Raw genomic sequence first — 52,030 nt, forward strand, 5'->3', positions numbered from 1 at the left:
TTGCCTCAACAACAAAAAAGAGATTAAACAATCTAAGGTTGCTTAATCTCAATATTAGGACTCATCAGTCCGATTTGACGAAGAGCCGTTTTAAATTATTAATCATATAAAAAAGGGTGAGGCAGTGGATTCAAAATGAATGCTGTCTCACCCTTATATTAATTGTATTGTGACAAATTGATAGTGTCACAACTGTTCGCTTTATTTGAAAGATTTATAAGTTAAATAATCGTGCAAAGAAACCTTTCTTATCATCGTTAGGTCTACCAAGAGGAGATGACTGAGATTGTGTCGTAATATCCTCTTTTAATGTATCGATAGATTGTTGATTTTTATCATTAATTTCTTTAACTAAATCATTTTTAGTGTATTCAGATTGCTCTTTTTGAGCTGTTTGAATGGCTTCTTGAGCATTTTGAATAGCTAATAATGATTGATTATTAACATCTAATTTTTCAGTGATTTGATTTTGAAGTTCTTTTAATTCTGTTTGTTGTTGATGAACTTGACTGATCATTTGACCAAGCATTTGACGTTCTTCGCGCATTTTTTGAATTTCTGTACGTAATTCTTCTACTAATTGCGTAGCGCCTTGATCCGCAGGTAATTGTTCATTGTCTTCTTTAACAATGACTTGTAAAAAGTCTTTTTCCTTTTCAAGCTCTTCAAAAGCTAAATCATAACTATTTGTTTGTTTTACTTTTTCAGCGATATCTTGGAAAAGTTCAATATCTTCTTCTTTAAAATCAGTAGCTTCACGGCCACGGTATTCAGTCTTACTAAGTTGATAGCCACGTTCTTCTAAATGTTGGACTATTTTACGGACTTGTTTTTCACTTAGTTCGACACGCTGAGCGAATTCTTTGGTTAACATAGCTGAAAGTCCTTTCGTTCATTGATTTATGTACACTGACGTTTGTCTTCTGTCAGTGAAACGTCAGTCTAACCTCGACTATTAGTTTAACCCTTTATATCGCTCATTTCAAGTGTTCCTAGTGTGGTAGGCGTAAATTCATTTTTACTAATAAAGGATAGATAATATCGCGTGAAATACCATTAGCAAATACATATTTTAAAATATAATTTGATTTCACACTTGCTGGGTATATATCTTTAGTTAATTCAATGTTTGATTTAATGAATAAATCTACTTTAAAAGGCGATTCAATTTTAGAATAATTTGGATGTATATAATCAATTTCACTTTGTCTTTCAAAGCCATTAGATAGCAATAATTGTTGGCGTTGAGTGACTGCTTGTTGATTAATGTCTTTTAATGAGTGGTCTGTTTTAGGCACTTCAACCATTACAAAATTAATATCACGAGCATGCACCTTATTAGAAAGTAGGTTTAATTGATGCTCAATTTCTTGTAGTGTGCTAACGAGGACATCTTCATAATCTGAAGTGTTATTCGCAATTAAGTGTATTAAAAAGGCTGAATTTGTTGTTGCTTCATAATGTGCCGTCGCTAAACTAATGATTTCATCATCTCGTATGCCCACGAGAAAAGTATAATCATTTTCTGTTTTATTATTTTTTAAGGATCGCTCAATAATATAGCTATCTTCATAAAAATTTACATCTAGTTGTTGATTATAAAAAGTGATTGCTTTGTCATAATACGCATCTTTAATTGATTGAATCACGTGAAATTTCATAATATCACCCCCACGAATATTTGTTTAAGTATAGCATATTTAGATAATAAGACGTCATTAATAAAACGTTATGAGACGAAAAAAGGCCGTAAGATAAACGCACTACTATAGCGCATCTTACGGCTTCAAAGTTTAAATTCAATCGTGATTATGATTTTGGACCTTTAGATTCATTCGCATAATGTGTGATATCAATTTCTTCGTAAGCTGAGTTATTTTGCTCAACTTCGTCATGTGAAGATTTATCTTTGTTAGCAACTACTAAAAATTTGCCGTCTAAGATTTCTTTTTTGTATTTTTCTTTTTGGTCCTCAGATAAATCATAACGAGCTAAAACAGCTTCTTCACCGTCTTCGCCAGTTAATAATTTAGACATGCGATCACTAAATGAGCCACTTGTGGCAATTAAAGTCACTTGAGAATCATGTAAATCATCTAAGTGTAATTTACTTTTACTTACAACGACTAATTCATTTTCTGAATATCCTTCAGCTTTTTTCTTTTGTACAACGTTATAAATCTCATCTTGTTTATCTAATACGGTAAAATCTGCCATATTAATCGCCCTCCATCTTTTCGTCCTACTTTTAATAAAAATATACCCTTAAGAATATTTATAAAACGCAACTATAGTTATTATATAATTAATTAAGAAGTGTTTACAAATAGTGTTGAGCAATATTTAGTTAAACGCTTACACGACAAAATATTATTGTGAAAGGGCTTATAACCATTTCTATGATATTGAAAATCAAGCAAAAGTTTGCTATTATCGTAAAATAATTTATATCACTCATATAATCTAAAGAATATGGCTTTAGAAGTTTCTACCATGTTGCCACAAACGACATGACTATGGGTTCAGAATCAATACATAAAATGGACGATGTTAATTTAAATGACTATCTAGAAATACTGTATAAGGTTGTTTCACTTTGGAGGTTGTATATTCATTCACTTCATCCTATGAGATAAAACAAATTTAAAATTATAAAGTGTTTAAAGAAGAATACATTTAAATTTACGACTTCTTGAAATCTTAAAATGATATGTATTGCCTGTTCGCTCATGGATCCTGAAACTTTCTCGTAAAGTTTGAGGCTTTTTTTGTATACAAATTTAGGAGGTTTTGACGTGGAATCGCTTAGACAGAAAGTCAAAGAAGATGGCGTAGTAATTGATGAAAAAATATTAAAAGTTGATGGTTTTTTAAATCATCAAATCGATGCAAAACTAATGCATGAAGTAGGCAAAACATTTTATGAGCAATTTAAAGATAAAGGTGTCACTAAGATTTTAACAATTGAGGCATCAGGCATTGCTCCAGCTATTATGGCGGCATTACATTTTGATGTCCCATGCTTATTCGCTAAAAAAGCGAAACCAAGTACGTTGAAAGATGGTTTTTATAGTACGGATATCCATTCATTTACAAAAAACAAAACAAGTACAGTGATTGTCTCAGAAGAATTTCTAGATGAGAATGATACAGTTTTAATCATTGATGATTTCTTAGCAAATGGCGATGCATCACTAGGATTATATGATATTGCACAACAAGCTAAAGCTAAAACAGTTGGTATTGGCATTGTTGTTGAGAAAAGTTTCCAAGATGGCAGACAAAGATTAGAAGAGGCAGGTTTAAATGTGTCTTCATTATGTAAAGTAGCCTCATTACAAGGCAACCAAGTGACTTTACTAGGTGAAAATGAATGAAGACGTTCATTTTAAGTTTACAACACTTATTAGCAATGTACGCCGGTGCAATCTTAGTACCAATCATCGTTGGTACGAGTTTAAAGTTTACACCGGAACAAATTGCGTATTTAGTCACAGTGGATGTTTTTATGTGTGGTGTAGCAACATTTTTACAAGCTAACAAAGTAACAGGTACAGGCTTACCCATTGTACTAGGGTGTACATTTACTGCAGTAGCACCTATGATTTTAATCGGTCAAACGAAGGGTCTGGATGTGCTATATGGTTCATTATTTATATCAGGTATTTTAGTTGTCATTATTGCACCATTCTTCTCTTACTTAGTTAAGTTCTTTCCACCTGTTGTAACAGGAAGCGTGGTTACAATTATTGGTATCAATTTAATGCCAGTTGCAATGAACTATTTAGCTGGTGGAGAAGGCGCTAAAGACTATGGAAATCCTAAAAATTTAATTTTAGGTGGCGTTACACTTATCATTATTCTTATCTTGCAAAGATTTACAAAAGGGTTCTTAAAATCCATTGCGATTTTAATCGGACTGGTTGCAGGAACAATATTGGCAAATCTGCTTGGTTTAGTAGATATTAAGCAAGTGGGAGAAGCCCATTGGTTAGGCATTCCTCAACCATTTCGTTTTTCTGGTTTCGGTTTTGATTTAGGTGCAATACTGGTATTTACGATTGTAGCAATCGTAAGTTTAATAGAATCGACTGGTGTATATCATGCGCTAAGTGAAATTACTGGCAAAAAATTAGAAAGAAAAGATTTTCGTAAGGGTTACACTGCGGAAGGTCTTGCTATTGTATTAGGATCAATCTTTAATTCATTTCCTTACACGGCATATTCACAAAATGTTGGGTTAGTATCTTTATCAGGTGCGAAGAAGAATAAAGTGATTTACGGTATGGTAGTTTTACTACTCATTTGTGGTTGTATTCCCAAATTAGGTGCTTTAGCTAATATCATTCCATTACCTGTATTAGGCGGTGCAATGATTGCGATGTTTGGTATGGTGATGGCTTACGGTGTTAGTATTTTAGGTCATATTGATTTTAAGAATCAAAATAATTTATTAATCATTGCTGTATCTGTAGGATTGGGTACAGGTATTAGTGCAGTACCACAAGCGTTTAAAGCTTTAGGTGAGCAATTTGCATGGCTAACTCAAAATGGTATTGTATTAGGCGCGATTTCCGCAATTATTCTTAATTTCTTTTTTAATGGTATAAAGTATAAACAAAGCGAAGAAAATGTGAAATAATAGAAGTAACTATATATAAAAATGGAGGCTGTATTATCAATGTGGGAAAATAAGTTTGCTAAAGAATCTTTGACGTTTGACGATGTTTTATTAATTCCAGCAGCATCAGATGTGTTACCTAGTGATGCGGATCTTAGTGTTGAATTATCAGAACGAATTAAATTAAATATTCCAGTTATATCAGCTGGTATGGATACAGTAACCGAGTCTAAAATGGCAATTGCAATGGCACGTCAAGGTGGTCTAGGTGTCATTCATAAAAATATGGGCATCGAAGAACAAGCTGAAGAAGTTCAAAAAGTTAAACGTTCAGAAAACGGTGTTATCACCAATCCATTCTATCTAACACCTGATGAAAGTGTATATGAAGCAGAGGCGTTGATGGGTAAATACCGTATTTCAGGTGTACCAATTGTGAGTGATAAAGAATCAAGAGCATTAGTAGGTATTTTAACGAATCGTGATTTACGTTTTATAGAAGATTTTTCAATCAAGATTTCTGATGTGATGACTAAAGAAAACTTAATTACAGCTCCTGTAGGCACAACATTGGATGAAGCCCAAACAATTCTACAAGAACATAAAATTGAAAAATTACCTTTAGTGGAAAATGGCCGTTTAGAAGGTTTAATTACAATTAAAGATATTGAAAAAGTCCTTGAATTCCCTCATGCAGCTAAAGATGCGCATGGTCGTTTGCTCGCTGCAGCAGCTATCGGGACATCTAAAGATACAGAAATTCGCGCTCAAAAATTAGTCGAAGCTGGTGTAGATGCATTAATTATCGATACAGCACACGGTCATTCTAGTGGCGTGATTCAAGAAGTTAAGAAAATGAAAGAAACATATCCTGAAGTTACTATCATCGCTGGTAATGTAGCGACTGCTGAAGCAACACGTGCATTATTCGAAGCTGGTGCTGACGTAGTTAAAGTTGGTATTGGACCAGGATCAATTTGTACAACACGTGTCGTAGCAGGTGTAGGTGTACCTCAAATTACAGCGATTTATGATTGTGCAACGGAAGCACGTAAATTTGGAAAAGCAATCATAGCAGATGGCGGTATTAAATTCTCTGGTGATATTATTAAAGCGTTAGCAGCTGGTGGACATGCAGTAATGCTAGGAAGTTTATTAGCTGGTACTGAAGAAAGCCCAGGTGCCACTGAAGTATTCCAAGGTAGACAGTATAAAGTGTACCGAGGCATGGGTTCTTTAGGCGCAATGGAAAAAGGATCAAATGACCGTTACTTCCAAGAAGACAAATCTCCTAGAAAATTTGTCCCTGAAGGTATTGAAGGTCGTACAGCTTACAAAGGTCCATTACAAGATACAATTTACCAACTTATGGGTGGCGTAAGAGCTGGTATGGGTTATACAGGTTCACCTGACTTGAAAACATTACGTGACGAAGCACAATTCACACGTATGGGTCCTGCTGGTTTAGCAGAAAGTCATCCACATAATGTACAAATTACTAAAGAATCACCTAACTACTCATTTTAAAATGAACGTAGTGTGATGATGGCAGTTTGTTAGAAAGAATGGGGAGCACTTTTCAATTCAAATATGTTTGTCTCAGAGTTTGTTCACTTTAAAACATAATCTTGGAGCAACACATTTGGAAAGTGTCTCTCTATTCTTTACATAAAATTCAATTTAAAGGAGATCCACAATTATGGAAATGGCTCAAGAGCAAGAGTTGATTCTTGTCTTAGACTTTGGTAGTCAATATAACCAATTGATTACACGTCGTATTCGTGAAATGGGCGTATACAGTGAATTACACGATCATGAAATTTCAATTGAAGAAATCAAACGTATGAATCCGAAAGGTATCATCCTTTCAGGTGGTCCAAACTCAGTTTATGAAGAAGGTTCATTTACGATTGACCCTGACATTTATAATTTAGGTATTCCTGTACTCGGTATTTGTTATGGTATGCAGTTGACGACGAAACTTTTAGGCGGAAAAGTTGAACGCGCTAACGAACGTGAGTATGGAAAAGCAATAATTAATGCGAAATCAGATGATTTATTCTTCGGTTTACCATCTGAACAAACAGTATGGATGAGTCATTCTGATAAAGTAATTGAAATTCCAGAAGGATTTGAAGTTATCGCGGATAGTCCAAGTACAAGTTATGCAGCAATTGAAGACAAAGAACGCCGGATTTATGGTGTTCAATTCCACCCTGAAGTACGTCATACAGAATACGGTAATGATTTATTAAGAAACTTTGTGCGTCGTGTATGTGAATGTACGGGCGAATGGACGATGGAAAACTTTATTGAAATTGAAATTGAAAAAATTCGTAACCGTGTTGGCAATCGTAAAGTCTTATGTGCGATGAGTGGTGGTGTAGATTCATCAGTTGTAGCAGTCTTATTACATAAAGCGATTGGCGATCAATTAACATGTATCTTTGTTGACCATGGATTACTTCGTAAAGGCGAAGGTGACATGGTTATGGAACAATTTGGTGAAGGTTTCGACATGAATATTATTCGTGTGAATGCACAAGAGCGTTTCATGGATAAATTAAAAGGTGTATCTGATCCAGAACAAAAACGTAAGATTATTGGTAATGAATTTGTATACGTGTTTGATGATGAAGCGGCTAAATTAACAGATGTTGATTTCTTAGCACAAGGTACACTTTATACTGATGTCATTGAATCAGGCACTAAAACAGCACAAACAATTAAATCTCACCATAACGTAGGTGGATTACCAGAAGATATGGAATTTGAACTTATTGAGCCTATCAATACATTATTCAAAGACGAAGTACGCGCTCTAGGTATTGAATTAGGTATTCCTGAACATTTAGTTTGGAGACAGCCATTCCCAGGTCCAGGTTTAGGTATCCGTGTGTTAGGTGAAATTACAGAAGATAAATTAGAAATTGTGCGTGAATCAGATGCGATTTTACGTGAGGTTGTGCGTGAAGAAGGTCTTGAAAGAGACATTTGGCAATACTTCACAGTTCTTCCTGGCATTCAATCTGTAGGTGTAATGGGAGATTATCGTACGTATGATCATACTGTAGGTATCCGTGCAGTAACATCTATCGACGGTATGACAAGTGACTTCGCCCGCATTGATTGGGAAGTTTTACAAAAAATCTCAAGCCGTATTGTAAATGAAGTAGATCACGTTAACCGCGTAGTCTATGACATTACGTCTAAGCCGCCAAGCACTATTGAATGGGAATAGAATATATGAATGATAAAACCCTTTAACCACAATGGTTAGAGGGTTGTTTTTGTAATTTGAAAATTGAAAAAAGAGCAGAAAAAGGGCAAAGTGTGAGGAAAAGCCGTTATTATGTATCTTTTTTTGATTGTCTATTTCTATTTATGTATTTTTCGTCACATGTCCTACGCCCATCAATATGTAACGAAAGACTATCTCTTATGTCTGCACCTAGCGAATCTAGTACGAAGTCGATTCCTTCGGTTCTCGCTAACTTTGCAGCAGGTACAAAGTCACTATCTCCTGCGATTAAAACGATTTTATCTACTAGCTTTTTATAAGATAAGGTGGCAATATCTAACCCGATTTTCATGTCTACACCTTTTTGAACTAATGATAATGCAAAGTCCTTCTCGTCTAATTCATTTATTTCTTTACTGCCTTTCATTAATTTTTTAGTGCTAGTGTGTTTGAGATTATAATGCACAGTAGCCTCGTTTAACTCTCCTAATCTCAATGCTACTTTACGTTTTTTTGATATCTCTTTAAAAAAATCTTCGGTCCATTGCTTTGTTTCGCTTTTAGTAAAGTCGATATTCGTTTGTGTTAATGGGTGGAACACTTGTTTATCAATAGGCGGACAATCATAATAAAAAATTCTATATAAGTCTGCATATTTTTCTGTTCCAAAATGTGTTTCTTTTAAATGTCGATTACAGTATTTATATAACTCATTTGCTCTTTCTTTTGCTGTAACTTTTCCAAATACATTTTGACTTCTTTTTCGATAGTATCCTCCATCGACTAGTACGGCTATTTTCATCAATAATTTCCCCTTACAATAAAAATTCATACAAAAAACCCATGATTTCGCTCATCCCCTTATGGTGGGGTGTCTACTCTCATGGGTTGAGTTAACTTATTTATAGACAAATATTAGCACCTTTAATGATAAGAGTCAACAATTTATCTCCCAACCATTTCTAATTTATTCATCATATCTTTATCCATCTGCTCAGTAACATGGCTGTATATCTGTAATGTAGTTTTATGGTCTGTATGCCCTACGTGATCCATTATTGCACGTAGTGACACACCTAATTGAGATAGTAATGATATAATATGGCTATGACGCATGGTGTGGCTTGTCACGTGCTTTTCTATCCCTATATTTTGTGTAGCTGTTTGTATGTTGCTATTAATTGATGTAAGAGATAGAGGGTTGACTTATGACTTGTGAAAATAAAGCCCCTATCCACATACATGTTTTCCCATTGAAGTGCTTTCTTGTTCTCTAACATAACCTTACGTAAAATATCACAACTTTTAGTAGTTAAAGATATAGTACGATAAGATGACGCAGTTTTTGTGGTGTCTTTGAAACCCATTTTGTTACCATCTTTGCGCCAGTGTATAGTGCCATCAATGGCAAGCTTCTTATTTTTAAATTCAATATTATCGGGTTGAATTGCTAAGAGTTCGCTAATACGCATGCCATTTAATGCTTGAAATCCAACTATGTAAGCAGTAAATAAGTATGATCTTTTCATATAACTAGCACGCTTTTTATTTGCTATATGCTTTAATTCTTCAACAATAGTTAGAACTTCAGCCATTTCTAAATAATTCTCACGTTTACCTTTAACTTCTTTTCTTGTAGGCGCTTTTTTAGGCATTACAACATCATCTATGTATGATATATCAGTGATGTTATATTTCTTTTAATGTGAGCCACTTTATAAATTTTAGTAGTAATAGTTGACTGTTTAGATCCAGATATTAACTTAACCACTCATCACATGCAGCATGAAAAGTTAACGTTTTAAGGTTAGTAGATGTCTTGTCATTTAACTTTGCCATTATACGCTCATTTAAGCGTTTTTGAGCCTCTTTTTGTGACTGTTTACCATCTTCTTATTAAGCACTACGCTAGTACGTCATCATTTGTTTTTGAGTGGGTCTTTATACTTTTCATAATAGCGATATTGTACTTCATCATGCTTATTAGTAAATTTTTCATGTCACATGTGAGTAATACCTCCTATAATAGAAAGGGTAGATGGCTACCCAATAAATTATTGTTGTAGCACTTCTGAATTTTCCTGAACTTCTTGTTGACGTTTTGCCCAACTATCATAACCTTCGTTTTTACCTACCCAACTAGGTCCGCCGACGTGAGCGTTAGGGTTATCCCAAACTTTAGAACTTGCCTCTCTCGCAGCCTCGTAATCGCCACGACCATATCCCATTTGGCTTTCATCGTGAGTTGTTGGTTTAGTTTTATTCCATTCGTCTATATCTGCTTGTGTTATACCGTTATTTTGTTGTGTGGTATTCTGTTGATTAGATGTAGCTTGTTGCGTTGAATTTACATTACTAGTTTGATTAGTTGATTGATTGTTACTAGTTTTTGAATTGCCAGTATTACTGTTTGATGTTTTATTATCGTTATCAGAATTATTACCATTTGTATGGTTGTTACTTTCAGATTGTTTACCGTCACTGCTATTACTTTGTTCGCTTGAGCTATTACCTGATGATTTACTATCGTTATCAGATTTGTTTTTCTTGCTTAACTTACTATCTTTAATCTTATCTTTAGCACTATTCACTTTATCAGACTTCTTGTGCTCGCTAGTACTAGATTTTGTATCTTTACCATTATGAGTGCTGCATGCTCCTAAAATTAATGTGCTTGTTAGTAATACGCCGAATAGTTTTTTCATATGTATAACTCCTTTTCTATTTATAAAATATTTAATTATTCTTGTTTTTTGCATCAATAACTTGACTTAAAATATCTAAGTCATCTATTAAACCATTCTCAATATACTTTTTTAAATTAGAATTTTCTAAAACAGTGTTCTTTTACATGTTACTTTCCTTATTGACATGTAGGCATGTCATCAAAAAATTAATTATATTTATTTCTATAGTTTTATCTATCTCATCATTTTTATTCAATTTTGATAATTGTATACCGTATTTGATTAGATCATTTATTACATCTGCAATAAAATAATTCTTAGATTGGTATCTATATAATTTGTTTTGTAAATCTATATAGTTAGTTGATAAAAAATTGTTAAGTTTATCAACAGAAGTTATTTTCTCGTTATACGCATATTTTTTGTAGATTAAATTTGTGTCACTCACTTTTTTAATATCTTCTTTATTAAATTCATCAAAATGAGAGATTGTGAGGTTCATTAATTCAATCATGTTGTTCATGACTGAATCGACATTTTTATTAGAAAAGTGTAGTAAATCATTATAATCATTAATTTGACTCTATTTAATCTTTTTTATTAGGCAGTTGTTTCCCATTTTCCCAATTAGAAACTACAACAGACTTTACAGGGTTTTCATTATCTATTTTTTCTTCAAAAAAACTCCATAGTTAAACCTAAACTATTACGTATATTTTTAATTCTATTGCTAATTTCGATTTTATCCAATGTATCACCTCAATTTTAATTATATAACAAATTGTTATGTTTTAAATTGGCTAAATAGAAATACTACGTTTTACGATGTTTATCGGAGGTAATGAAGATGAATAAAATAGTTGGTTATCGAAATATGTTAGGTATGACGCAAGAAAAAATGGCAAAACAATTTGATATTTCAGTTCAAGCGTAACAAATGAAAGAGAAACAAAAATAAATATTAATAAAGAAGAGATGATTGTCTTTAGAAATTTATTAAGAAAAGATTTGATTCCTAATATAACTATTGATGAAATATTTTTAAATGTTTACGATGTTTCGCTATGAATAAGGAAGAAGGGATACAAAATGTCACACACTAAATTATAGGATCTACCAAAAATGAAGATGTTGAAAGTATGAATATTGTAGATGTAGGACAGCAGGCGTTTTTTAATGAGTTAAATCAATATATACGCCACATGCACCAGTAGGGAACATCTGTTATTTATTATGTTATGTGAAAGACAATCACTAAAACGAATAGCAGATATATTAATGATTACGAAAAGCAGAGTGTATCAAATATACTCAGATTTATTAGACAAATTAGAAAATAAGGAGGGATAACATGAGTGAATTAAGCGCTAGACAAGAAAAGTTTGGTAAAGACATTAAACGTCACTCAAAGCGCAATAAAGGCTGGATATAGCCCACATATAGCGCATGTACAGGGTAGTAGATTGCTAAGAAATGAGAAAGTCGCTAGATTTATCAATGAACAACGTAAAAAATGGTAGATGAGAGCGTACTAACCGCTAATGAATTACTTCATATACTTACTAATGTAGCAATCGGTGATGAAACTGAAATACGTGAGGCCGTTGTGAAACGTGGTGAGTTTCAACGCAACCCCGATACTGACAGAATCAATTTAGTTTATGATTAAGAGGTTATATAAATGAAATTAAATAAAATGAAGCTTCAAGAAGAAAATTATTCTAAGGCATTAGCCATTTGGGAGCGTTCAGTTGTCGCGACACACCACTTTTTAAAAGAGAAGGATAGAATACAACTTAAAAAGGAAGTACCAACCTATTTTCCATATGTTGAAGCATATTTATGGTTCGACGGGAACGACATCATTGGCTTTTCCGGGACTCATGATTCAAATTTAGAAATGTTATTTTTAGATCCTAAGTATTTTAAACAAGGATATGGCACGGCAATACTTCAAAGTTTAATTCGAGACCATAATGTTAGGTATGTGGATGTAAACAAAGATAACCCCGGTGCCTTGGCATTTTATCGTAAGAATGGATTCATAAAATATGATGAATCTGCAAAGGATGGACAAGGTAGGGATTATCCAATCGTGCATCTTAAATTGTAAATGGTTTTACTTCTTCCATGCCATTAATAATTCAGTATGGTTTGTTTTATCAATATTGGCGTCGATTTTTATGAAACCTAAATCCGTATAAAAATGAACGGCGCGAGGGTTTTCTTTAAATACTTTTAAAGATAAATAATCATATTCAGATTGTAAATGCTTAATGAGTGCATGCCCAATCCCTTGGTCTCGAAATTCTTCTTTTACAAACAAGCCGGCTATGTAAGTGTCATTAAGCCCGCAAAATGCGACAATGTCCTTACCATTTTTATAAACGTAAACCTCAGCATCCTTAAGAGCGTCAAGTACAGTAGTATAGTTGTCTATCCAATAAAAACTATCAATAAAGGTATGTGTATCTAAATTTGCATTAAGCCAAATATTGCCTAATACTTTTATTGTTTTGCGATTTTTCTTTTTTAAATGTTCAATCATAGTAGACACCAACTTTAAATGTTTAATAGGTTATATCAAAGTGATAAAGGTATTAATGCAAGCCTTGGAAAGGCACTTGTCTAAAGATACGAATTCGATTCGTTCGTCACCATAAGCGGTGATTGCGATAGTCAATGAAGATAATCCGATTAGGTATTAATCACAAAATATCTGATGATGTACATCTCTAGTATTTGATTCACTATTACCCTAAATTTACGTGTATTGTTCTGAAATGAACATATTCATAAGAAAAATTCACTAAATATTAATTAAATCGATAATTATAAGAGGGTTTTTTAAATATTTTTAAGCGGTTTCACAAAATTGTTACATGCATGACCGTTAAAATATGTTACTTTATACTTAAACAAAATAAATTCATTTTATCCACTGACGTTCAATCTTTATCCTTATAGAGATTGAGCGTTTTGTTTATTAACGCAAAAAAAGAGTGAAATCTAATGATTTCACTCTTTTTATGGAATGTTTATGTGCGTTATGCGAAACTTATTTTTTAGTTAAGTCGATGATGAATTTAACAAGTTCAATAATACCAGAAATGATTCCCATTTTGAGTACCTCCTTATTAAATGTTAAATAAAGTATAACGTGACTTTGAATATCTGTGGGCGATAGTTCCTAACTCAATGAAAGCATTTCGTATTCGTTAGATTTCAGACAATTAGTAACGATAAATCATGCCTATCTGAATGATTAAAGGTCGATATTAATATTGGATAAATAAAATACCCTTCGAATACGTTAATAGATTGACTTTTTAGCAATAATTTTTTATATTGTATGTATTGTGCTGAATTTTTACATAGGTCTTTATCAAGCAGTTGTGCAAGGGTACGTAGTACTCATTGTTCAATTGAAGGATGAGACATATGGTTGATGATACATATAAGGTAGCTTGAAAGAGCATTTATACATATTAAGTAAATGAGTTCTCATAGAAACCTACAATAGTTAGTAAATATCTGATATCTAAGGATAAAACTAGACTATTGTAGGTTTTTTCTTATATTGTTAATAGTATAAGGGAACTTTTTAATGAAATAGATTGAAGACATGGAGGAGCGGCAATGTTAAGTTCAGGTTTTTTACTAACATTATTTTTCGTAACGCTTGTCATTGCAGTGTTAAGTGGCTTGATTTTTTTAGTGCCATCGGTTCCTGTAAAATACATACGTTTACATTTAACTTTACTTCTATTACCTGTCATTGTAGGAGTAATTGGCTTAATCACTATTAATGGCAGAGATATCGTAGGCATCTTTGCTCTAGACAAATTAGCTTGGTTAGTAGGTGCCTTTGTACTCGCTTTAGGGTTTATAATTCAAAAATTCTCTACACGTTACTTATTAGGTGATCGTAATTATCGTAAATACTTCCCGTTATACACATTTACAACGGTATTTGCGTCTGTAGGTTGGCTAAGTAATGATTTACGTTTAATGGTTATTTGTTGGGGATTGACATTATTTTGTTTAACGCAACTGATTCGACTCAATCGTTCATGGAAAGTACCAGCTGAAGCAGCAAAGGTTTCTGCACGATCATTTATCATTGGCTGGATAGCATTACTTTTAGCTGTCGTTGTATTTTATATTGGTACAGGCGATTGGGTTATCGATCCATCACAAGATTATGATGTTGCAATGAGTTATGGACTGAAATTAATTGTAGATTTATTACTCGTTATTGCAGTTATTATTCCAGCAGCACAGTATCCATTCCAAAGCTGGTTAATTGAATCTGTTGTAGCACCCACACCTGTTTCTGCAATTATGCATGCTGGTATTGTAAATGCAGGTGGCATCATTTTAACGCGTTTTTCACCTGTGTTTGATAATAGTATTGCCTTAACGTTATTACTTGTTATTTCAAGTATTTCTGTACTTATCGGTTCAGGAATTAGCTTGGTGCATGTTGATTATAAAAGACAGCTTGTAGGTTCAACAATGAGCCAAATGGGCTTTATGCTTGTACAATGTGCGTTAGGTGTTTATTCTGCTGCGATTATTCACTTGATTTTACATGGTGTCTTCAAAGCAACGCTATTCTTACAATCAGGATCAATTGTTAAACGTTTTAATATTCCAACACCACCTAATGTTAAACGTTCTTATGCTTGGACAGTGTTAGGGAGAACATTAGCAATTGTTATTGCAGTTATTTTCTTTTTAACAAGTTCGCATACACCTTATACATTAATTAGTGCATTTATTTTAGCATGGTCGTTATCTGTATCGTGGAATCAAATGGTTGCGCTAAATAGAGGAATGATGGGTAGGATGATTGGCATCGCAATGCTCATCATTGTAGCGCTTGTTTATGTTGTGACGCATGACGTATTTGTCAATATTTTAAGTAATGTATATATGGTTGCGCCACACCCACCATTCATTAGCGTGATCATTTGTATTGCCATTCTAGTATTAGGTAGTATCTTTAGCATTTGGGTAGCACGTCGTCGTTCGTCAACAGCTTTTGCTAAAGTATATTTATGGCTTGTGAAAATTGGGGAAGCAAAATTTAAATCGGTTGAAAGTCATCCGAACTATTTAAAAAAATATTTATAAGAGGTGGAATCAAACATGACTATAACTAAATTTAACATAGAGGACACAGTCAAAGCGGCACGTCGTGTGATTACACCACTATCTCCGATCTCTATCTTTGCTGCACGTAATCCATGGGAGGAAATGGAACATGAAACGTTTGATCAAGTTGCTCAATGGTTTAAACATGTTCGCGATATAGATTTGTACCCAAGTCATGCATCGGTGATGACTGCTTTGGAAAATGGCGAGATAGATCAAACACTCGTAGAAGCAGACGTTCAACAAGCTATTAAAGCTTACGATACATCAGTGCCAAAATCACATATTGATACTTATTGTAAGAACGCAATGCGCATTAAGGATGTGCCTACAAACCTAATTACTAAAGAAGCCTACTTAAAGATTGAAGTATCTAAGCTTAAACGTGTATTTGAAGATGAACCTTTTAAATACGCACGTTCAAAAAGTGCGAATGCGTTTAATGCTAAAGGTGAATCTTTAATGGATGAACTGAATACACATATTATTAAGTGGTCTAAATTATATTTGGATAACTTCCAATCAAGTTGGACAATGCCGAAAAGAGAAGAAGGATTTTATATCTCTTGGTTGCATCTCGCACAGCATGATCCCATGTTGAGTAAGACGCAACGTAAAATGGTTAAAACATTACCTCAAGATTATAGAGAAGCTTTAATTATGGCATTGAACCACTTAGATATAGCGGAAGATGAACGAGAGTCTTATTTAACAGGACATTTCTTATCGTTACCAGGTTGGGCTGGAATGATGTATTATCGTGCCGAACAACATGAGCATGAAGCGGACTTATTAACACAGTATCTTGCTATACGATTAACGATGGAATGTATTTTATTAGATACTGAAAAAATGAGTCGCCCGGCAGTCTTAAATGTGGAAAGACGAATTAAAGAATTGGTAAGTAAGTGGTTATATTATGGAGAAATGTCTATTGATGATTGGGCATCGATGTCCATTGAAGATCAGTTAGAACATTTAAGATTCGCACATGATTTTAACCCGCTTTATTTCAAAAAATTATGGCTTGAAGCATGGGAAGAAACACATGAACGTGAGTTAGTGGAAGCGATATATGATAAATCTGTTAAACCAGTTAAACAAGAAACACAAGTTCAATTAGCCTTTTGTATTGATGTGCGTTCTGAACCATTCCGTCGTCATTTAGAAAGTGAAGGACCATTTGAAACAATCGGCATTGCAGGTTTCTTTGGACTTCCAATTAGAAAAGAAGTGCTAGATGAACAATTTACACATAATTCATTGCCTGTTATGGTACCGCCGGCTTATGCCATTAAAGAGTACGCGGATCGTCATGCTCTAAATACGTATAATCAACAGCAACATTCGGTTACATCTATGTTCTATACATTTAAATTGATGAAACATAATGTTTTACCAAGTTTACTATTACCAGAGTTAAGTGGACCATTTTTAAGTTTGAATACGATTGCGAGTACATTGATGCCGAAAAAGACAGGGCATTTTGTTCGTAATTTTACCAAGAATTGGTTGAAAAAACCTGAAGCTAAACTAACAATAGATCGTGAACATGAAGTTTATAGTGATTTACCAATCGGTTTCACAGAAGAAGAACAAGTTGCCTTTACAAGACAAGCATTACAATTGATGGATTTAACGACGAACTTTGCCCCTTTAATTGTATTAGGGGGTCATGGAAGTGTGTCTAATAATAATCCGTACCATGCCTCGCTAGAATGTGGTGCTTGTGGCGGTGCATCAAGTGGCTTTAATGCTAAATTATTAGCAATGATGTGTAACTTGCCTCACGTACGTAAAGCTTTAAAAAGTGAAGGTATAGTGATTCCAGATTCAACGGTCTTTGTGGCTGCAGAGCACAAGACGTCTATCGATGACTTAGAATATATTTATATGCCTGAATTAACGAAAGAAGCACAACATGCATTGGATATGTTAAATGAAGCTATGCCGCGTGTAAGTTATAAGGCAAATTCTGAACGTCTAGCTAATCTTCCTGGCTTAGATCAAGAACATTTGAAAGACCCAGTGGCAGAAGCACATCGCTTTGCGAATGACTGGAGTGAGATTCGTCCAGAATGGGGCTTAGCACGTAATGCGGAATTTATTATTGGCCAACGTAGTATTACTGCTGGTGCTGATTTAGAAGGGCGTGCTTTCTTACATAATTATGATTGGAAGAAAGATGCTGATGGACAATTATTAAACACAATTATTTCAGGACCAGCGCTAGTAGCCCAATGGATTAATTTACAATATTACGCATCGACGGTTGCGCCGCATTTTTACGGAAGCGGAAATAAAACGACGCAATCAGTTACGTCTGGTGTCGGTGTCATGCAAGGGAATTCAAGTGATTTACTTGCCGGGTTGCCTTGGCAATCAGTTATGGCAGCGGATAACAAGATTTATCATTCTCCAATTCGATTATTGGTCGTTATTCAAGCGCCAGATCAATATATCAAAGACTTACTTGAGAATAATGTTAAGTTCAAACAGAAAGTGGATAATCACTGGGTACGTTTGGCTAGTATTGATGAGAACGATAGCTGGAAAGACTGGTAGGGAGTTCGGTTTTTCCGAAAAAAATGATAAAATAAGGTTAATCAATCAATAGGAGATAAAAGATTAATCATGGCTAAATCTAAAGGTGCTTATGAGGCAGAAATTAGTAAAGCAATTACTCAATGGGAAAAGGACTTTCTCGGACGTGGCTCACTCTCAGTAAAAACGGATATATTACGCGATATGATTATCGTCAATTTGCAAGGCGTATTAACACCAGCCGAGTATAGAGTATGTAAAACGCAAGAAGGTTTACTTAACATTAAACGTACGCGTTCAGAACTTGTGGAATCCGGTCAAGACGATTTAATGCAATTAATCTTAGATATTACTGGGGTTAGTGTAAGTAGTTTCCATAGTGATTTAAGTACGATTACAGGTGAACGTGTGATTGTATTTAAACTAGATACTAATTTGGAAAAGCAACTTTAATATTCAACAACAAGCATTGTAATATAAATTTAGAAAAGTACCCTATCTAGTCAGCAATAGAAACTGACCTTCAGGGTACTTTTCATTTATATGAAGGTTAATGGATGCATGATTCATTTATATTTTATAATTTCTAATTAAGAGATTATTTTAGTGGTTTAGTGTACAATTTACACAAAGGTAATCTAGGAGTTGAAAGTGATGCGCGTAAATGAATTTAAACAACCAATCGGAGAAGCATTAGATGGTTTTATGACGCCGCCTTTTCCTAATAAGCAATTATTAGAAGGGCATTATGGTAGCTTAGCAAAGTTAAATAGTCATCACACAGATGATTTGTATGACGTGCTATGTGATGTTGAATCAAGACACATTTGGACGTACCTTTATGAAGGCCCTTTTGATTCTAAGTCGGAATTTGAACAATACATTAACCAACTGATTGATAGTGAAGATAAATATTTCTTTACGATTATAGATAAGGTGCAGTACAAACCTCTAGGCATTGTGGCATTGATGCGCATAAATCCAGAACAAGGATCGATAGAAGTGGGCAATATCATTTATTCTAATCAATTACAGCAAACACGTGTAGCTACAGAAGTTCAATATTTGTTAGCAAAATATGTATTTGAACAATTAGGTTACAGACGATATGAATGGAAATGTGATAATTTAAATGCGCCTTCTAAGCATGCTGCACAACGATTTGGCTTTACATACGAGGGATTATTTAGACATTCTAATATTTGTAAAGGTCGTAATCGTGATACGGCTTGGTTCTCAATGTTAGATAGCGAGTGGCCAGATGTGAAATTAAGATTCGAACATTGGCTTGCACCGTCTAATTTCAATAAGGATGGACAACAAATTAAACATTTAAATGACTTTTAATGAAGTGAATTAAATGACTGCGAATTACAGAAAACAATGAAATTAGGGACTGATGAACGTATGATGAAACAAAAAAGAGAAATATCACCTATGACGACGGTACCTATGTTCATGATTGGGTTAATTATTTTTATTATTGTAGCAATAAATGTCAGTCGTGATACATTAATGGTTCAATATATCGATAAAGGATCATTACATTGGCTAACCGATTATTTTGGTGAACCAGAACGCAGGTTTGGTGACGGCCTTTGGCATAATTTTATGACGTTTTGTGCTGAAATAGGAGAAGTAAAATCTGTTATCTATATCACGTTATTTTTAGCTATCATTTTATTATTTAAACATTTTAAACTAGCTATTTGGATGCTTTTAACGGTATCAAGTGGTACGTTATTAAATTATTTGATTAAACAGCTAATTGAAAGACCACGTCCATATAATCATTTGATGCGAGATCATGGTTATTCATTTCCAAGTGGCCATTCTAATGCGAGTACGCTACTTGCGTTAATGTTACTCATTATCTTAATTCCACTAATCAAGTTTAAAGCTATCAAGATCATAATCAGTATTATAACCATTATCGTATGGATAGGTGTATTGTGTTGCCGACTATATTTTCATGCGCATTATATAACGGATGTAGTTGGAGGTGTGACATTAGCTGTGGTGTGGATAGCATTGTTTTTAATGATATTACCACTGTTTAACCTTAATCTTCGTCATAAATCTAATAATAATGAATAGGACAACATCTTTTTAACAAAGGGGAGATGGCAATGCCAAAAGATAAAGCATGTACTTTAGTTCTTGGTGGAGGCGGTATTACAGGGATTGCATGGGAATCAGGCGTCTTAGCTGGAATGATTGAAAGTGGTGTGAGTTTAGATTTAGCAGATAGAATCATTGGCACATCAGCAGGATCATTTGTGGGTGCAGTACTGGCGAATGGTGATGATATGCGCACATATTACTATGAATTAAATGAGCGCAGAGATGATAGTGATCGGGCGACGGTTTCTTCAGATATTTATCGTTTATGGCAGAATGCCTTTATTGTAGGTCGTGATGATGCTGCAAAAGTAGGGCAAATGATGGGAGACATTATATATACGAGACCCTCTCGTGTTGATTTATCTAAACGTAAGCAAGCCATACGACAGCGTTTAGGAGATGTAGGGTGGCACGATAATTTAGAGATTACCGCTATGAATGCTAAAACAGGTGAAGTTACTACATTTCATTCACATAGCGATGTGACACTTGAAGAAGCTGTGACAGCAAGTGGCGCAGTACCAGGTATTTGGCCGCATATACGTTTGAATCATCGTGACTGGATTGATGGGGGCATGGTTTCTCCTACTAACGCAATGTTAGCAGAAGGTGCTGATAGCATCATTATATTGGCACCATTAGCGGATGGCTTAGGTATGATACCGGGGGCATTTGATGATGCTAAACGATTGCGTGAACATAGCCATGTTCTAGTGATAAGTCCAGATAGTAAGAGTAGAGCAGAAATTGGAGATAACATTTATAATCCTAATAACATCTTAAAAATAGGAAATGCGGGTTATGAGCAAGGCAAATCCCTCGCACAACGCGTTCATATGGAATTTAGCGAGTGGGTTGAATGATTTTTCACATTTAAGACTACGCGCAATGTCATTATGTGTTTATTTTTAAAATAAGGAGAGATTAAGAATGAAAGTAAAATCACCACGTCCTATTCATTTGCAAGGGACACGCGAAGAAGCAGTATTATTGCTGCATTCATTTACTGGTACAATTCGTGATATTAAGCCATTAGCACAAACACTTAATAATGAAGGGTACACATGTTACGCACCTAATTACAAAGGACATGGGTTACCACTCGACCAGTTTACACAATATACTGTTCATGATTGGTGGAATGATGTTCTTGATGGTTATCAATTCCTAAGAGATGCAGGATATGACACAATTTATGCAACTGGCGTATCTTTAGGCGGTCTATTCACTTTAAAATTAGCTGAAACGGTAGATGTTGCCAAAATTGCAGTTATGTCCGCACCAAGTGAAAAGGAAGAAGCGGGTATTGTATGGCGTATGGAACGTTACGGACAACGTATGAATGAGTTGATGAATGTAGATGGTGATGCTGCACAGGCACAGCTAAATTATATAGAAGACTATCGCCCTAGCGTTCGTGTATTTAAAGATTTTATTTCAAATATTACTGCTCATTTAGGCGATATTACAACACCGGCAAGCATTCTTTATGGAGAAAAGGATGAACAATCTTATCAAGATAGCGCACATTATATTTATGAACATATTAATAGTGCAGATAAAGATTTAACACCTCACCCTTTATGTAAACATCTTATGACACATGGTGAGGGTAGTGATAAAGTAGAATCACAAATTGCAGAATTTTTTATGACTAACTAAATGGAGTGTAAAGAATGAAACGTACATTTTTATTAACATACATAACGACGTCTGGTAAAAATTATACTGAATTTAAAACATTTCAAAATGGCCCTGATCATGATACATGCGTACAACGTCTTATTGATGAATTTGATGAACTGGCTTATTTATTTTTAAAAACGGGCCAACAATCGCATTATATTAACATTGATCATATTGAAAGTTTAAGCATTCAAGAAGTCATGGACGGACAAGAAGTGATGTACGATTTTGAAGATTAATCTATTCATTAACCGCATAATATAAGTAGTATATATTTTGAAATACTGGATAATCATTGTCTGGATACAAACTATTTTATTAATGAAGAAAATTAGAAATACATTGCCCATCCCCAGCTTGCTTAGCTTGTAAAATCACTTTCATGATTTTTTGTGTTGAGGCCCGCCCGCAAGGGTGACTAGAACTGAGAAAAGCTTGATTTAAGCGCCTTCTCAGTTCAGTCAGCTACTGCGAATTTGCTAAATAGCATTATTATATTATTTATATCCCAGACTGTTTTTTCTTTCATGAACAAACTCATTGATGTATATTGTGATTTTTATCAATTATTTTGATACTATTAGGGACGATGAATAACATAACGTCCTGAATATGTTGATAAAGTACAAACAATGATCCGCCTTGAATGTTAAATGGGGGGCGTAAACCTGAATCCCTCATCCTCAAATACAATATAACCACCTATAACTTCTATACCTTTCCAATAATTAGCGCTAATTTTTTTACGAAGCAATGTCGTTATACTCCTTCGTTCATCATTAGGATTAGTTAAATTTTACTATAAATTTAAAAAAATAAAAAAACTATGTATATTGCACTTATAAGCAAGACATGTTACAGTATTACTTAAGTGCATAAACGCTTTAACGCGCTAAAGGGAGTGAAACGATTGAGCAAAGAATCACAATGGAAGACATCAACTGGATTTATTTTAGCGAGTGCGGGATCGGCGATTGGCTTGGGCGCAATGTGGAAATTTCCGTACATGGCAGGCATCTATGGTGGTGGTGCTTTTCTACTGCTATTCTTAATATTTACTATATTTGTAGGATTACCACTATTAATTATGGAATTTACAGTAGGTAAGATGGGGAGAACTTACACTACTCAAATATATAGCAAGTTAACTGGTAAGAAATGGCTAAATATTATTGGGTGGAATGGTAATTTAGCAGTATTCATATTATTTGGTTTTTACAGTGTTATAGGTGGATGGATCATTATTTATATCGGTAACGTGATATTACAAATGTTATCTATCGAGAAGACATCTTTAACCAGCATTAATTTTGAAGCAATTATTAGTAATCCATGGTTAACCGTTTTGGGCCAAGGGATTTTTATCTTTTTAACGATGATTATCGTAATGTTAGGCGTTGAAAAAGGATTAGAAAAAGCATCAAAAGTGATGATGCCGTTGTTATTTATTTTTCTAATTATAGTTGTGGTGAAATCCTTAACTTTAGACGGTGCGGTAGACGGTGTTCGCTATATTTTACAACCACGTTTAGAAGATATTTCTATGGAAGGTATATTATTTGCGTTAGGGCAATCATTCTTTACATTATCGTTGGGAACAACGGGAATGATCACTTACGCTAGTTACGCGCCTAAAGAAATGACTATTAAGTCATCAGCAATTTCAATTGTGATTATGAATATTTTAGTATCCGTACTAGCTGGCTTAGCTATATTCCCAGCTTTGAAGACATTTGGCTACGAACCTCAAGAAGGTCCAGGCTTATTATTTAAAGTATTACCTTTAGTGTTTAATCAAATGGGTTTTGGTGTTACGTTTTACTTCTTATTCTTAATCTTATTTTTATTTGCAGCATTAACATCATCTATTTCATTATTAGAATTAAACGTATCAAACTTTACTAAAAATGATAATTCTAAACGTAAATCTGTAGCGTTTATCGCAAGTATACTGATATTAATGATTAGTATTCCAGCGACTTTATCGTTTAGTAGTTTAAGCGATATTAAGTTTGGTGCAGGAACAATTTTTGATAATATGGATTTTGTCGTATCAAATATTTTAATGCCTTTAGGTGCGCTTGGAACAACGCTAGTAGTGGGTCAATTGTTGGATAAAGATGCCTTAAAAGAAAGTTTCGGACGCGACAAGTTCAAATTCTTTGCACCCTGGTATTTTTTAATTAAATTTGTCATGCCAGTCGTTATCATACTTGTGTTTATCGTTCAGTTATTCTAAGAAATATATTGAAAACAGGGGTCTGGGACATAAATAATATAATGAAGCTATTTTGCAAATTCGCAGTAGCTGACTGAACTGAGAAGGCGCTTAATTCAAGCTTTTCTCAGTTCTAGTCATCCTTGCGGGCGGGGCTCCAACAAAGAGAATTTCACTAAGAAATTCTACAAGCAAAGCAAGTTGGGAGTCGGGGCCCCAACACAAAAAATCACGAAAGTGATTTTACAAGCTAAGCAAGTTGGGGTCGGGGCCCCAGCAAAGAGAATTTCATCAAGAAATTCTACAAACAAAGCAAGCTGGGAGTGGACGACGAATTTAAAAGAATTCTGTCCCACTTCCTGTTTTTTTACTTGAAACGAGCATTGATAAAGTCGCGCTCAATTTCTAATAACGTTATATAATCGTTAGACATTATTTCTTTACCAATCTCAATATTTTTAGAAATAATAAAGTCGGCAAGTTCACGATTATCTTCCTCAGAATCAAAGAATGTGAGTGCCCGTTTTATTGTATCCTTTTCGGAAAAGAGGATTAACGTCCGTCCGTAGGTTAAGTCCTCTTTACTTCTTTGATACGAAGCTTCTAAAAACGCAAATATTTTTGCGCCATCATTGTATTCAAAGGCTGTATTGATATCACTTTGAACTTTATCAGCAATATTTGACAATCGTGATTGTTCTGCTGGTGCTTCAGGCCTATAGTAATCTCTTACATATTCTTTCCATTTCGTTAATTCAGTATCAATATGTTGTTTTAATTCTGAGTTATTATTTTTTGTATTGAATGTATCAACGCGTTGTTGTAAGTCGCTTAAATCTATTAAATCGTCACGATGAAGTTGACTCTGTTCAAATGCTTTATAGTGATCATTTTCATGAGTAGCCATGAATCATTCCCTCCCTTTGAAATACTTAAATGATTATTCCTTTAACAGTTCTATTTGAAACATATGTTTTAGAACATTAAAGAGATTATTGATAAGTTAGGAAGTGTATAGGTGTAACTACTCAAGGTTACATATTTTCAAAATGAACGTCTTGTTTACGTAATTCTTTCATGACTTTCTCAGAAATTGCAGAATTATTAATTGAAACATTTTTAAAAATGCAATCTTTAATTTTTACGCTATCTAGTTGGCATAAATCTAATGCTACATTTTCAAAGACTGCTTTCTTTAAAACAACATCCTTGAAAGTAACGTTACGTAGGCTACAGTCTTTAAAGGTCGTATGTTCTATCGTTAATGCGTTGAATTCACTATTATCGAAAGTAGTTACACTGTAATTCACTTTACGCATTAGTGTCTTAAAGAAATTAATATTCACAAAAATACTACTGCTAAAATCACAATTAATTAACTTAGTATTAACTACGGAATGAACATTTTTAAATATACCTTCTGAGAAGTCGCAATTTTTAAAATAACTTTTATTGACTTCTAAATCGTCATACATCGCGTTTCTGAAGGTACTATGAGTATATTTTTTACTTTTAAACTGTTCATTAGTGAACACAGATAAAGATAAATCGGCTTTTGATGTCATTATGATTCTCCTTTAAGTATGATTCATATAAATCATCAGTTATTGCTTTTGCATCGTTATTATCGTAACACGAGTATTAAGTTGAACGATAGTTATTGAGATACGAGTACATGTATGATTACATAGGAAATTTTAAAATTTGTAGTTTTGCATAAATCTTAAGATTAACGTATAATTCATAGTGATTGAGTAAGAATTTATAAAACAGTATTGGGAATCATGAATATTTTAAACAGAAGGTAGGTTGAGTCAAAGCGAATAAATCGCTTTAGATGATTAATATGATTGCATTTGACTTAATAGGACAAACACCATTAGTATTACTGGAAAGTTTCAGCGATGAAAATGTTCAGATATATGCAAAATTAGAGCAATTTAATCCGGGTGGCAGCGTGAAAGATCGACTAGGTAAATATCTTGTTGAAACAGCTATAAAAGAAGGTCGTGTGTCATCTGGCGATACAATTGTTGAAGCTACGGCAGGTAATACAGGTATAGGACTTGCAATTGCTGCTAATCGATATCATTTAAATTGTGTTATTTTTGCGCCGGAAGGTTTTTCTGAGGAGAAGATATCCATCATGCGTGCATTAGGCGCTGATATTAAACGTACACCGAAAGCGCAAGGAATGATTGGTGCGCAAACTGAAGCAAGACGTTATGCTCGAGATTTCGGAGCGGTATATATGAACCAATTTGAAACTGAGCACAATCCAGCTGCATACACCCATACATTAGGGAAACAATTGACAGATGCTTTACCAAACATTGACTACTTTGTTGCTGGTGTTGGTTCGGGAGGCACATTTACAGGTGTTGCACAGCATCTTAAACAATACAATGTAAAGAATGTGATTGTTGAACCTGAAGGCTCAATATTGAATGGTGGCGAAGCACATGCACACGATATTGAAGGTATTGGTTCAGAGAAATGGCCAATCTTTTTGGAACGTAGCTTAGTTGATCACATTATTACAGTGAGTGATAACGATGGCTTTGAAAATGTGAAACGCTTAGCGCAACAAGAAGGATTGTTAGTCGGTAGCTCATCAGGAGCTGCACTGCAAGGTGCTTTAGACATTAAAAATAAAATCGATAAAGGCGTTATTGTGACAATTTTTCCAGATGGAAGCGATCGTTATATGTCGAAGAAAATATTTGATTACAAAGGAGAATAATGATTATGAAGAAAAAAACACAAATGATTCACGGTGGACATACAACAGATGATTTTACAGGTGCAGTAACAACACCAATTTATCAAACAAGCACATATTTACAAGATGACATTGGCGACTTGAGACAGGGGTATGAATACTCTCGTACCGCTAATCCAACACGTAGTGCTATTGAAAGTGTGATTGCTAATTTAGAAAATGGGAAACATGGTTTTGCTTTTGGTTCAGGCATGGCAGCCATTAGTGCGGTTATTATGTTATTAGATAAGGGCGATCACCTTATTTTAAATTCTGATGTATATGGTGGAACTTACCGTGCCTTAACTAAAGTGTTTACGCGTTATGGCATCGATGTTGATTTCGTAGATACAACACATATCGAAAATGTGAAGGATTATATTAAACCAGAAACTAAAATGTTATATGTTGAAACACCATCTAACCCATTACTACGTGTAACTGATATTAAACGTACTGCAGAAATTGCAAAAGAAAATAATTTAATTTCAGTAGTAGACAATACATTTATGACACCTTATTATCAAAACCCATTAGATTTCGGCATTGATATTGTATTACACTCAGCTACTAAATACATTGGTGGCCACAGTGATGTAGTAGCTGGCTTAGTTGCTACTGCAGATGACGAACTTGGTGAACGTTTAGCATTTATTTCAAATTCAACAGGTGGTGTGCTTGGACCACAAGACAGTTACCTATTAGTCCGTGGTATTAAAACATTAGGCTTACGCATGGAACAAATTAATCGTAACGTTGAAGCGATTGTTGAAATGTTACAAAATCATCCAGCCGTTCAACAAGTCTTCCATCCAAGTATTAAAGACCATTTAAATCATGATATTCATGCTTCTCAAGCTAGCGGTCACACTGGTGTCGTAGCGTTTGAAGTAAAAGATACAGAAGCAGCCAAACAACTTATTCGTGAAACACATTACTTCACACTAGCTGAAAGTTTAGGCGCAGTTGAAAGCTTAATTTCAGTGCCTGCTTTAATGACACATGCGTCTATCCCTGCCGATGTACGTGCTAAAGAAGGTATCACTGATGGACTCGTACGTTTATCAATCGGTATTGAAGATACTGAAGATTTAGTTGAAGATTTAAAACAAGCCATCGATACTTTGGAATAACTATAAAAAAATAAAAATCTTAAAAAAAGATGTTGACCCTAAAATAACTACGTAACAATACGTGTTGTTTTAGGGTTTTTTTAAATTGTTAAAAAAGGCAGAAATAGGTAAGAAATGATGATATCAAAATAATTTTGTTCTATCTTTAAATTCAGAAAATTTTAAAAATTTTTAAAATAATATTGACGCACAATTTACTTTTAAATATAATTCATTTATTCATATAGGCAATAGAAGTAATAAATGAGGGTGACATCGATTGATTGAATTTCAAAATGTGAATAAAGTATTTCGCAAAAAGCATGAAAAAATTCATGCCTTAAAAGAAGTATCTTTCAAAATAGATAAAAACGATATATTTGGTGTTATTGGCTATAGTGGTGCTGGAAAAAGTACGCTCGTACGCTTGGTCAATCAGCTAGAAAAAGCAACAAATGGACAAGTGATTGTCAATGGTCATGAAATTAATACATATAGAAAAAAAGAACTCCGTAACATAAAAAAAGATATAGGAATGATATTTCAGCATTTTAATCTTTTAAACTCAAAAACAGTTTTTAAAAACGTAGCAATGCCACTTATTTTAAATCATAAAAGTAGTTCTGAAATAAAAGAAAAGGTAGAAGAAATGCTAGAATTTGTAGGATTAGCAGACAAGAAAAATCAGTTTCCTGATCAATTATCTGGTGGACAGAAACAACGTGTCGCAATAGCTAGAGCACTTGTCACTAATCCTAAAATTTTATTATGTGATGAAGCAACAAGTGCGCTAGATCCTGCTACAACAAACTCTATTCTTCATTTATTGAAAAATGTAAATGAGACTTTCGGTATAACAATTATGATGATTACGCATGAAATGAGTGTAATACAAAAAATTTGTAATCGAGTGGCAGTTATGGAGCGCGGTGAAGTGATTGAATTGGGCACTGTTAAAGATGTGTTTAGTCACCCTCAAACTAAAACTGCTAAAAGCTTTGTTTCTACAGTTATAAATACAGAACCGTCACATAATTTACTTGAATCATTTAAAAGAAAGGATTGTCATTATACGGATTACAAACTTTTTATTGATGAACATCAAATTAAATTTCCTATTATAAATGAACTCATTAGTCAATATAATTTCGATATTAATATTTTATTTTCATCAATGTCTGATATTCAAGAAGAAACAGTGTGCTATTTATGGTTGAGATTTAATCATGACAGCAATTTTAAGCGTGATAAATTAGAAAGCTACTTTAAGAATCATAGTATTCAGTTTGAGGAGGTGCATTAGATGTTTGGTTCAAGTATTGATGCATCTCAATTATTACAAGCATTATATGAAACATTGTATATGGTCACAGTTGCACTTATCATAGGTGCCTTAATTGGTATTCCATTAGGTGTTCTATTAGTTATAACTCGTAAAAATGGTATATGGCCTCAATCTATTGTAAATCACATACTTAATCCGATTATAAATATATTAAGATCGATACCATTTATTATTTTATTAATAGCTATTGTGCCTTTTACGAAATTATTAGTAGGAACGTCAATAGGGACAACAGCAGCTATAGTTCCTTTAACAGTGTACGTAGCGCCTTATATAGCTAGACTAGTTGAAAACTCACTACTAGAAGTAGATGCTGGCATTATTGAAGCGGCGAAAGCGATGGGAGCATCACCTATTCAAATTATTAGATATTTTTTAATACCGGAAGCGTTAGGCTCGCTTGTATTGGCAATAACGACAGCTATTATAGGGTTGATTGGTAGTACTGCTATGGCTGGTGCAGTTGGTGGAGGTGGAATTGGTGATTTAGCATTAGTGTACGGTTACCAAAGATTTGACACCTTAGTCATTATTATCACAGTTATTGTATTAATAATTATCGTACAGATTATTCAATCATTAGGTAACTTTATTTCTCGATTAATTCGTCGAAATTAGTTACTTGAAATATAATTTTATTAAGGAGACTTTGTGAATGAAAAAGATTATTGGATTAATATTAGCGACGTTGATCGTCCTTGCAGCTTGTGGTGGAGGCGGAGACAATAAAAAAGTGACGCTAGGCGTAGCCTCAAACGATACAGCTGCATGGGAAAAAGTTAAAGAATTAGCGAAAAAAGAAAATATTGATATTGAAATTAAACACTTTTCAGACTATAACGTGCCAAACAAAGCATTGAGTGATGGCGATATTGATATGAATGCATTTCAACACTTTGCTTTTTTAAATGAGTATAAAAAAGCACATAAAGATGCCAAAATTGAGGCAATTAGTACAACTGTCTTAGCACCATTAGGCATTTATTCTAAAAAGGTGAAAAATATTAAAGATATAAAAGATGGTGCAGAAGTTACAATTCCTAATGATATATCAAATCAAGCACGTGCTCTAAAATTATTGGAATCAGCAGGTTTATTAAAGCTTAAAGACAACTTTGGTTTAAATGGAACTATTAAAGATATTCAATCCAACCCTAAAAACATAAAAATAAAAGCAGTAGACGCTCAACAAACTGCGCGTGCTTTAGATGATGTTGATTTTTCAGTAATTAATAATGGGGTAGCAACTAAAGCAGGATTAGATGCTAAGAATGATCCTATTTATTTAGAAAAAACGTCTTCTGATGCAGTTAAACCATATATTAATGTTGTAGCAGTAAATTCTAAAGATGTAGATAATGAGACTTTCAAGAAAATTATAGAACTTTATCATGGTAAAGAAGCACAAGAAGCATTGAAAAAAGATACAAAAAATGGAGAAAAAGCAGTTAATTTATCAAAAAAAGCTATCAAAGAAATTGAAGATAGTTTAACTAAATAATATTTGAAATGAGTCGGGTAAGGTATGAATACTTACTCGACTTTATTAATAAAAGATGAATACGTCATATTTTAGTCGATTTTATATCAAACACGATACATTAATCGGTGAAAATGTGTTATACACTTATGAAAAGTAAATTATATTTCTAAGGATATTATTTGAAATTTTATAGTAGTGCACAAAAAATTCATAGACATGTAATCAAAATGAAATGGAATATCATGCCAAATTGTATTAATTTAGTATAAGTACACTACTTGAACGGATAAAAGAAAGAAGTATGTAATAAAGATTTAATACAGATAAGTGTCTAGTACAACTAGAAATAAGTGGTGAGTAACCCAATGAGCAAGCATAAGATTAAGGAGGCGCTTTGTATGAATAAAAAAATTCTAGCAACAGCAGTATTAGGGACAGGAGCACTTAGTACACTATTTGCTCATCAAGCTGAAGCATCAACAACGCACACAGTTCGAAGTGGTGAATCTTTATGGTCTATTTCAAACCATTATGGTATCACTGTATCTAAATTAAAATCATTAAATGGCTTATCATCAAATCTTATTTTTCCAAACCAAGTATTAAAAGTATCAGGATCTTCTAATTATTCAAGTCGTTCAAATTACGGTAATTCAAGTAGTACATATACTGTGAGAGCAGGGGATAGTTTATCATCTATTGCTAGCCGATATGGTACAACATATCGTCATATTATGAATTTAAATGGATTAAATAGTTTTTTAATCTTCCCTGGTCAACAATTAAAAGTATCAGGTTCTGCTAGCTCAAATTCTCAATCAAGTTATAATTCAAATTCAGGTGCATCATCAAGCACTTATACAGTACGTTATGGTGACTCACTGTCATCTATTGCTAGCCGATATGGTACAACATATCAACATATTATGAAATTAAATGGATTGAATAATTTCTTTATTTATCCTGGTCAAACATTAAGAGTGAGTGGTTCAGCTTCTTCAAACACGTATACAACACGTTCAACGCAATCAACTTACTATTCATCACCAGTATTTAACCATAGTAACTTATATGACTGGGGACAATGTACTCGGCATGTATTTAATCGTCGTGCTGCTATTGGAAAAGGAATCAGTACGTATTGGTGGAATGCAAATAATTGGGATAATGCGGCAGCTAGAGATGGATATCGCATTGATAGCAATCCAACAGTAGGTTCAATTGCACAATCAGATGCTGGTTATTACGGCCATGTGGCTTTTGTAGAGCGCGTAAATAGTAATGGTAGTATTTTAGTTTCAGAAATGAACTTTAGTGCTGGTCCAGGTGTTCTAACATATCGTACAATTCCTGCGTACCAAGTACGTAATTATAAATTCATTCATTAGAAAGCTTGAAACAAAAATAATAATTTGGCTATGTAGCCAAATTACAGTAGCTGACTGAATTGAGAAGGCGCTTCAATGAAGCGTTTCTCAACTCAAGTCATCCTTGCAGGGCTGGGAAGACGAATTCAATAAGAATTCTGACCCAGTCCTTTTATTTTATTGAAATTGATAATCTTCTTTAACTTTTCTGAAACTTGAAGCTAAGCGTGTAACATTAATAATGAATGAAACGAATGAGAATAACTTACGGAATTTGTAAGGAGATTTCATTGATACTACGAAATCTAAAAGTGTACCCACTGTACTTAGGCCTAAAGATAAATAAACTAGGTTTTTATTTTTTGCATCAAATTTAATACCGTTGTAACCATCAACGATAAAGCCTGCAGTACTTACTAAATTTGAAACGCGTGTTAATTTTGATTTCTTTGCCATGAATAATACCCTCCGAATATCAAAATGTCACTAAACGGACATTTAGTATATTAATATATGTTAACATCATACTAAATTAACATATATTTTTGAAGTACAAAACATTTAATAGAAAAGGTGTGCAGGTATGATCAAATGTGTTTGCTTAGTGGAAGAAACAGATGACCAAATCTTATTAGTACAAGTAAGAAATAGAGAAAAATATTATTTCCCGGGTGGTAAAATCGATGCGGGTGAAACGCAATTAGAAGCGATACAACGAGAAGTTAAAGAGGAATTACAATTGGCGTTTGAACAAAGTGACTTTACATATTTAGGTACAGTTGTTGGGGATGCTTACCCACAAAAGAATACGTTAACGGAACTAAATGGATTTAAAGTTCAACAGAAAATTGATTGGGATAGTGTGAAAATTGATAATGAAATTACAGATATTCGTTGGTTCGATAAATCTGATACAACCTTAATCGCACCAGCTGTTATAAAATGGATTGAGACCTTTTCAGAGAGAAAGTAGGGAGAAAATGGAAATACGACCATATTCGATTCACGATCAACCACTATTAAATGCGTTTGAAATATTAGCAGAAGATAGAAAATTCACTCGAACGCCTAATGATAATATTGCATCGGCTAAAGGGGACAATGAGCGTCATCCAACACTTGTTATGTTAAATGATCAATGTGTGGGTTTCTTTACATTGCATGAAGGTCAAGGGGTTAAACCGTATAGTAATCATCAAGATGCTATATTTTTCCGTTCATTTAGTGTAGATGCACGATATCGTGGTCAAGGTGTTGGAAAAGCTGTGATTCAACAACTACCAAGCTATATAAAAGCAATGTTTCCCTATATTAATGAAATAGTGTTGACTGTAAATACTGACAATGACAAAGCGATGGCGTTGTATAAACAAGCCAAATATTCAATAACTGGAGAGACACTTTTAGAAGGTCGACCAGTTTATATTATGAATTTGAACATATAGCTTTTATAAATGTGCGCATTAAAAAAGTGCCATTACAATCAATATGAAATAAATGAGGTAGGACAAGGCATTCATAAAGGCTTCTGTCCCAATCTCGATAACTTATTTCAAGATTGTATGGCACTTGTTGTTTTATCAATTTAATGATTGATGTTTTGCTCTGAAGTTTGTGAAACTTCTTGTGAAGGCTTTCCACTCAATTTAGGATGCTTAATTAATAATGCAGTAATCCACGCTGTGATAGGGATACTAATCGCTACAGCAATTCCACCGAGTAAGATAGAAATGAATTCTTGCGCAAATATCTTTGAGTTAATAATGTGTCCAAAAGAATAATGTAATTGGAAAAACCAAAAGAATAGTGTTAATTGACCTCCAAAATAAGCTAAATATATTGTATTGGCAGAAGTTGCTAAAATTTCTCTCCCTACACGCATACCTGATTGGAACAATGCCTTGCGTGAAAGATTAGGATTGGTTTCATTGAGCTCATACATAGGCGAACTTATTGTTATCGTTAAGTCAATGACAGCTGCAATAACAGCTAAAACAACCGTAAATACTGAGAATTGAACCATATCGATACCGATATTCATTGAAAAAATATAGGTTTCATCTTGTTGTTCCGTAGTAAACCCTTGTAGATGGCCAATACTTATAGATAAATAAATGCCTAATATTAATAATATCGTAGTTAATATTGTAGCAATAAAAGCAGCCTTGGTTTTAATATTGTAACTATTTAAAATAAACAAGTTACAAGCAGCAATGACGATACAAAATATTAATGAAACTAAATAAATAGGTGTTCCAAATAAAATGAACACAATACTGATTAGTAAGATCATAAAGTTTAGGAATAACGTTAAGTATGAAACTAATCCTTTTTTACCGCCGAAAATAAGCATTAAAATAAATAAAATTAGTGCTAGTAGGACGACTGCATTCATCTTGTCACACCCTTCCATTTCATCCACATAACCATCAGACTAATCGTAATTGGAATCGTGAGTACGATACCAATACCACCTGTTATAGCACGAGCGATTTCTAAAGACCAATTCATCGAAATCGTATATGTAAATGTGTTAGCATTTTTTAAATAAATTAGGAACATTGGCAAACTTCCTGATAAGTAGGAGAAAAGTAAAATATTTGTCATAGTTCCCATAATATCCTGTCCTATATTACGACCTGCTAGAGCCCAACGCGATAAAGAAATGTTAGGCGTACGTTGTAAGATTTCATACATACCACTTGATATTGTAATGGCGACATCCATTACAGCGCCTAAAGATCCAATAAGCACGGATGCTAAGAATATATCTTTAGGTGGTAATGTTAGAAAACTCATTGTTTCATATTTAATACCAGCTCCATTGGTTAATTGAATAATGATTTGAGTGATACCAATACATAAAAATGTACCTAATAACGTACCGATTGTTGTGATCCAAGTGCGCATATGCCAACCGGTTACGAGCAATAGCGTGACAATGGTAGACAGCACGATTGCCACACTCATTAGAATGAATAGGTTAGTAGATGGATGTTTATCATGGATTGCAATAGCTATTAAAATAGCACCAGTGTTAAAGATAAGTGACAGGATAGACTGTAAACCTACATTACGTCCAACTAGTAGTAAGGACATAATAAATATACCTACAATTGCTACAGAAAGACTATCGCGTTTTTTTTCTAAGATCGTTGCATCTTTCGGGCTGTTTTGAATATGCATTAAGACCTTATTATTTTTACTAAAGTGCTCTGAATCTGCTTGCGATTTGACATAGGTATTATCTATTGTGGTAGATTCACCTTTATATTTACCATTTAATATTTCTATTGTTAAATGTTGTTTGTATTTGAAGTCGGTATTATGTTGTTCATCAACGACTTTGTGAGCGTTACTCGTTTCTACATGTGTCACTTTACCGATAGGGGTGTTATAGAAACGTGCATTGAAAAACGTAAAAATAAAGGCGCCGATGATAAATAAGCCGATAATTACAATAATGTAATTCATTATACGATGACTAAAATAGTTGCGATTTTGTGCATTCATTATATTTAACCCTCATTTATAACTCGAAATTCTACGCTTTAATAAGTCAGAGTGATTATACGCTCCTCAACTGTATTATTCAAATAGTAGCTATTTGAATTATGACATATCACCTCATACTGTTAATGGTATGTCGACACTTTACTTAGAAGTTGATGTATTAAATTCGATAAATTGAGAATATCTACTTTTTTATTATCTTTTTTGAAGGCGACGCAAAAGGAGCGTTTTAATTCTGTATGCGCTAATGATATATCACATAATGCCTCCATCTCATTCTCCAACGTTAAATAATCAGGCAAGATGACATAGCCACGGTGATGTTTAAGTAAATAGTGTGCTAGGGATTTCGTTCCAATGATATGAATTGGTAACTTTAAAGTATGTTGTAAACGGTTTTCTATAGTTGTTGCTAAAGGTTTCAAAGTAAATAGTTGTGTTTCAGCTAGTTGAGTTAGTGGCGGATTTATAGATAAAGCAATCACATCATCTTTAGGCACATAAACATGGTATGTTTCTTCAAATAATGGTTTGAGTGATAAATTAGCGTTCTTCTGAAGAGCCGTGTTTATTTCGACCAATCCAATATCAATTTTACCAGTATATAGCGCTTCAGAAATCTCAGATGGTGACATCATATGAGGAACAATTATGCTATCATATTGGCGCTCAAACGCTTGAATGATTGCAGTAATCATTTGAGAAATATAGCTCTCTTCAAACCCAATATTAAGTATGCGCGCATTTTTGTGATTAGTTTGTTGAAATAACGCTACTGTTTCGTCTAATTGCTCCAAAATCTGAGTCGCCTGAGTGAGTAATGCTTTACCATGAGATGTTAAATGGATGTTTCGCCCTTGTCTATTAAATAAAGTAACTTGTAGTTCTTGTTCTAACAATGTGATTTGTCGACTTATTGCAGATTGGGCAATATTCAACTCGAGTGCTGCTTCAGAGAGATGTTCTCGACGTGCAACTTCTACGAAATATTTTAATTGTTTAATTTCCAAATGAATGCTCCTTTCTACTGTGCGCATAACATTTTATTGTCGATTGTTCTAATTTTTAGAATTAAGTCATCTAATTAATATATTGTTCAGATAAATATTTTACATTATATTAATTATTATTAACAGTAAATTTTCTGAAAATTCTCAAAAGGAGTGGGCATCATGTTTGATGAAAGATTAAAAAGAGGATTATATGATTACCGTGAGGAACATGATGCATGCGGTATTGGCTTCTACGCAAACATGAATAATTTAAGGTCGCACGATATTATTGAAAAATCACTTGAAATGTTACGTCGACTTGACCATCGTGGTGGTGTTGGTGCAGATGGTATAACAGGTGATGGTGCAGGTATTATGACCGAAATACCATTTCAATTTTTTGAAGCACATGTCGATTTAGACTTACCTAATGAGGGCGATTATGCGGTAGGTCTTTTTTTCTCTAACGAAAAGATACAAGGTACGACACACGAATCGCAATTTAATCATTACTTTCAAAGTGAAGGCCTAAAAGTAATTGGCTATCGAGATGTACCTGTTGATGTCAACGCCATAGCGCCTCATGTTGCATCTACAATGCCACACATTCAACAAGTGTTTATAGATATTCGATCAGTTGTAACGCCGGTTAAACCATTATATATTGCAAGAAAGCAAATAGAGCAATATGCAGAACAGCACGACTTAGGTCTTTATTTTACAAGCTTATCCCACAAGACGATTGTATATAAGGGGTGGTTACGCTCAGATCAAATTAAAAAATTATATTTAGATTTAAATCATGAAGATTATCAATCTAAGCTAGGTTTAGTACATTCAAGATTTAGTACAAACACTTTTCCGAGTTGGAAACGTGCACATCCCAATCGTTTATTAATGCATAATGGTGAAATCAACACAATTAAAGGTAATGTGAATTGGATGAGAGCACGTCAAAGACAATTAATTCAAACATTATTTGGCGAAGAGCATAGTAAAATACAGAACATTGTTGATGAAGATGGAAGTGATTCAGCAATTGTAGACAATGCGCTAGAATTTCTATCATTGGCAATGGAACCTGAAGAAGCTGCGATGTTGCTTATCCCTGAACCATGGTTATATAACAAAGAAAATGATGCGAATGTTCGTGCGTTCTATGAGTTTTATAGTTATTTGATGGAACCATGGGATGGTCCAACGATGATTTCGTTCTGTAATGGAGATAAAATTGGTGCATTAACTGACCGTAATGGATTACGACCAGGTCGCTATACAATTACAAAAGATAATTTTATTGTCTTTTCATCTGAAGTAGGTGTTGTGGATGTACCAGAAGACAATGTTGCTTACAAAGGACAACTTAATCCTGGAAAGTTACTTCTTGTAGATTTTGAGTCACGTCAAGTGATTGAAAATAATGAGTTGAAAGCGCGTATTGCCAGTCAATATCCTTATAAGAAGTGGTTAGATAACAATAAAATAGATTTACAATTAGAAGCGCAAACCTATCGCCAGCCTTCATTGAATCACAAGATAATATTTAAGTTACAACGTCAATTTGGATATACCAAAGAAGATATATATAAATATATGGCTGAGTTAGTGAAAGGTAAGAAAGATCCAATCGGTGCGATGGGGTATGATGCACCACTTGCCGTATTAAACGAGAGACCAGAATCATTATTTAATTACTTTAAACAGTTATTTGCACAAGTAACCAATCCGCCTATTGATGCCTATCGTGAAAAGATTGTAACGAGTGAATTATCATATTTAGATGGAGAAGGTAACTTATTCCATCCGGATGAAACGGTATTGGATCGTATTCAATTAGCGAAACCGGTCCTGACTTTAACGCAACTCAATAGGATTAAACAAAGTAAGTTTAACGTGAAACACTTGTCTACACTATATCAAGATCATCTTGAAGCGGCATTGGAAAGATTAGGTGACGCTGCGATACAAGCTACACGAGAAGGTTATACGATATTAGTCCTAGATGATAGTGAACTCATTGATTGTCATATCGAGGATGGAGCATCGAAACAATGCTACGCTATGCCAATACTTCTGGCTATCAGTCATATTCATCAGTTATTGATAAGAGAAGGCTTACGCATGGATACGAGCTTAGTAGCGCTATCTGGTGAAACGCGTGAGGTACACCATGTGGCATGTTTATTAGGATATGGTGCGAATGCGGTCATTCCATATTTAGCACAACAAACCATTGCCCATTTAACTGAAACACATCGTTTAGAAGGCACGATTTCAGATAATGTTGAAACTTACACACGTGTTCTATCAGAAGGTGTTATTAAGGTGATGGCGAAAATGGGTATCTCAACTGTTCAAAGTTATCAAGGGGCTCAAATCTTTGAAGCGGTTGGTTTATCCCAAGATGTAATTGATGCTTATTTTACTGGAACACAATCTAAATTATCAGGGTTAAGTATTCAACAAATTGACGTTGAGAATAAAATGCGTCAACAAAGACATAATGAGTACCTTGATTCGGGAAGTGTCTTCCAGTGGCGCCAACAAGGTCAACATCACGTATTTAATCCTACAACCATACACATGTTACAACATGCATGTCGTGAGAATGACTATACACAGTTTAAAGCTTTTTCTAATGCTGTACATGATCAAAGAAACGATCATTTACGTGATTTATTAGAATTTAAAGCACAGCAACCGGTTCATATTAGTGAGGTTGAGCCAGTAGAAACTATTGTTAAACGTTTTAATACAGGTGCGATGAGTTACGGTTCTATTTCTGAAGAAGCGCATCAAACATTGGCCCAAGCCATGAATCGTCTTGGTGGTAAAAGTAACAGTGGTGAAGGTGGCGAAAATCCCAAACGGTATGAAATTCAAGCGGATGGAAGTGTGTTATCAAGTGCGATTAAGCAAGTGGCTTCAGGGCGTTTTGGTGTAACGAGCGAGTACTTACAACATGCAAAAGAGTTACAAATTAAAGTTGCTCAAGGTGCTAAGCCGGGTGAAGGTGGACAGTTACCTGGAACGAAAGTTTATCCATGGATCGCTGAAACACGTGGTTCAACGCCAGGTATTGGGTTGATTTCACCACCGCCTCATCATGATATTTATTCAATTGAAGATTTAGGGCAACTTATTCATGATTTAAAGAACGCGAATAGAAATGCAGACGTAGCAGTTAAATTAGTTTCAAAAACAGGAATCGGAACCATTGCATCAGGTGTTGCTAAAGCATTTGCAGATAAAATTGTCGTGAGTGGATATGACGGAGGTACAGGTGCATCGCCTAAGACAAGTATTCAACACGCTGGGTTGCCTTGGGAACTTGGCTTAGCTGAAACACATCAAACATTGAAATTAAATCATTTACGTAGCCGTGTCCGCTTAGAAACAGATGGTAAGTTGATGACGGGTAGGGATGTGGCATTAGCATGTGCATTAGGTGCTGAAGAATTTGGATTTGCGACTGCGCCATTAGTTGTTTTAGGGTGCATCATGATGCGTGTTTGTCATAATGATACATGCCCAGTAGGTATTGCGACACAGAATAAAGATTTGAGAGCACTATTTAGAGGTAAGGCTGACCACGTTGTTAACTTTATGCATTTTATTGCTGAAGAGTTAAGAGAGGTCTTAGCTTCATTAGGATTAAGAACGGTTGAAGAATTGATCGGACGTACCGATTTATTACAACGTTCAAGTCGAATCGATGAACGTTCGAAAGCAGCAACATTGGATATCGAAAAGTTATTGGATTCAGTTGATGGGCCTAATGCAAAAGAAATCAATCAAAATCATCATTTAGATATCGGTTTCGATTTAAATTATCTTTATAAAGATGCTAAGCAAAGTATTGAGGATGGAAAAGTATTTAAAGGGAACTATGTGATTAATAATGAACAACGAGATGTAGGGGTTATTACAGGAAGCTATATTACACAGCAACACGGTGCTAATGGCTTACCAGAAGCAACTATTGTAGCTGAAACGCAGGGACATGCAGGACAGAGTTTAGCAGCATTCGCACCGTCAGGATTGTTAATTCAACATACAGGTGATGCAAATGATTACGTTGGTAAAGGTTTATCAGGCGGTATAGTTGTTGTTAAAGCGCCAAATAAACAGCGAGAACGTGAAATTATAGCTGGAAATGTATGCTTCTATGGCGCTTCAAAAGGTAAAGCCTTTATTAATGGTAGCGCTGGCGAACGCTTCTGTATTCGAAATAGTGGAGTTGATGTGGTTGTCGAAGGTATCGGTGATCACGGTTTGGAATATATGACCGGAGGACATGTAGTCAACTTAGGGGATGTTGGTAAGAACTTTGGTCAAGGCATGAGTGGTGGTGTTTGTTATGTATTCCCAAGTGATATTGAATCATTTAAACATAAGAATCAATTGCCAACCTTAGCGTTTAAGGAAGTGACGCATAATGAGGAGAAAACGTTACTTAAAGCTATGTTAGAAGAGCACTACCACTATACACAAAGTACAAAAGCAGCAGCAATTTTAAATGATTTTGCACATGTGGCAGATAAAGTTGTCAAAGTAATTCCAAAAGATTACGAACTAATGATGCAAAAAATTGAATTACAAAATCGTAATTTACTACAAATAGATGAAGCTAAACTAGCAGCATTTTACGATGACCGTACGGCAATTGCCAAAGAATTACAACCAGCAGTGATTTATTAAAGAAAGGAGTGGTCTGTGATGGGGGAATTTAAGGGATTTATGAAATATGAAAAGCAATCATTATCTGAACTGTCTTTAGTTGATCGTTTGAAGCATCATGATGCTTTTCAACAGCGTTTTTCTCGTGAAGAAGCGTCCATTCAAGGTGCACGATGTATGGACTGTGGGACACCATTTTGTCAAACAGGTCTTCCTTTCGGGAGAGAAACTATTGGTTGTCCAATCGGTAACTATATCCCTGAATGGAATGATTTAGTTTATCGACAAGATTTTGAGTCTGCCTATCATCGTTTGAGTGAAACAAATAATTTTCCTGAATTTACGGGACGTGTCTGTCCAGCACCTTGTGAACAGTCTTGTGTTATGAAAATTAATCGTGAATCAGTTGCCATTAAAGGTATTGAGCGTACGATTATTGACGAAGCCTATGAACACGGGTGGGTTAAGCCTAAATATCCTAAACGACGATTAGAACAATCTGTAGCAATTGTAGGAAGCGGGCCAGCCGGTCTTACTGCTGCCGAAGAGCTCAATTATAAGGGTTACCAAGTGACAGTGTTTGAAAGAGCTGCTGAAGCGGGTGGCTTACTCATGTATGGTATTCCAAATATGAAATTAGATAAAGAGGTTGTACGTCGTCGTATCGCATTAATGAAAGAAGCGGGTATTACCTTTAAGACGAATACCAACATTGGTGTAGATATATCACGTGAAACATTAGAGCAGACGTATGACGCTATTATCTTATGTACGGGTGCTCAAAAAGCGCGTGACTTACCATTAGAAGGGCGTATGGGCCAAGGGATACACTTTGCTATGGATTATTTAACTGAACAGACTCAGTTATTAAATGGTGAAATAGATGAACCAACAATAACGGCTAAAGGGAAAAACGTCATCATTATTGGTGCTGGTGACACTGGTGCAGACTGTGTCGCTACCGCATTACGTGAGAATTGTAAGTCAATAGTACAATTCAACAAATATACAAAAGCACCTGAAGAAATCGCATTTGAAAGTAATACGTCATGGCCATTGGCATTACCTGTCTTCAAAATGGATTATGCACACAAAGAATATGAAGCACGTTTTGGTAGAGAACCGCGTGCCTATGGTGTTCAAACAATGCGGTACGATGTAGATCACATTGGTAATGTTCGTGGTGTATACACACAAATTTTAGAAGAAACACCAGATGGAATGGTTGTTGTAAATGGTACTGAAAGACATTGGCCAGCAGATCTAGTTCTTTTATCAATCGGTTTTGAAGGCACAGAACCAACTGTCCCAAGGTCATTTGATATTGCGACACAACAAAATAAAATTATCGCCAACGATAAAGACTATCGTACTAATAAAGAAAAGATTTTTGCCGCTGGAGATGCGCGAAGAGGTCAGAGTTTGGTAGTTTGGGCAATTAAAGAAGGGCGTGGCGTTGCTCAATCAGTAGATCACTTCTTAAAACAAAAGGTATTCGTGTAAGTTCAATGACGTATAAGCGCTTACTAAAAATAAAAATGAATAATTTTACATTTTGACTATAAAAGTGATTGACTTCCAATGAACCGTGGTATATGATATTTATTGTGTTCATTGGAGGAATACCCAAGTCCGGCTGAAGGGATCGGTCTTGAAAACCGACAGGGCCTTAACGGGCCGCGGGGGTTCGAATCCCTCTTCCTCCGCCATTATAATTAAAATCCAAGACTAATAAATATAAAAAAGACAAGTACTCAATGTTTAATATGTTGAGTACTTGTCTTTTTTATTGCATTTAGCGCCCATTCTAGAATGAAAATTCAACAATATTATGAAAGCCTTTACAAAACTTGTCTAGACAAGCTATACTTGGGTTATTAAAAATAAGGGAGTGAAAGGCGTGGCTGTAAAAAGAAAAGATGTGCAGGATATCGTCAAAGCAATAGGTGGGCAAGAAAACATTGAAACTGCAACGCACTGTGTTACACGACTGCGTTTAGTGTTAAAAGATGACAATAAAGTTGATAAAGATGCATTAGACGATAATGCACTTGTTAAAGGTCAATTTAAAGCGGATAATCAATACCAAATCGTTATAGGACCTGGTACCGTGGACGAAGTGTATAAACAATTTATTCAAGAGACAGGTGTAGCAGAATCCTCAAAAGATGAGGCTAAAGCTGCTGCAGCGAAAAAGGGCAATCCTTTACAACGACTTATAAAACTATTGGGAGATATCTTCATTCCGATTTTACCGGCATTAGTTACAGCAGGTCTCTTAATGGGGATTAATAATTTACTTACTATGGAAAAATTATTTGGCCCTAAACCACTTGTTGAACAATATCCTCAGTTGGGTGATATATCGAATATTATTAACGTCATCGCAAGTACAGCGTTTATCTTTTTACCAGCGTTAATTGGTTGGAGTAGTATGAAAGTGTTTGGTGGTAGTCCAATATTAGGTTTAGTACTTGGACTTATCCTAATGCATCCACAGTTAGTTTCACAATATGACATTGCTAAAGGCCATATTCCGACATGGAATCTTTTTGGGCTTGAAATCAAACAATTAAACTATCAAGGCCAAGTCTTACCAGTTTTAATTGCAGCCTATGTCTTATCACTCATTGAAAAAGCACTAAATAAAGTTGTTCATGACTCAATTAAAATGTTAGTTGTCGGACCAGTAGCATTACTGGTCACTGGATTCTTAGCATTTATAATTATTGGTCCGATTGCACTTGTGATAGGTACTGGAATTACTGGTGCAGTTCAATTTGTCTTCGAACATGCTGGTTGGTTAGGCGGTGCGATTTATGGATTCTTCTATGCACCACTTGTTATTACGGGATTACACCATATGTTCTTGGCAGTTGACTTCCAATTAATGGGAAGCAAACTGGGCGGTACATATTTATGGCCAATCGTTGCAATATCTAATATCTGTCAAGGTTCGGCAGCGTTTGGAGCGTGGTTTATCTATAGACGACGCAAAATGGTAAAAGAAGAAGGTTTAGCCTTAACTTCAAGTGTATCAGCATTTTTAGGTGTTACAGAACCTGCAATGTTTGGTGTGAATTTACCGTTAAAAGTACCTTTCTTTGCTGCTATTTGTACATCAAGCGTTTTAGGTGCTATTATCGGTGCTAAAAAGGTATTGGGTAGTGTCGGTGTAGGTGGTGTTCCAGCCTTCATTTCAATTCATAGTGAATTTTGGTTTATTTATATGCCAGTTACATTACTTGCTGTGGTAATACCAGCTATTTTGACAATTGTCTTTGCAAGATTTACAACAATTAAAGCTAAGAAGATGGTTGAAAACCCTGAAGAAACAGCAGCTAAATAAATTTACAAATAAAGACGTTGAAATATAAAATGCTATTTTGCAATTTCGCAGTAGCTGACTGAACTGAGAGGACGTTTAAATTAAGTTTTTTCGGTTCTAGTCATTCTTGCAGGCGGGCTCTGCAGAGAGATTTTCACAAAGAAATTTTACAAGTTAAGCAAACTGGGAGGGGGGATAACGAATTCGAAAAAATTCTATCCCACTCCCTTTAAATCGCATTAATACGATTAATAAGTGAAAGGTGAGTATACATGGCACAAAAAGATTGGAAAAAGTCTGTCGTTTATCAAATTTATCCCAAATCATTTAACGATACAACAGGTAATGGTGAGGGAGATTTAAAAGGAATTATTGAAAAATTAGACTATATTCAATATTTAGGTGTTGATTACATTTGGTTAACACCTGTTTATGAGTCACCGATGAATGATAATGGTTATGATATTAGCAATTACTTGAAAATTAACGAACGCTTCGGGACGCTAGAAGATTTTGAAACATTAATCAGTGAAGCACATAAGAGAGACTTAAAAGTCATGATAGATATTGTTATTAATCATACCTCTACAGAACATGAATGGTTTAAAGAAGCGATCCGTTCGAAAGACAATCCGTATCGTGATTATTATTTCTTTAAACCATCACAAGATGGGCCTCCAACTAATTGGGAATCGAAGTTTGGTGGTAATGCTTGGCAATACGACGAGAAGACAGATGAATATTATTTACATTTATTCGATGTCACACAAGCAGACTTAAATTGGGATAATGAAGCAGTGAGACAGGCTTTATATGATGTTGTTAACCACTGGATTGAATTTGGTGTAGATGGTTTCCGCTTTGATGTAATTAATCTTATTTCTAAAGGTGAATTTAAGGATTCTCCTAAAATTGGAAAAGAGTTTTATACTGACGGACCACATGTACATGAGTATCTACATGAACTCAATCGTCATACATTTGGAGATAAAGATATGATGACGGTAGGAGAAATGTCATCAACAACCATTGATAATTGTATCAAATATACAAAATCTGACCGACAAGAATTAAGTAGTGTCTTCAACTTCCATCATCTAAAAGTAGATTATGTTGATGGAGAAAAGTGGTCAAATGCGAAATTAGACTTTTTAAAACTAAAAGAAATATTGATGGATTGGCAAGTTGGAATATACGAAGGTGGCGGATGGAATGCGATTTTCTGGTGCAATCATGATCAACCACGCGTTGTATCTCGTTTCGGTGATGATTCTACAGAAGAAAATCGACAAGCAAGCGCTAAGATGTTAGCTATCGCATTGCATATGTTGCAAGGTATACCATACATTTATCAAGGCGAGGAAATCGGTATGACGGATCCGCACTTTGATTCTATTCAACAATATCGTGATGTTGAGTCACGTAATGCCTATGATAACTTAAAAGAACAAGGTATAGATGAAAGTGAAATTTTAACTATTCTAGGGCAAAAATCACGTGACAATTCTAGAACACCTATTCAATGGACATCAGGTGAGCAAGCAGGTTTCACTTCTGGTACGCCTTGGATTGATATACCAAACAATGCGCAATATATTAACGTAGAAGCAGCAATTGAGGACAAAACATCCGTACTACACACGTATCGCGAACTGATTCGATTGCGTCATGAACATGATATTATCACTTATGGTGACATCGAGCCGTTATATATGGATCACCCACAATTATTCATGTACCGTCGAAATTATGATGGTCAAACATGGCTCGTGGTTGCTAACTTTTCAAAAGAAGCAGTAAAATTACCTGAAGACATCAATAGACAAGGAACAGTTATTATTCAAAATGGCACAATAGAAAATGGTAAAATATCTCCATTTGGTGCAATTGTCATTGATGTTCAATAGATTGATGTAATGGAGAAGGACATGGCAACACAAAAATTCATAACGATATATGAACAACTCAAGCAACAAATACATGAAGATGTATATACCAATGGACAACAACTTCCGTCAGAACATGAATTGGTAACACGATATGGCACATCGCGTGAAACTGTTCGAAAAGCACTGGACTTGTTAGCAAATGATGGTATGATTCAAAAAATTAGAGGTAAGGGATCTATTGTTATTGATCAAGGTGTTACGGAGTTCCCATTTTCAGAATTAATTAGCTTTAAAGAAGTGCAAGAAGAACTGGGTTTGAAACATGAAACTGAAGTACGCATTAACGAGCGGATTAAAGCTAACTCGGTACCTTATGTTAAAGCGCAATTAAACCTTAAAGGTGATGAGGAACTGATTCATGTTGTACGTACAAGAAGTATCAATCATAGAGTGAAGATTTTAGATGAAGACTACTTTTTAGCTTCAATCGTTCCGGGCATTACGAATTCAGTAGCAAAAGATTCTATTTATCAATATTTAGAAACACAATTAGAATTAGATATCAGCTATTCAAGCAAATCGATTACGTTTGAGCCTTTTACCGAAAATGCCTATGATGTTTTCGGTAAAATACAACCACCATATACTGCAACAGTGAGAAGTGTCGTTTATTTAAATAACACAACGCCATTCCAATATAATGTGTCGAAGCATTTAGCAACAGAATTTAAATTCCAAGAATTTTCAAGACGACATAAATTATAAGATGGTATCAAGCTATTTTTGAGTCGATGATATGGAGAATTAAAACTTTACACTTGCAATAGGAAGAACGTTTATAGTATTATAAAACTTACCGTGCTAGGTGGGGAGGTAGCGGTTCCCTGTACTCGAAATCCGCTTTATGCGAGACTTAATTCCTTTGTTGAGGGTGTGTTTTTGTGAAGTCTGCCCGAAGCACGTAGTGTTTGAAGATTTCGGTCCTATGCAATATGAACCCATGAATCATGTCAGGTCCTGACGGAAGCAGCATTAAGTGGATCCTCATATGTGCCGTAGGGTAGCCGAGATTTAGCTGTCGACTTCGGTAACGTTTGTGATACACACTCGATTCGAAGGTGCACGGTTTTTTAATACGTTAAATTAACCGAAATAAATCAAATTTTTAGCATAAATTTAAAAGAGATCCTGTAATATAAATAATGTAATGATGCTACTTTGCGAGTTCGCAGTAGCTGTCTAAATTGAGAAGGCGCTTAAATCAAGCATTTCTCAGTTCTAGTCATCCTTGAGGGGGTGGGACAACGAATTTAAACAGAATTCTGTCCTGCTCCCATTTTTTTGTATAAAATATAGATAAATAAAAACGGGAAAGCGATATGTCCAAGTGTCGAACGAAGAACACTTTGACGCATTAGAGGGGTGTCAATATGCGATTATTCTTAAGTACATTAACGGAAATGGATTATAGCGAAACTTTGAATAGAATAGAATCAAGTTATGATGAGAAACATCAAGGTGCTGGTCAAAGACAACGTGCACTCATTTCAAAATTACGTCAAGCAGCGAATTATAATTATGAACTCGAAGTCATTGCTAAAGATGAATCGGGCGATATTATAGGACATGTCATGCTTAGCGAGATCAATTTGAATGCTGGAAATCAGTGTTACAAAGCACTAGAATTAGCGTCCCTTATAGTTGAACAGCCATATCGTAATGAAGGGTTGGGCAAAGCCTTAGTCCAAGCTGTTGAAGAACGCGCGAAATCACAACACTATACGACTATCATTGTGGGGTGTTGTCCAGAGTATTTCGAAGGGTTAGGTTATGAATCGGCAGACAAATATCATATTTTCTCAAAAGAAACAGATGCGTCTATGTTACGTGTTAAATTTCTATGGGATCAACTGGATGACTATCCACATGGTATTGTGCAAGACGCAGATATGACATAATAAATTCATTGAAATTAAGGCGATAATGCGTGATATAATGTAGAGTAATTGTTAACGGAGGTGCGGATGTGAATTATCAAGCTTTGTATCGAATGTTTAGACCCCAAAGCTTTCAGGATGTTGTGGGGCAAGAACATGTAACTAAGACGCTACGAAACGCCATTTCCAAAGGTAAACAATCACATGCCTATATCTTTAGTGGCCCTCGTGGAACTGGTAAAACGAGTATTGCTAAAGTGTTTGCTAAAGCAATAAATTGTTTAAATCCTCAAGATGGCGAACCATGTAATGAATGTGCGATTTGTAAAGGCATTACGCAAGGTACGAATGGCGATGTGATTGAGATTGATGCTGCAAGTAATAATGGTGTAGATGAAATTAGAAACATTAGAGATAAAGTTAAATATGCGCCTAGTGAGTCGAAATATAAAGTATATATTATTGATGAGGTGCACATGCTAACAACTGGTGCGTTTAATGCGCTATTAAAAACACTCGAAGAACCACCGGCACATGCTATTTTTATTCTTGCTACAACTGAACCACATAAAATCCCACCTACGATTATTTCGCGAGCGCAACGTTTTGACTTTAAAGCGATAGGTACAGAACAAATTACAGATCGCTTGCGCTTTGTAGCTGAAGAACAACATTTAGATTATGATAATGAAGCCCTTGAGTTTATTGCTAAAGCATCTGAAGGTGGTATGCGTGATGCGCTAAGTATTATGGACCAAGCTATCGCATTTGGTGATGAGCATCTTACACTACAAGATGTATTAGATGTAACGGGTAGTGTGGATGAAGCGGCATTAAATGAATTATTTAAAGACGTTGTTGAAGGAAATGTTAAAAATGCATTTACACGCTATCATCAATTTATTTCAGAAGGAAAAGAAGTAAACCGTCTTATTAATGATATGATTTATTTTGTTCGCGATACAATTATGAATAAAACGGTCGATAATCATGCAGAATTCGATGCGCTAATGAATTTTAATTTAGATACGCTTTATCATATGATTGATATCATTAACGATACTTTAGTATCGATACGTTTTAGTGTGAACCAAAATGTGCACTTTGAAGTGTTACTAGTAAAAATTGCTGAAATGATGAAAACACAGCCTGACACTGTAACAAATGTTGCGACAACACAAGTTGCGTCACAACCTAATAATGACGTGTTGTTACAACGTATGGAACAACTAGAAAATGAACTAAAAACACTTAAAGCTCAAGGTATCACTCAAGCAAATTCAAAACAGCATGCTACACAAACCAACACGCGTGGCAGACGTCAGAATAAAGGTACTTTCTCAATGACGAATATTGCTAAAGTATTAGACGAAGCAAACAAAGAAGATATTCAACTATTGAAGAAACACTGGCTAGAAGTAGTAGACTATGCGAAAAAGAATGATAAGAAATCATTGGTAAGTTTATTACAAAACTCAATTCCTGTAGCTGCTAGTGAAAAACGCGTATTAGTTCAGTTTGATGAAGAGATACACTGTGAAATTGTTAATAGAGATGATGAAAAACGAACTAGTATTGAAAATGTAGTGAGAAACATCATTAATAAGAATGTTGAAGTAGTGGGCGTCCCTTCAGATCAATGGATGAGAGTAAGAACTGAATATATTAATAGTAGAAAGCAACAAGATAAAGATAATCAAACAACACCAACTAATGGTGAAGAAAGTAAGCAAGACACAGATGTAGCGCAGAAAGCCCGTGACTTATTTGGTGAAGAAACTGTTCATTTAATAGATGAATAATCCTTTTTGTTATATTAATAGTAAGAACTTGATTTGAGTATAGGATTGTTGAATTGATTCTAGAAACAGAGATACATGACAATAAATATAAACGTATGTATAATAAAATATAAATTAAAAGATAATGTCGATACATTCAAGGAGGAAAAGATATTATGCGCGGTGGCGGAAATATGCAACAAATGATGAAACAAATGCAAAAAATGCAAAAGAAAATGGCTCAAGAGCAAGAAAAATTAAAAGAAGAACGCATTGTTGGTACTGCAGGTGGTGGCATGGTAGCTGTTACAGTTACTGGTCACAAAGAAGTTGTAGATGTTGAAATTAAAGAAGAAGCGGTAGATCCAGATGATATCGAAATGCTACAAGATTTAGTTTTAGCAGCAACGAATGAAGCGATGAATAAAGCTGACGAATTAACTCAAGAACGTTTAGGTAAGCATACACAAGGCTTAAATATTCCGGGAATGTAATATAGATGCATTATCCTGAACCTATATCTAAATTAATAGATAGTTTTATGAAACTGCCAGGCATTGGTCCCAAGACGGCTCAACGTCTGGCATTTCATACTTTAGATATGAAAGAAGACGATGTAGTACAATTTGCTAAAGCCTTGGTAGATGTTAAACGTGAGCTTACTTATTGTAGTGTATGCGGTCATATAACTGAGAATGACCCTTGTTATATTTGTGAAGATAAACAACGTGATCGCTCAGTTATATGTGTAGTTGAAGATGATAAAGATGTTATTGCGATGGAGAAGATGAGAGAATATAAAGGACTTTACCATGTACTACATGGCTCAATCTCCCCAATGGATGGAATAGGGCCAGAAGATATTAATATACCGACATTAATAGATAGATTAAAAGATGATGAGGTTAAAGAATTAATATTAGCTATGAATCCTAATTTAGAGGGAGAATCAACGGCGATGTATATATCTAGATTGGTGAAACCTATTGGAATTAAAGTCACTAGGTTAGCCCAAGGACTCTCAGTAGGTGGAGATTTAGAATATGCTGATGAAGTTACTTTATCTAAAGCAATAGCAGGAAGAACAGAAATGTAAAACATAGAGTCGCTATTAGCAAATTGATAGCAAATATAGCTATAACGGTTATATTTCAATTTGCAATAGCGTTTTTTTAATTTGTTTTAAAAAAATGTAAATTTTTTAAAGTTTGTTATTTGAGTGATTAAAACGCATTAAAGTGGGTATTAAAAGCGATATAATACATATAAACGAACTATTTATTTCTTGTCATTAACTAAAGTTTGTTTATTAAGTGTTTTAGAGCTTTTCGCACTGGATAAAGTGTAATTTTTACTGTTGTTAAAATGGATAAATGCCTGTATAGTATATATTTGTTGAGCGAAACAAATCAACGAACATTAAAACACTTCAAAAATTAATAAAAAAAGTTATTGACTTTATTGATAATAGCGAGTATAATTAATTCTTGTGGTAATAAAAAATGAACATTGAAAACTGAATGACAATATGTCAACGATAATTCCAAAAAACATTACCTTA

43 protein-coding genes, 1 tRNA gene, 1 other RNA gene, 3 pseudogenes and 1 riboswitch are annotated in these 52,030 nt (G+C 34.6%); of the genes and pseudogenes, 34 read left to right on the top strand and 14 right to left on the bottom strand.

The features are described 5' to 3' along the window. Positions 1 to 370: 370 nt before the first annotated feature. The 3 genes and pseudogenes from KA828_RS06495 to KA828_RS06505 all read right to left on the bottom strand — a co-directional run. Positions 371 to 874, bottom strand: a pseudogene (locus tag KA828_RS06495) (DNA-binding protein); the annotation flags it as partial. Positions 875 to 992: 118 nt separating this feature from the next. Continuing rightward, on the bottom strand, positions 993 to 1,661 hold the full coding sequence (locus KA828_RS06500) for a hypothetical protein (protein WP_210125793.1): 669 nt from the start codon (positions 1,659 to 1,661) through the stop codon (positions 993 to 995). Positions 1,662 to 1,809: 148 nt separating this feature from the next. Further along, positions 1,810 to 2,217, bottom strand: coding sequence for a general stress protein (locus KA828_RS06505; protein WP_053030258.1), 408 nt, complete (start codon positions 2,215 to 2,217; stop codon positions 1,810 to 1,812). Between the two features lie 217 nt (positions 2,218 to 2,434). Beyond that, a riboswitch (purine riboswitch) is annotated at positions 2,435 to 2,537 on the top strand. A gap of 258 nt (positions 2,538 to 2,795) precedes the next feature. On the opposite strand from KA828_RS06505, the gene xpt reads away from it, so the two are divergent. The 4 genes from xpt (at position 2,796) to guaA (ending at position 7,862) form a co-directional block, all read left to right on the top strand. Further along, entirely contained in the window at positions 2,796 to 3,377 is a 582-nt protein-coding gene (gene xpt, locus KA828_RS06510) for a xanthine phosphoribosyltransferase (RefSeq protein WP_053030257.1), read from the top strand. Next, positions 3,374 to 4,642 (top strand): xanthine permease PbuX, encoded by a 1,269-nt coding sequence (pbuX, locus tag KA828_RS06515; RefSeq protein WP_053030256.1) that lies wholly within the window; start codon positions 3,374 to 3,376, stop codon positions 4,640 to 4,642. The genes xpt and pbuX overlap by 4 nt, the downstream gene beginning before the upstream one ends. 39 nt (positions 4,643 to 4,681) lie before the next feature. Next, entirely contained in the window at positions 4,682 to 6,148 is a 1,467-nt protein-coding gene (gene guaB, locus KA828_RS06520) for an IMP dehydrogenase (RefSeq protein ID WP_210125795.1), read from the top strand. A gap of 172 nt (positions 6,149 to 6,320) precedes the next feature. Beyond that, positions 6,321 to 7,862 carry a glutamine-hydrolyzing GMP synthase gene (guaA, locus tag KA828_RS06525; RefSeq protein ID WP_053030254.1) on the top strand — a complete coding sequence of 514 codons (1,542 nt, stop codon included), beginning with the start codon at positions 6,321 to 6,323 and terminating at the stop codon, positions 7,860 to 7,862. Positions 7,863 to 7,971: 109 nt separating this feature from the next. Here the strand turns inward: guaA and KA828_RS06530 are convergent, their stop codons facing one another. The 3 genes and pseudogenes from KA828_RS06530 to KA828_RS06540 form a co-directional block, all read right to left on the bottom strand. Continuing rightward, positions 7,972 to 8,664, bottom strand: a complete 693-nt coding sequence (locus tag KA828_RS06530; protein ID WP_245336060.1) for an NYN domain-containing protein — start codon at positions 8,662 to 8,664, stop codon at positions 7,972 to 7,974. A gap of 143 nt (positions 8,665 to 8,807) precedes the next feature. Further along, positions 8,808 to 9,862: pseudogene (locus KA828_RS06535) on the bottom strand (tyrosine-type recombinase/integrase); the annotation flags it as partial. A gap of 54 nt (positions 9,863 to 9,916) precedes the next feature. Further along, positions 9,917 to 10,567, bottom strand: a complete 651-nt coding sequence (locus KA828_RS06540; RefSeq protein WP_210125798.1) for a hypothetical protein — start codon at positions 10,565 to 10,567, stop codon at positions 9,917 to 9,919. A 1,333-nt stretch (positions 10,568 to 11,900) separates the two neighbouring features. On the opposite strand from KA828_RS06540, the pseudogene KA828_RS06550 reads away from it, so the two are divergent. Both KA828_RS06550 and KA828_RS06555 read left to right on the top strand, forming a co-directional pair. Continuing rightward, a pseudogene (locus KA828_RS06550) lies at positions 11,901 to 12,215 on the top strand (terminase small subunit); the annotation flags it as partial. Positions 12,216 to 12,230: 15 nt separating this feature from the next. Then, complete coding sequence (locus tag KA828_RS06555) at positions 12,231 to 12,662, top strand: GNAT family N-acetyltransferase (protein ID WP_210125799.1); 432 nt, start codon at positions 12,231 to 12,233, stop codon at positions 12,660 to 12,662. A 6-nt stretch (positions 12,663 to 12,668) separates the two neighbouring features. Here the strand turns inward: KA828_RS06555 and KA828_RS06560 are convergent, their stop codons facing one another. Next, complete coding sequence (locus KA828_RS06560) at positions 12,669 to 13,097, bottom strand: GNAT family N-acetyltransferase (RefSeq protein WP_210125800.1); 429 nt, start codon at positions 13,095 to 13,097, stop codon at positions 12,669 to 12,671. A 510-nt stretch (positions 13,098 to 13,607) separates the two neighbouring features. Next, positions 13,608 to 13,670: an alpha family phenol-soluble modulin gene (locus KA828_RS13400; RefSeq protein ID WP_089046351.1), complete on the bottom strand. Its 63-nt coding sequence runs from the start codon at positions 13,668 to 13,670 to the stop codon at positions 13,608 to 13,610. A 518-nt stretch (positions 13,671 to 14,188) separates the two neighbouring features. Between KA828_RS13400 and KA828_RS06570 the strand changes: the two genes are divergently transcribed. The 9 genes from KA828_RS06570 to KA828_RS06610 all read left to right on the top strand — a co-directional run bounded on the left by KA828_RS06570 (position 14,189) and on the right by KA828_RS06610 (position 24,302). Beyond that, the gene (locus tag KA828_RS06570) at positions 14,189 to 15,688 is read left to right on the top strand and encodes an NADH dehydrogenase subunit 5 (RefSeq protein WP_210125802.1); all 1,500 of its coding nucleotides are present in this window, start codon (positions 14,189 to 14,191) and stop codon (positions 15,686 to 15,688) included. Positions 15,689 to 15,703: 15 nt separating this feature from the next. Next, positions 15,704 to 18,274 carry a DUF2309 domain-containing protein gene (locus KA828_RS06575; protein WP_210125804.1) on the top strand — a complete coding sequence of 857 codons (2,571 nt, stop codon included), beginning with the start codon at positions 15,704 to 15,706 and terminating at the stop codon, positions 18,272 to 18,274. 69 nt (positions 18,275 to 18,343) lie between these two features. Beyond that, complete coding sequence (locus tag KA828_RS06580; protein ID WP_011276808.1) at positions 18,344 to 18,706, top strand: Na-translocating system protein MpsC family protein; 363 nt, start codon at positions 18,344 to 18,346, stop codon at positions 18,704 to 18,706. 201 nt (positions 18,707 to 18,907) lie between these two features. Further along, on the top strand, positions 18,908 to 19,600 hold the full coding sequence (locus tag KA828_RS06585) for a GNAT family N-acetyltransferase (RefSeq protein WP_210125806.1): 693 nt from the start codon (positions 18,908 to 18,910) through the stop codon (positions 19,598 to 19,600). A 63-nt stretch (positions 19,601 to 19,663) separates the two neighbouring features. Beyond that, the gene (locus KA828_RS06590; RefSeq protein ID WP_070854417.1) at positions 19,664 to 20,350 is read left to right on the top strand and encodes a phosphatase PAP2 family protein; all 687 of its coding nucleotides are present in this window, start codon (positions 19,664 to 19,666) and stop codon (positions 20,348 to 20,350) included. Positions 20,351 to 20,382: 32 nt separating this feature from the next. After that, on the top strand, positions 20,383 to 21,240 hold the full coding sequence (locus tag KA828_RS06595; RefSeq protein WP_210125808.1) for a patatin-like phospholipase family protein: 858 nt from the start codon (positions 20,383 to 20,385) through the stop codon (positions 21,238 to 21,240). Between the two features lie 67 nt (positions 21,241 to 21,307). Further along, on the top strand, positions 21,308 to 22,039 hold the full coding sequence (locus KA828_RS06600) for an alpha/beta hydrolase (RefSeq protein WP_053030243.1): 732 nt from the start codon (positions 21,308 to 21,310) through the stop codon (positions 22,037 to 22,039). A gap of 14 nt (positions 22,040 to 22,053) precedes the next feature. Beyond that, positions 22,054 to 22,302 (top strand): hypothetical protein, encoded by a 249-nt coding sequence (locus KA828_RS06605; RefSeq protein ID WP_210125810.1) that lies wholly within the window; start codon positions 22,054 to 22,056, stop codon positions 22,300 to 22,302. A gap of 671 nt (positions 22,303 to 22,973) precedes the next feature. Further along, positions 22,974 to 24,302, top strand: a complete 1,329-nt coding sequence (locus KA828_RS06610) for a sodium-dependent transporter (RefSeq protein ID WP_053030241.1) — start codon at positions 22,974 to 22,976, stop codon at positions 24,300 to 24,302. A 346-nt stretch (positions 24,303 to 24,648) separates the two neighbouring features. Here KA828_RS06610 and KA828_RS06615 read toward each other — a convergent pair whose 3' ends face one another. After that, entirely contained in the window at positions 24,649 to 25,188 is a 540-nt protein-coding gene (locus KA828_RS06615; protein WP_210125812.1) for a hypothetical protein, read from the bottom strand. A gap of 127 nt (positions 25,189 to 25,315) precedes the next feature. Further along, the gene (locus KA828_RS06620) at positions 25,316 to 25,846 is read right to left on the bottom strand and encodes a pentapeptide repeat-containing protein (protein ID WP_210125814.1); all 531 of its coding nucleotides are present in this window, start codon (positions 25,844 to 25,846) and stop codon (positions 25,316 to 25,318) included. Between the two features lie 281 nt (positions 25,847 to 26,127). Here KA828_RS06620 and KA828_RS06625 point away from each other — a divergent pair, with 281 nt between their 5' ends. The 6 genes from KA828_RS06625 to KA828_RS06650 all read left to right on the top strand — a co-directional run bounded on the left by KA828_RS06625 (position 26,128) and on the right by KA828_RS06650 (position 32,370). Then, the gene (locus KA828_RS06625) at positions 26,128 to 27,024 is read left to right on the top strand and encodes a PLP-dependent cysteine synthase family protein (RefSeq protein WP_053030344.1); all 897 of its coding nucleotides are present in this window, start codon (positions 26,128 to 26,130) and stop codon (positions 27,022 to 27,024) included. A 5-nt stretch (positions 27,025 to 27,029) separates the two neighbouring features. Further along, positions 27,030 to 28,175, top strand: coding sequence for a bifunctional cystathionine gamma-lyase/homocysteine desulfhydrase (locus KA828_RS06630; protein WP_053030238.1), 1,146 nt, complete (start codon positions 27,030 to 27,032; stop codon positions 28,173 to 28,175). A 259-nt stretch (positions 28,176 to 28,434) separates the two neighbouring features. After that, complete coding sequence (locus tag KA828_RS06635; protein WP_210125816.1) at positions 28,435 to 29,457, top strand: methionine ABC transporter ATP-binding protein; 1,023 nt, start codon at positions 28,435 to 28,437, stop codon at positions 29,455 to 29,457. After that, on the top strand, positions 29,458 to 30,117 hold the full coding sequence (locus KA828_RS06640) for a methionine ABC transporter permease (protein WP_053030236.1): 660 nt from the start codon (positions 29,458 to 29,460) through the stop codon (positions 30,115 to 30,117). It begins immediately after the preceding gene. Between the two features lie 37 nt (positions 30,118 to 30,154). Continuing rightward, positions 30,155 to 31,000 carry a dipeptide ABC transporter glycylmethionine-binding lipoprotein gene (gene gmpC, locus KA828_RS06645; protein WP_107630185.1) on the top strand — a complete coding sequence of 282 codons (846 nt, stop codon included), beginning with the start codon at positions 30,155 to 30,157 and terminating at the stop codon, positions 30,998 to 31,000. Positions 31,001 to 31,380: 380 nt separating this feature from the next. Beyond that, the gene (locus KA828_RS06650; protein ID WP_210125818.1) at positions 31,381 to 32,370 is read left to right on the top strand and encodes a LysM peptidoglycan-binding domain-containing protein; all 990 of its coding nucleotides are present in this window, start codon (positions 31,381 to 31,383) and stop codon (positions 32,368 to 32,370) included. Between the two features lie 156 nt (positions 32,371 to 32,526). Here the strand turns inward: KA828_RS06650 and KA828_RS06655 are convergent, their stop codons facing one another. After that, positions 32,527 to 32,805 carry a hypothetical protein gene (locus KA828_RS06655; RefSeq protein WP_053030234.1) on the bottom strand — a complete coding sequence of 93 codons (279 nt, stop codon included), beginning with the start codon at positions 32,803 to 32,805 and terminating at the stop codon, positions 32,527 to 32,529. 127 nt (positions 32,806 to 32,932) lie between these two features. Between KA828_RS06655 and KA828_RS06660 the strand changes: the two genes are divergently transcribed. Then, positions 32,933 to 33,322, top strand: coding sequence for an NUDIX hydrolase (locus tag KA828_RS06660; RefSeq protein WP_210125820.1), 390 nt, complete (start codon positions 32,933 to 32,935; stop codon positions 33,320 to 33,322). Positions 33,323 to 33,329: 7 nt separating this feature from the next. Then, the gene (locus KA828_RS06665) at positions 33,330 to 33,794 is read left to right on the top strand and encodes a GNAT family N-acetyltransferase (protein ID WP_210125822.1); all 465 of its coding nucleotides are present in this window, start codon (positions 33,330 to 33,332) and stop codon (positions 33,792 to 33,794) included. Between the two features lie 140 nt (positions 33,795 to 33,934). On the opposite strand, the gene KA828_RS06670 is transcribed toward KA828_RS06665, so the two are convergent. The 3 genes from KA828_RS06670 to gltC all read right to left on the bottom strand — a co-directional run bounded on the left by KA828_RS06670 (position 33,935) and on the right by gltC (position 36,872). Continuing rightward, the gene (locus tag KA828_RS06670; RefSeq protein WP_210125824.1) at positions 33,935 to 34,744 is read right to left on the bottom strand and encodes a YibE/F family protein; all 810 of its coding nucleotides are present in this window, start codon (positions 34,742 to 34,744) and stop codon (positions 33,935 to 33,937) included. After that, the gene (locus tag KA828_RS06675; RefSeq protein ID WP_481906425.1) at positions 34,741 to 35,823 is read right to left on the bottom strand and encodes a YibE/F family protein; all 1,083 of its coding nucleotides are present in this window, start codon (positions 35,821 to 35,823) and stop codon (positions 34,741 to 34,743) included. Before KA828_RS06675 ends, KA828_RS06670 begins: the two co-directional genes overlap by 4 nt. Positions 35,824 to 35,984: 161 nt before the next feature. Beyond that, entirely contained in the window at positions 35,985 to 36,872 is an 888-nt protein-coding gene (gltC, locus tag KA828_RS06680; RefSeq protein ID WP_210125828.1) for a glutamate biosynthesis transcriptional regulator GltC, read from the bottom strand. A 162-nt stretch (positions 36,873 to 37,034) separates the two neighbouring features. Between gltC and gltB the strand changes: the two genes are divergently transcribed. The 11 genes from gltB to recR all read left to right on the top strand — a co-directional run bounded on the left by gltB (position 37,035) and on the right by recR (position 51,565). Then, on the top strand, positions 37,035 to 41,555 hold the full coding sequence (gene gltB, locus KA828_RS06685) for a glutamate synthase large subunit (protein WP_210125830.1): 4,521 nt from the start codon (positions 37,035 to 37,037) through the stop codon (positions 41,553 to 41,555). Positions 41,556 to 41,573: 18 nt separating this feature from the next. Continuing rightward, a complete protein-coding gene (locus KA828_RS06690) occupies positions 41,574 to 43,037 on the top strand; it encodes a glutamate synthase subunit beta (RefSeq protein ID WP_210125832.1) in 1,464 nt (487 codons plus the stop codon). A 113-nt stretch (positions 43,038 to 43,150) separates the two neighbouring features. Then, positions 43,151 to 43,243, top strand: a tRNA-Ser gene (locus tag KA828_RS06695). A 191-nt stretch (positions 43,244 to 43,434) separates the two neighbouring features. Further along, a complete protein-coding gene (treP, locus tag KA828_RS06700) occupies positions 43,435 to 44,883 on the top strand; it encodes a PTS system trehalose-specific EIIBC component (protein ID WP_107630193.1) in 1,449 nt (482 codons plus the stop codon). Between the two features lie 251 nt (positions 44,884 to 45,134). Continuing rightward, positions 45,135 to 46,769, top strand: coding sequence for an alpha,alpha-phosphotrehalase (gene treC, locus KA828_RS06705; protein WP_210125834.1), 1,635 nt, complete (start codon positions 45,135 to 45,137; stop codon positions 46,767 to 46,769). Positions 46,770 to 46,790: 21 nt separating this feature from the next. After that, positions 46,791 to 47,516: a trehalose operon repressor gene (gene treR / locus KA828_RS06710; RefSeq protein ID WP_210125836.1), complete on the top strand. Its 726-nt coding sequence runs from the start codon at positions 46,791 to 46,793 to the stop codon at positions 47,514 to 47,516. Between the two features lie 91 nt (positions 47,517 to 47,607). Beyond that, an RNA gene (gene ffs, locus KA828_RS06715) (signal recognition particle sRNA large type) lies at positions 47,608 to 47,877 on the top strand. Between the two features lie 304 nt (positions 47,878 to 48,181). After that, entirely contained in the window at positions 48,182 to 48,709 is a 528-nt protein-coding gene (locus KA828_RS06720; protein WP_210125838.1) for a GNAT family N-acetyltransferase, read from the top strand. 68 nt (positions 48,710 to 48,777) lie between these two features. Next, the gene (dnaX, locus tag KA828_RS06725) at positions 48,778 to 50,490 is read left to right on the top strand and encodes a DNA polymerase III subunit gamma/tau (protein WP_210125840.1); all 1,713 of its coding nucleotides are present in this window, start codon (positions 48,778 to 48,780) and stop codon (positions 50,488 to 50,490) included. A gap of 155 nt (positions 50,491 to 50,645) precedes the next feature. Next, positions 50,646 to 50,963 (top strand): YbaB/EbfC family nucleoid-associated protein, encoded by a 318-nt coding sequence (locus KA828_RS06730; RefSeq protein WP_001213992.1) that lies wholly within the window; start codon positions 50,646 to 50,648, stop codon positions 50,961 to 50,963. A gap of 5 nt (positions 50,964 to 50,968) precedes the next feature. Next, entirely contained in the window at positions 50,969 to 51,565 is a 597-nt protein-coding gene (gene recR, locus KA828_RS06735; protein ID WP_053030221.1) for a recombination mediator RecR, read from the top strand. Positions 51,566 to 52,030 lie beyond the last annotated feature (465 nt).

Origin of the sequence: Staphylococcus sp. GDY8P85P, assembly GCF_017892405.1 — a bacterium.
Taxonomy (GTDB): Bacteria; Bacillota; Bacilli; order Staphylococcales; family Staphylococcaceae; genus Staphylococcus; species Staphylococcus borealis.

Excerpts from the sequence above, each read along its gene's own strand:
- KA828_RS06500 (WP_210125793.1), bottom strand. The coding sequence starts at position 1,661 with ATGAAATTTCACGTGATTCAATCAATTAAAGATGCGTATTATGACAAA.
- KA828_RS06505 (WP_053030258.1), bottom strand. The coding sequence starts at position 2,217 with ATGGCAGATTTTACCGTATTAGATAAACAAGATGAGATTTATAACGTT.
- pbuX (WP_053030256.1), top strand. The coding sequence starts at position 3,374 with ATGAAGACGTTCATTTTAAGTTTACAACACTTATTAGCAATGTACGCC.
- guaB (WP_210125795.1), top strand. The coding sequence starts at position 4,682 with ATGTGGGAAAATAAGTTTGCTAAAGAATCTTTGACGTTTGACGATGTT.
- guaA (WP_053030254.1), top strand. The coding sequence starts at position 6,321 with ATGGAAATGGCTCAAGAGCAAGAGTTGATTCTTGTCTTAGACTTTGGT.
- KA828_RS06530 (WP_245336060.1), bottom strand. The coding sequence starts at position 8,664 with ATGAAAATAGCCGTACTAGTCGATGGAGGATACTATCGAAAAAGAAGT.
- KA828_RS06540 (WP_210125798.1), bottom strand. The coding sequence starts at position 10,567 with ATGAAAAAACTATTCGGCGTATTACTAACAAGCACATTAATTTTAGGA.
- KA828_RS06555 (WP_210125799.1), top strand. The coding sequence starts at position 12,231 with ATGAAATTAAATAAAATGAAGCTTCAAGAAGAAAATTATTCTAAGGCA.
- KA828_RS06560 (WP_210125800.1), bottom strand. The coding sequence starts at position 13,097 with ATGATTGAACATTTAAAAAAGAAAAATCGCAAAACAATAAAAGTATTA.
- KA828_RS06570 (WP_210125802.1), top strand. The coding sequence starts at position 14,189 with ATGTTAAGTTCAGGTTTTTTACTAACATTATTTTTCGTAACGCTTGTC.
- KA828_RS06575 (WP_210125804.1), top strand. The coding sequence starts at position 15,704 with ATGACTATAACTAAATTTAACATAGAGGACACAGTCAAAGCGGCACGT.
- KA828_RS06580 (WP_011276808.1), top strand. The coding sequence starts at position 18,344 with ATGGCTAAATCTAAAGGTGCTTATGAGGCAGAAATTAGTAAAGCAATT.
- KA828_RS06585 (WP_210125806.1), top strand. The coding sequence starts at position 18,908 with ATGCGCGTAAATGAATTTAAACAACCAATCGGAGAAGCATTAGATGGT.
- KA828_RS06590 (WP_070854417.1), top strand. The coding sequence starts at position 19,664 with ATGAAACAAAAAAGAGAAATATCACCTATGACGACGGTACCTATGTTC.
- KA828_RS06595 (WP_210125808.1), top strand. The coding sequence starts at position 20,383 with ATGCCAAAAGATAAAGCATGTACTTTAGTTCTTGGTGGAGGCGGTATT.
- KA828_RS06600 (WP_053030243.1), top strand. The coding sequence starts at position 21,308 with ATGAAAGTAAAATCACCACGTCCTATTCATTTGCAAGGGACACGCGAA.
- KA828_RS06605 (WP_210125810.1), top strand. The coding sequence starts at position 22,054 with ATGAAACGTACATTTTTATTAACATACATAACGACGTCTGGTAAAAAT.
- KA828_RS06615 (WP_210125812.1), bottom strand. The coding sequence starts at position 25,188 with ATGGCTACTCATGAAAATGATCACTATAAAGCATTTGAACAGAGTCAA.
- KA828_RS06620 (WP_210125814.1), bottom strand. The coding sequence starts at position 25,846 with ATGACATCAAAAGCCGATTTATCTTTATCTGTGTTCACTAATGAACAG.
- KA828_RS06625 (WP_053030344.1), top strand. The coding sequence starts at position 26,128 with ATGATTGCATTTGACTTAATAGGACAAACACCATTAGTATTACTGGAA.
- KA828_RS06630 (WP_053030238.1), top strand. The coding sequence starts at position 27,030 with ATGAAGAAAAAAACACAAATGATTCACGGTGGACATACAACAGATGAT.
- KA828_RS06640 (WP_053030236.1), top strand. The coding sequence starts at position 29,458 with ATGTTTGGTTCAAGTATTGATGCATCTCAATTATTACAAGCATTATAT.
- gmpC (WP_107630185.1), top strand. The coding sequence starts at position 30,155 with ATGAAAAAGATTATTGGATTAATATTAGCGACGTTGATCGTCCTTGCA.
- KA828_RS06650 (WP_210125818.1), top strand. The coding sequence starts at position 31,381 with ATGAATAAAAAAATTCTAGCAACAGCAGTATTAGGGACAGGAGCACTT.
- KA828_RS06655 (WP_053030234.1), bottom strand. The coding sequence starts at position 32,805 with ATGGCAAAGAAATCAAAATTAACACGCGTTTCAAATTTAGTAAGTACT.
- KA828_RS06660 (WP_210125820.1), top strand. The coding sequence starts at position 32,933 with ATGATCAAATGTGTTTGCTTAGTGGAAGAAACAGATGACCAAATCTTA.
- KA828_RS06665 (WP_210125822.1), top strand. The coding sequence starts at position 33,330 with ATGGAAATACGACCATATTCGATTCACGATCAACCACTATTAAATGCG.
- KA828_RS06670 (WP_210125824.1), bottom strand. The coding sequence starts at position 34,744 with ATGAATGCAGTCGTCCTACTAGCACTAATTTTATTTATTTTAATGCTT.
- KA828_RS06675 (WP_481906425.1), bottom strand. The coding sequence starts at position 35,823 with ATGAATTACATTATTGTAATTATCGGCTTATTTATCATCGGCGCCTTT.
- gltB (WP_210125830.1), top strand. The coding sequence starts at position 37,035 with ATGTTTGATGAAAGATTAAAAAGAGGATTATATGATTACCGTGAGGAA.
- KA828_RS06690 (WP_210125832.1), top strand. The coding sequence starts at position 41,574 with ATGGGGGAATTTAAGGGATTTATGAAATATGAAAAGCAATCATTATCT.
- treC (WP_210125834.1), top strand. The coding sequence starts at position 45,135 with ATGGCACAAAAAGATTGGAAAAAGTCTGTCGTTTATCAAATTTATCCC.
- treR (WP_210125836.1), top strand. The coding sequence starts at position 46,791 with ATGGCAACACAAAAATTCATAACGATATATGAACAACTCAAGCAACAA.
- KA828_RS06720 (WP_210125838.1), top strand. The coding sequence starts at position 48,182 with ATGCGATTATTCTTAAGTACATTAACGGAAATGGATTATAGCGAAACT.
- KA828_RS06730 (WP_001213992.1), top strand. The coding sequence starts at position 50,646 with ATGCGCGGTGGCGGAAATATGCAACAAATGATGAAACAAATGCAAAAA.
- recR (WP_053030221.1), top strand. The coding sequence starts at position 50,969 with ATGCATTATCCTGAACCTATATCTAAATTAATAGATAGTTTTATGAAA.